The organism is Hydrogenophaga sp. Root209, assembly GCF_001428625.1.
GTDB lineage: Bacteria > Pseudomonadota > Gammaproteobacteria > Burkholderiales > Burkholderiaceae_C > Hydrogenophaga.
In genome coordinates, this window is record NZ_LMIE01000032.1 from 282,254 (window position 1) to 339,924 (window position 57,671).

Annotated in this window: 51 protein-coding genes and 1 pseudogene (2 of these 52 running past the window's edge); 25 read left to right on the forward strand and 27 right to left on the reverse strand. The window is 65.5% G+C overall.

What is annotated here, in order from left to right; translation table 11 throughout:
* Both epsL and ASE11_RS22585 read left to right on the forward strand, forming a co-directional pair.
* Positions 1-192, forward strand: partial view of an XrtB/PEP-CTERM-associated polysaccharide biosynthesis outer membrane protein EpsL gene (epsL, locus tag ASE11_RS22580; RefSeq protein WP_056277143.1) — the 3' end only. The gene continues 1,050 nt to the left of window position 1, outside the view; 192 of the gene's 1,242 nt are visible here — the last part of the coding sequence; its start codon lies off the left edge, out of view; the stop codon is at positions 190-192.
* A gap of 225 nt (positions 193-417) precedes the next feature.
* Entirely contained in the window at positions 418-672 is a 255-nt protein-coding gene (locus ASE11_RS22585) for a hypothetical protein (protein WP_056277146.1), read from the forward strand.
* Positions 673-695: 23 nt separating this feature from the next.
* Here the strand turns inward: ASE11_RS22585 and ASE11_RS22590 are convergent, their stop codons facing one another.
* The 24 genes and pseudogenes from ASE11_RS22590 to phoB form a co-directional block, all read right to left on the reverse strand.
* Positions 696-1,496: a DUF3047 domain-containing protein gene (locus ASE11_RS22590; protein WP_056277149.1), complete on the reverse strand. Its 801-nt coding sequence runs from the start codon at positions 1,494-1,496 to the stop codon at positions 696-698.
* A 70-nt stretch (positions 1,497-1,566) separates the two neighbouring features.
* Positions 1,567-2,220 carry a hypothetical protein gene (locus ASE11_RS22595; protein ID WP_056277152.1) on the reverse strand — a complete coding sequence of 218 codons (654 nt, stop codon included), beginning with the start codon at positions 2,218-2,220 and terminating at the stop codon, positions 1,567-1,569.
* Positions 2,220-3,080, reverse strand: a complete 861-nt coding sequence (locus ASE11_RS22600; protein ID WP_056277155.1) for an ankyrin repeat domain-containing protein — start codon at positions 3,078-3,080, stop codon at positions 2,220-2,222. Before ASE11_RS22600 ends, ASE11_RS22595 begins: the two co-directional genes overlap by 1 nt.
* Entirely contained in the window at positions 3,067-4,626 is a 1,560-nt protein-coding gene (locus tag ASE11_RS22605; RefSeq protein WP_082585960.1) for a putative porin, read from the reverse strand. Before ASE11_RS22605 ends, ASE11_RS22600 begins: the two co-directional genes overlap by 14 nt.
* 50 nt (positions 4,627-4,676) lie before the next feature.
* On the reverse strand, positions 4,677-5,354 hold the full coding sequence (locus ASE11_RS22610; RefSeq protein WP_056277157.1) for an energy transducer TonB: 678 nt from the start codon (positions 5,352-5,354) through the stop codon (positions 4,677-4,679).
* The gene (locus ASE11_RS22615; RefSeq protein ID WP_056277161.1) at positions 5,351-5,761 is read right to left on the reverse strand and encodes an ExbD/TolR family protein; all 411 of its coding nucleotides are present in this window, start codon (positions 5,759-5,761) and stop codon (positions 5,351-5,353) included. Before ASE11_RS22615 ends, ASE11_RS22610 begins: the two co-directional genes overlap by 4 nt.
* 11 nt (positions 5,762-5,772) lie before the next feature.
* Positions 5,773-7,515, reverse strand: a complete 1,743-nt coding sequence (locus tag ASE11_RS22620; protein WP_082585961.1) for a DUF2341 domain-containing protein — start codon at positions 7,513-7,515, stop codon at positions 5,773-5,775.
* 107 nt (positions 7,516-7,622) lie between these two features.
* Entirely contained in the window at positions 7,623-17,819 is a 10,197-nt protein-coding gene (locus tag ASE11_RS22625) for a filamentous haemagglutinin family protein (protein WP_056277167.1), read from the reverse strand.
* A 19-nt stretch (positions 17,820-17,838) separates the two neighbouring features.
* Entirely contained in the window at positions 17,839-19,362 is a 1,524-nt protein-coding gene (locus ASE11_RS22630; RefSeq protein ID WP_235501416.1) for a ShlB/FhaC/HecB family hemolysin secretion/activation protein, read from the reverse strand.
* A 222-nt stretch (positions 19,363-19,584) separates the two neighbouring features.
* Positions 19,585-21,057, reverse strand: coding sequence for a hypothetical protein (locus tag ASE11_RS22635; RefSeq protein WP_056277170.1), 1,473 nt, complete (start codon positions 21,055-21,057; stop codon positions 19,585-19,587).
* A gap of 116 nt (positions 21,058-21,173) precedes the next feature.
* Positions 21,174-21,281 (reverse strand): annotated as a pseudogene (locus tag ASE11_RS27165) (FxDxF family PEP-CTERM protein); the annotation flags it as partial.
* Between the two features lie 1,100 nt (positions 21,282-22,381).
* On the reverse strand, positions 22,382-23,170 hold the full coding sequence (epsA, locus tag ASE11_RS22645) for an XrtB/PEP-CTERM-associated transcriptional regulator EpsA (protein WP_082585964.1): 789 nt from the start codon (positions 23,168-23,170) through the stop codon (positions 22,382-22,384).
* Positions 23,167-23,703: a type II secretion system protein gene (locus ASE11_RS22650; protein ID WP_056277180.1), complete on the reverse strand. Its 537-nt coding sequence runs from the start codon at positions 23,701-23,703 to the stop codon at positions 23,167-23,169. Before ASE11_RS22650 ends, epsA begins: the two co-directional genes overlap by 4 nt.
* A complete protein-coding gene (locus ASE11_RS22655) occupies positions 23,690-24,076 on the reverse strand; it encodes a type II secretion system protein (RefSeq protein WP_414842476.1) in 387 nt (128 codons plus the stop codon). The genes ASE11_RS22650 and ASE11_RS22655 overlap by 14 nt, the downstream gene beginning before the upstream one ends.
* 5 nt (positions 24,077-24,081) lie before the next feature.
* Positions 24,082-24,558, reverse strand: coding sequence for a type II secretion system protein (locus tag ASE11_RS22660; RefSeq protein ID WP_056277183.1), 477 nt, complete (start codon positions 24,556-24,558; stop codon positions 24,082-24,084).
* A complete protein-coding gene (locus ASE11_RS22665; protein ID WP_235501417.1) occupies positions 24,555-26,687 on the reverse strand; it encodes a secretin N-terminal domain-containing protein in 2,133 nt (710 codons plus the stop codon). The genes ASE11_RS22660 and ASE11_RS22665 overlap by 4 nt, the downstream gene beginning before the upstream one ends.
* Positions 26,684-27,199, reverse strand: coding sequence for a hypothetical protein (locus tag ASE11_RS22670; RefSeq protein WP_056277188.1), 516 nt, complete (start codon positions 27,197-27,199; stop codon positions 26,684-26,686). The genes ASE11_RS22665 and ASE11_RS22670 overlap by 4 nt, the downstream gene beginning before the upstream one ends.
* Positions 27,199-27,738, reverse strand: a complete 540-nt coding sequence (locus ASE11_RS22675; RefSeq protein WP_156406457.1) for a GspMb/PilO family protein — start codon at positions 27,736-27,738, stop codon at positions 27,199-27,201. The genes ASE11_RS22670 and ASE11_RS22675 overlap by 1 nt, the downstream gene beginning before the upstream one ends.
* Positions 27,735-28,256 (reverse strand): PilN domain-containing protein, encoded by a 522-nt coding sequence (locus ASE11_RS22680; protein WP_056277195.1) that lies wholly within the window; start codon positions 28,254-28,256, stop codon positions 27,735-27,737. Before ASE11_RS22680 ends, ASE11_RS22675 begins: the two co-directional genes overlap by 4 nt.
* Positions 28,257-28,258: 2 nt before the next feature.
* Positions 28,259-29,095, reverse strand: coding sequence for a hypothetical protein (locus ASE11_RS22685; RefSeq protein WP_056277197.1), 837 nt, complete (start codon positions 29,093-29,095; stop codon positions 28,259-28,261).
* On the reverse strand, positions 29,082-30,767 hold the full coding sequence (locus ASE11_RS22690; RefSeq protein WP_056277200.1) for a GspE/PulE family protein: 1,686 nt from the start codon (positions 30,765-30,767) through the stop codon (positions 29,082-29,084). Before ASE11_RS22690 ends, ASE11_RS22685 begins: the two co-directional genes overlap by 14 nt.
* On the reverse strand, positions 30,764-31,948 hold the full coding sequence (locus ASE11_RS22695; RefSeq protein WP_056277202.1) for a type II secretion system F family protein: 1,185 nt from the start codon (positions 31,946-31,948) through the stop codon (positions 30,764-30,766). Before ASE11_RS22695 ends, ASE11_RS22690 begins: the two co-directional genes overlap by 4 nt.
* A gap of 2 nt (positions 31,949-31,950) precedes the next feature.
* Positions 31,951-32,382 (reverse strand): type II secretion system major pseudopilin GspG, encoded by a 432-nt coding sequence (gene gspG, locus ASE11_RS22700; RefSeq protein ID WP_056277205.1) that lies wholly within the window; start codon positions 32,380-32,382, stop codon positions 31,951-31,953.
* A gap of 190 nt (positions 32,383-32,572) precedes the next feature.
* Complete coding sequence (gene phoB / locus ASE11_RS22705; RefSeq protein ID WP_056277208.1) at positions 32,573-33,259, reverse strand: phosphate regulon transcriptional regulator PhoB; 687 nt, start codon at positions 33,257-33,259, stop codon at positions 32,573-32,575.
* A 151-nt stretch (positions 33,260-33,410) separates the two neighbouring features.
* Here phoB and pstS point away from each other — a divergent pair, with 151 nt between their 5' ends.
* Genes pstS through epsG form a run of 5 tightly spaced genes read left to right on the forward strand, consistent with a single transcriptional unit; the run spans position 33,411 to position 38,579 of the window.
* Positions 33,411-34,448, forward strand: coding sequence for a phosphate ABC transporter substrate-binding protein PstS (gene pstS, locus ASE11_RS22710; RefSeq protein WP_056277211.1), 1,038 nt, complete (start codon positions 33,411-33,413; stop codon positions 34,446-34,448).
* A gap of 43 nt (positions 34,449-34,491) precedes the next feature.
* On the forward strand, positions 34,492-35,499 hold the full coding sequence (locus ASE11_RS22715; protein WP_056277214.1) for an EpsD family peptidyl-prolyl cis-trans isomerase: 1,008 nt from the start codon (positions 34,492-34,494) through the stop codon (positions 35,497-35,499).
* Positions 35,499-36,332 (forward strand): polysaccharide export protein EpsE, encoded by an 834-nt coding sequence (gene epsE, locus ASE11_RS22720; RefSeq protein WP_235501418.1) that lies wholly within the window; start codon positions 35,499-35,501, stop codon positions 36,330-36,332. The genes ASE11_RS22715 and epsE overlap by 1 nt, the downstream gene beginning before the upstream one ends.
* Before the next feature lie 25 nt (positions 36,333-36,357).
* Entirely contained in the window at positions 36,358-37,725 is a 1,368-nt protein-coding gene (epsF, locus tag ASE11_RS22725) for a chain length determinant protein EpsF (protein WP_056277216.1), read from the forward strand.
* The gene (epsG, locus tag ASE11_RS22730) at positions 37,722-38,579 is read left to right on the forward strand and encodes a chain length determinant protein tyrosine kinase EpsG (RefSeq protein WP_056277221.1); all 858 of its coding nucleotides are present in this window, start codon (positions 37,722-37,724) and stop codon (positions 38,577-38,579) included. The genes epsF and epsG overlap by 4 nt, the downstream gene beginning before the upstream one ends.
* A 3-nt stretch (positions 38,580-38,582) precedes the next feature.
* Here the strand turns inward: epsG and ASE11_RS22735 are convergent, their stop codons facing one another.
* Complete coding sequence (locus tag ASE11_RS22735; protein WP_056277224.1) at positions 38,583-38,993, reverse strand: VanZ family protein; 411 nt, start codon at positions 38,991-38,993, stop codon at positions 38,583-38,585.
* On the opposite strand from ASE11_RS22735, the gene xrtB reads away from it, so the two are divergent.
* Genes xrtB through ASE11_RS22820 form a run of 17 tightly spaced genes read left to right on the forward strand, consistent with a single transcriptional unit; the run spans position 38,992 to position 55,722 of the window.
* Positions 38,992-39,894 (forward strand): exosortase B, encoded by a 903-nt coding sequence (gene xrtB, locus ASE11_RS22740; protein WP_082585966.1) that lies wholly within the window; start codon positions 38,992-38,994, stop codon positions 39,892-39,894. The two genes, ASE11_RS22735 and xrtB, sit on opposite strands and share 2 nt — an antisense overlap.
* 4 nt (positions 39,895-39,898) lie before the next feature.
* Positions 39,899-40,609, forward strand: coding sequence for an exosortase-associated protein EpsI, B-type (gene epsI / locus ASE11_RS22745; RefSeq protein ID WP_056277226.1), 711 nt, complete (start codon positions 39,899-39,901; stop codon positions 40,607-40,609).
* A complete protein-coding gene (gene gmd / locus ASE11_RS22750) occupies positions 40,606-41,724 on the forward strand; it encodes a GDP-mannose 4,6-dehydratase (protein ID WP_056277229.1) in 1,119 nt (372 codons plus the stop codon). The genes epsI and gmd overlap by 4 nt, the downstream gene beginning before the upstream one ends.
* 8 nt (positions 41,725-41,732) lie before the next feature.
* Complete coding sequence (locus tag ASE11_RS22755) at positions 41,733-42,728, forward strand: GDP-L-fucose synthase family protein (RefSeq protein WP_056277232.1); 996 nt, start codon at positions 41,733-41,735, stop codon at positions 42,726-42,728.
* Complete coding sequence (locus ASE11_RS22760) at positions 42,725-42,922, forward strand: hypothetical protein (RefSeq protein ID WP_056277235.1); 198 nt, start codon at positions 42,725-42,727, stop codon at positions 42,920-42,922. The genes ASE11_RS22755 and ASE11_RS22760 overlap by 4 nt, the downstream gene beginning before the upstream one ends.
* Complete coding sequence (locus tag ASE11_RS22765; protein WP_235501419.1) at positions 42,919-43,956, forward strand: glycosyltransferase family protein; 1,038 nt, start codon at positions 42,919-42,921, stop codon at positions 43,954-43,956. Before ASE11_RS22760 ends, ASE11_RS22765 begins: the two co-directional genes overlap by 4 nt.
* Entirely contained in the window at positions 43,953-45,254 is a 1,302-nt protein-coding gene (locus tag ASE11_RS22770; protein ID WP_056277237.1) for a lipopolysaccharide biosynthesis protein, read from the forward strand. Before ASE11_RS22765 ends, ASE11_RS22770 begins: the two co-directional genes overlap by 4 nt.
* A complete protein-coding gene (locus ASE11_RS22775) occupies positions 45,251-46,411 on the forward strand; it encodes a glycosyltransferase family 4 protein (RefSeq protein WP_056277240.1) in 1,161 nt (386 codons plus the stop codon). Before ASE11_RS22770 ends, ASE11_RS22775 begins: the two co-directional genes overlap by 4 nt.
* Positions 46,408-48,048, forward strand: a complete 1,641-nt coding sequence (locus ASE11_RS22780; protein WP_056277243.1) for a hypothetical protein — start codon at positions 46,408-46,410, stop codon at positions 48,046-48,048. Before ASE11_RS22775 ends, ASE11_RS22780 begins: the two co-directional genes overlap by 4 nt.
* A 3-nt stretch (positions 48,049-48,051) precedes the next feature.
* Positions 48,052-49,254 (forward strand): glycosyltransferase family 4 protein, encoded by a 1,203-nt coding sequence (locus ASE11_RS22785; protein WP_056277246.1) that lies wholly within the window; start codon positions 48,052-48,054, stop codon positions 49,252-49,254.
* Positions 49,251-50,417: a glycosyltransferase gene (locus ASE11_RS22790; protein ID WP_056277249.1), complete on the forward strand. Its 1,167-nt coding sequence runs from the start codon at positions 49,251-49,253 to the stop codon at positions 50,415-50,417. The genes ASE11_RS22785 and ASE11_RS22790 overlap by 4 nt, the downstream gene beginning before the upstream one ends.
* A complete protein-coding gene (locus ASE11_RS22795) occupies positions 50,414-51,364 on the forward strand; it encodes a class I SAM-dependent methyltransferase (protein WP_056277252.1) in 951 nt (316 codons plus the stop codon). Before ASE11_RS22790 ends, ASE11_RS22795 begins: the two co-directional genes overlap by 4 nt.
* Entirely contained in the window at positions 51,361-51,921 is a 561-nt protein-coding gene (locus ASE11_RS22800) for an acetyltransferase (protein ID WP_056277253.1), read from the forward strand. Before ASE11_RS22795 ends, ASE11_RS22800 begins: the two co-directional genes overlap by 4 nt.
* Positions 51,922-51,941: 20 nt before the next feature.
* Entirely contained in the window at positions 51,942-52,802 is an 861-nt protein-coding gene (locus ASE11_RS22805; protein WP_056277257.1) for a glycosyltransferase family 2 protein, read from the forward strand.
* Positions 52,799-54,037, forward strand: a complete 1,239-nt coding sequence (locus tag ASE11_RS22810) for a WcaI family glycosyltransferase (RefSeq protein ID WP_056277260.1) — start codon at positions 52,799-52,801, stop codon at positions 54,035-54,037. The genes ASE11_RS22805 and ASE11_RS22810 overlap by 4 nt, the downstream gene beginning before the upstream one ends.
* Entirely contained in the window at positions 54,034-55,242 is a 1,209-nt protein-coding gene (locus tag ASE11_RS22815) for a glycosyltransferase (RefSeq protein ID WP_056277264.1), read from the forward strand. The genes ASE11_RS22810 and ASE11_RS22815 overlap by 4 nt, the downstream gene beginning before the upstream one ends.
* Before the next feature lie 27 nt (positions 55,243-55,269).
* The gene (locus tag ASE11_RS22820; protein WP_056277267.1) at positions 55,270-55,722 is read left to right on the forward strand and encodes a hypothetical protein; all 453 of its coding nucleotides are present in this window, start codon (positions 55,270-55,272) and stop codon (positions 55,720-55,722) included.
* A 15-nt stretch (positions 55,723-55,737) separates the two neighbouring features.
* On the opposite strand, the gene ASE11_RS22825 is transcribed toward ASE11_RS22820, so the two are convergent.
* Positions 55,738-56,574, reverse strand: a complete 837-nt coding sequence (locus ASE11_RS22825; RefSeq protein WP_056277270.1) for a trypsin-like serine peptidase — start codon at positions 56,572-56,574, stop codon at positions 55,738-55,740.
* A 292-nt stretch (positions 56,575-56,866) separates the two neighbouring features.
* On the opposite strand from ASE11_RS22825, the gene ASE11_RS22830 reads away from it, so the two are divergent.
* Positions 56,867-57,529, forward strand: a complete 663-nt coding sequence (locus ASE11_RS22830) for a PEP-CTERM sorting domain-containing protein (protein ID WP_156406459.1) — start codon at positions 56,867-56,869, stop codon at positions 57,527-57,529.
* Between the two features lie 25 nt (positions 57,530-57,554).
* Here the strand turns inward: ASE11_RS22830 and ASE11_RS26810 are convergent, their stop codons facing one another.
* Positions 57,555-57,671 carry the 3' end of a PEP-CTERM sorting domain-containing protein gene (locus ASE11_RS26810; protein ID WP_056277276.1) on the reverse strand. Its footprint extends 651 nt past the window's final position, so 117 of the gene's 768 nt are visible here — the last part of the coding sequence; its start codon lies beyond the right edge, outside the window; the stop codon is at positions 57,555-57,557.

Sequence of the window (57,671 nt, forward strand, 5' to 3'; positions counted from 1 at the left end):
CCACCCGGGCAACTCCCCGACCCTCAGCGCGACACCACCCGAGACGCGTCGCTGGGCCTGCGCTGGAACGCCACCCGCAACATCGCACTCAACGCCTCGGTGCAGCACACGCAACGCCGCAGCAACCGGCCCGGGCTGGAGTTTTCGAGCACACAAGCCGTGGTAGGTGTGAGTGTCTTCACGAACCAGTGAACCACCCTTCGTACATGGCTTGACGTCCCCCCCATATCCGGACGCTTCTCGACTGGCGTTGGGCGGCTTTCCAGCTGTTGATCTGACCTCTTTCTGTCGCACGGCGCCGCAAGAACCGGTCGTCCTGAGCGGGTACTGGCAAGGGTTTACCCTGTTAGCATACAAACAGGGGATAAGAGCAGCCGCTCCGCACAATGCGTCCCCCTTGTTCTCAGAGGAGTTCCCATGCTTGCTGTCAAGAAAGTCCGCAAACTCATTCACACCAACCCCGATAGCCCCAGCGCCAAAGTGCTTTCAGCGCTGGTGATTGCGCTGGAGTCCAACCAGGCATTTCCCCTGAACCAGCTCTACACCTTGAACTACTCGCAATTCGAACTGGCGCTTGAAATTCTGTCGGAGTGGCGACTGGACCGCTACTACAGCAGCAAAGGTCGGTTGCTGGATCTGTCGGTGCATGCTGCGGAACTTCAGAGCGCATGAACCTGCGGGCCCCGTGAGCTCATTCAGTCCCGTCGAGCTGCCACCCCGGCGTCAGAGCGAAGTGGCGACAGCACCAACGGACCGAACCATGCGCTGACCCGCTCACCGGTGTTGTTGGAGTCGGTCATCACCCCCACCGCCGTCACGGGGCCGGGCGGCTCGCCAAACACCAGACGGTAGTCGGCCTCAATGTCGCGTTCGTGGTCGACCCACTGGTTGAGCCGTCGTGGCCCCGAGTCGATCACCAGCTTGCGGATGCGCTGGGTGTGTGGGTTGGGAATCACGCTGCCCACGGGGTATCGGTGGTCCCACACGTACATGAGCGTGGCGAACGGCAGGGGTTCGCCGGTGACCAGGTTCGCCAGCTCCGAGAGCATGTTGTCACGCACGCTCAGGCGGTCACGGTCGCCATCGAAGGTAACGATCACCCGCACCACCGCATCGTCGATGTCCTGGTCACGCAGGTCGGCCCGTTCGTTGAGCGCCGGCACGAACCACGAAAACGCCAGTCGAGCAGATGCGGGTTGGCCGTCAGCGGGCAGGCGAAGGCGCAAGGTGCTGTTGCCCGCATCGCTCTGCGCATGCACCGCCAGCCGACCCTGGTGCACCGTGGGCAGGTAGCGGGTCGGCCTGTGGTTGCCGAAGCGTCGGTGCACCCAGGTGCCTGTGGCATCGCTGCCCAGGCTCTGGCTGACCTTGGCCCAGGCCGACCCGGCCAGTTCGGAGGCATCAGCTTCCCGCAAGGCATGTTGCGCGGCTTCGTCGGCCTCTTCCAGATCTTCGTTCGACAACGACGCACAACCGGTCAGCAGGATGAGCGCCAAGGTAGGCACCCACCGCAGGCACCGCATACGCATCACTGAAGCTGGTGTGCCATGCATGGGCTTGCAGGTCTCAGGGGGCGGCGCGGCTGGCGGCCGGCGTCTTGTGCTCGTCGAGCTTGTCGCGGTGTGTCTCCAGCATGTTCTCGATGCCCACGCGACCCATGCCGGTGAAAGGTTCCAGGCGCAAAACGGTGTCCCTGGCGCTGCGGTCGCGGCATTGTTCGATCAGCGAACGGCCCGTGGCGTACAGCTGCGTGTTGCGCCCCTCGCAGGCCGCCACCTGCTCGCGCAGCCCGGCGCCCTGGGTGTCGAGCTGCTGGCCGCGTTGGCGTGCGCTGGCCAGGTCGCGTTCCAACTGCCCGGCCTTGACGGTGATTTCCTGCAGCTTGCGTTCCTGCTCGGCATTTTTAGCCAGCAGCGCATCCCGTTCGCTGGTCACGGTCTTCAAGTCGCGCTGCAGCCGCTGCCCTCTCGCCGATTCGATTTGCGCACGGCTCTGTGCACCGCCCACTTCTTCAGCCAGTTTGGCGCGCTCCTGTTCTGCTGCGTCGAACTTCTGCTGCAGCGCACTCAGGTCCTGGGTTGACTTTTGCACCTGCTGCTGGGCGCGGCGCAAAGCCTCGCGCTCGCGGCTGGCCCGTTTGTCTTCCTGCGCCATCGATGGGGAGGTCAGGCCGACCAGGAGCACTGCAAGCAGCGAGGCACGCAGAAAGGTGGGCAACATCAGAAATCCTCCTTGGGATAGGGACGGCTGGCACGCAAAGCCACGCGCGGCCGATCGCCCTGGGCGCCTGCCTGCACAAGCTGTTGGGCCAGCGTTTCGCGTTTGAGCTGGTGAGCCCAGTACAAGGGCGTGAGGCCATCGGCATCGGGCTGGTTCGGATCCAGGCCGTGGCCCAACAACACGGTCATCACCTGGGGCAGGTTGTCGTTGATGGTCACCTGCAACAGCCCCGCGCCGGTGCGGTCTTTCACCTGCGTGTTGGCGCCCGCCTTGAGCAGCAGGCGGACCACCTCGGAGTGGTTGAGCTTGGCCGCGTTCATCAGGGGCGTGTGTTCGTTCAGTCCGCGCGCGTCCACCTGCGCACCGGATCGCAGCAGCAGCCGCACCATGTGCGTGTGGCCTCGCAGCGCTGCTTGACCCAGCGGCGTGAGCGGTCCACCGCGTCCGTCCACATCGGCGCCCGCGCGGAGCAGCGCGCGCGCGGTCTCCACATCACCTTCACGCGCGGCCAGCAACAGGGCCGTGTTGCCCCATTCGTCCACCGCATTCACCTGCGCGCCGTCCTTGATGAGCTGGCGCAGGGCCACCACATCGGCGCGGCCCGCCGCTCGGATCAGTTGCTGGTCGAGCCCGCTGGCAAGACGAACCACCGGGTCGCTCGCGCTGGCCACCACCGCCTGGCGCTCGCGCTCCGAAGCGTGAAAGCGCACGCTGTCTTCGGGCATGAGACCCCCCTGCTCGATGCGGTCTCGCAGCGCGAGCTGCTCGGCCCCGTGCCGCGCGCAGCCCACCAGAGCGATGCACACCGCGCCGACAAGCCATGCCCGCCCGACGTGGGTCACCAGGTCAGAACTTCGCATTGAGGTACACCTGCATGGTGTTGATCGACAACGGCAGACCCCTGATCTCGCGGCTGGAGAGCCAGCGTGCGTTGATCCAGGTGTTGCGGCTCAGACCGTATTGCGCGCCCACGATGAAGCCCTTGTTGTTGGTGCCGCCCAGGTGGAAGTCGGAATCGTTGAAGGCGTCCAGCGTGGCATCGGCTTCCAGGTAGCGGTAGGCCAGCGAGAGCTGCCAGTCGTTCTTGAGCAGCATGGCGGGCATGCCCACCGCGACACGCACCATGTAGCCGGTGGTCTGCGGCGTCACGTTCAGACCGGAGCGCGCGAGCGCCTTGCTGCTGCTGAAGCCGATGTTGCGCACATAGTCGCCACTGACGATCAGGTGAACCGGGTTGTAGAGGTTGAAGTCCACCGCGCCGGTGAGGTTGAGCACCTGGTAGTCGGCAGCCAGGCCGTACAGATTGGTGTTGGGATTGCCGTCGTTGTCGATGTTGAAGAGCGTGTTGCCCTTCTGCCGGTAGTCGGGCGCGGTCTCGTTGGTGGTGGTGCTGTTGAAGGCATTGCGCACTCCGCTGATGTTGCGGTAGTCGTACACGCCCAGCCCCACCTTGGCCCGCAGGTCGTTGCTGGGCACCCATTCCACACCGCCCTGCGCGCCGATCAGCCACTTGCTCTTGGCCTCGTTGCTGAGCGAGCGCTGCACCTCCTGCAACGGGAACACCCCGAGTGTGGCAAATGGCCGCCAGACCCGGGCCGCCGCCGTGGGGTCTTCGTACTGCAGAGCCAGTCCGTCGAAGTTCAGATCGTCGTCCCACACCAGGTCGGTGCTGAAGAACGGGTTTGGAATGCGCCCGGCCGTGGTGGTCAGCCACGGCAGGAAGTCCTGTGAGCGGCCTTTGAGGAAAGCGCGGTCGAGCGAGAAGTTGGACTTGTTGTTGAAGTTGCCCAGTGTCTGGTTGGTCGACACCGGTTCGAACTGGCTGCCGGTGGCCAGGCGCAAGCCGGCCGTGATGTCGGGGGTGACTCGCGCGGTGAAGCCAAAGCGGGCACGCAGGCGGGCACGGTCGCGGTCTTCGAGGGTGTTGTCGATGTCCTGGCCCTGCACCTGGAAGAACACCTCGGGCGCATTGGATTCGGAGAACATGTCGCGCTGCAGACCCAGCCGCAGGTCGCCCTCGAACTTGAAGCGGTCCACCCACTCGGGCACCGCGTTCACGTCGCCCCAGCGCTCGGCCTTGGCCTGGGCCACCACCTCTTCGCGCACCTCGTCGGCGATCTGCTTGCGCACGGACTCCGGCACGAATTGCACGCGCACGGTGGACTGCTCGGTCTTCTTGGCCTCGGCCACCGACGCCTTGGCCTTGGCCTCGGCTTGTTTGACCAGCGCATCGGCCTTGTCGGCCGGCAACACGCCTTGCTGCACCAGCGCCTGAATAAGGTTGATCGTGGTCTGCTTGAGCGTCTCGAGGTCCTCTCGCTCGTCGGCCTGGGCTGCACCGAGGCCAACGGTGATCAGGGCCGCCAGGGTCACTTGGCGCATGGCGTGGTGCAAGGGTCGTTTCATGGGATGTCTCGCAAGGGGCGGTGTTTGAATGGAACTCAGGACCGCGTGTGTCAGGAGCGGGTGGAGATGCGCAGTCGAATCGGTTGTGGCATGTCGCCCGGTGCGCCCTCGCGCACGGGTGGGAGGTTGCGCAGGGCCAGGCGCAGCGCCTCGTCGAGTTCGGGTTTGTCGCTGGTGCCCACCAGCTCGACCCGGGTGACCACACCGCTGTTGTTGACCCACACGTTGACCACGCGCTGGTAGTCGGCGGCTTCGCGCAGCTTCTTGTCGCGCTGCACGGCGTCGGTGATGCGGTCCTTCACCAGCGCGCCGTACCAGGCGAAGCGGTTGCCACCACCGCCTCCACCGCTACCGATCAGGTCGCCACCACCCGGTTTGCCCACCAGGCCGAAGTTGTCACCACCACCGCTGCCGGCGGCATCCACGCCCAGGTTCGGGCCTGGCGGTGGCGCCTCTGAAGGCTGGTCGGGTGCGGCTTCCGGCTTGGGCACGTCGATCTTTTCCTGCTTCTGCTCGGGTGGGGGCGGAGGCGGTGGTGTCTTGGGCGGGGGTGGCGGAGGCGGCGGCTTGAGCAGCGAGATCTCCTGCACCGTGCGCTTCTTCGTGGGCTCGGTGGGTTTGGACATGACGCCATAGAGCCACACAGCGCCTGCGATCAACAGGGCCACCAGCAGCACCAGCGCCACTGCGCGGCCATGGCGCCGCAGGAACGAATCGTCCGGTTTCACTTGACGAGTCGCTGTGTTACGAGGCCGATCTGGTTGAGTTCGAGTCGCCCCAACAGGTCGAGCACTTCAACCACCTTCTCGTATTGCACGGCAGAGTCGCCCTTGACCACGATCGGGAACTCGGGCGTGCCCGCCTTGAACTGCAGCAGGCGCGCCTCCAGGTCGGCCAGTGTGGCCATCGGGTAGGCGTCGAGGTACAGCGCACCGGTCTCGGTGATGGTGATGGCGCGCGTGGCCGGCTTGGCCAGGCTGGGGGTGTCGCTGGCCCTGGGCAGGTTCACCTTGATGCCCTGCACCGAGGCTGTCGTCATGAGAATGAAAATGACCAACAGCACATACGACAGGTCCAACATCGGGGTGATGTTGATGTCGTCGTAGATCGCGCCGTCTTCCTGGGCTTTGGACATGTTCGTGTTCCTCAGTCGCCGTAGGTTTCGGCCATCTTGGTCACGAACTCGTCCACGAACACGTTCATGTCGTTGGAGATCGACTTGATGCGCGTCTGCAGGTAGTTGTAGCCAAACAGCGCGGGGATCGCCACGCCCAGGCCGGCCACCGTGGCCACCAGCGCGGCGGCAATGCCGGGCGCAATCGCGTTCACGTTCACGTCACCCGCCGCGGCAATGGCGGCGAAGGTGATCATCACGCCCACCACCGTGCCCAGCAGGCCCAGGAACGGGCCACCCGAGATGGCGATGGTGAGCATCACCATGCCCTTGTCCAGACGCTGGCGTTCGCGCGTGAGCTGCGCGTCCAGGCTGGAGCGCACGGCGAGCATGGCGCGCTCGCCCACCGAAGGTGCCACCACGCCGTCGTGTTCCACGGTGGCGCCCGGTGAACCGTCGGCATGAAAGCGCGACTTGAGTTCGCGCGCGCCGACCTGGAAGATGCGGTGCAGCGGCGAGTCCTTGTACTGATCGCCCTGCGAGGCCAGTTGATCGAGCTGGCTGGCGTGCAGGGACGGACCCCCTTCGAGCGTGCGCAGGCGGGTGGCGAGTTGGTCAAAGGCCTCGGTGAAGCGGGGATTGCTGCGGTCCTGGCGCGTCAGCAGCACCGCCTTGGCCCACATGATGTAGATCGCGATGAAGAACATGAACACGCAGATCACCACCACCACCCAGCCGTCAACGGTGAGGTTGTTCATGGTGGCCATGAAGTAACCGGTCTGTGCGCCCTGCTCGGTGGTCTCTTCCTCACCCATGCGCACCAACTTGCCCGCCTGGCCCTGGCTGTCGGCCTGCGCGGCGATCCACGCCTCGGGGCGCTGTTCGGTGGAGATCTGCACCTCGTCGATCTCGCCCACCAGCCCCGCGCCCACGCGCAGCGCACCTGCGGGTGCAAACGCCGTGGCCACGTTGGCCACCGGTTTGCCATCGAGGTACAGCACGGCATTGGTTCCGGAGCTCACGGCCACATGGCGCCAGGCATTGAGCGCCAGTGGCGCCCCACCCTGGGCCACCGTGCCGCCTGCGCTCAGCTCCGGCACACCGCCCCGGAGCGACAGCGTCAGGCCGCCAAACGCCAGCAACTCGCCGTCGGCCCGCTCCGGCTTGATCCAGGCCGAAAACGTGAAGCCGGTGGCCGCCTGCAACGTGGCGTCGCCGACCTGCAAACCCCCGTCGGCGTTGAGCCGTGCCGATCCACCGATGAGCCCGCTGGGCACGAAGGTGGCGGTGCCACCCGACATGTGATGGCCCGCGGCGGTGATGTCTTGCGGCAGGCCGGTGGTGTCGCTGAGGTGGTACACGGCCCACTGCGCGGCGTCGTACAGGCCCGATGCCGGCACGGGTTGCGCTGATTCGTTGCCGTAGTACAGCCACACGTGCTGCACGGCGCTGCTCCCGGCCACGCGCGGCACCTGCACCCACACGAAGGCCAGTTCATTCGTGCTGTCGAAGCGCTCGATGTGGTGCGCGAGCACCGTCTTGTCGTCCTCGGCCACGAAACGCAGGTCGGAGCCGTTCTCGTTGGCGGCGAGGAAGTCGAAGTTGCCGGTGGACAGGCGCACCAGCACCGGCACACCCGTGGCCTCGGCCGTGATGCCGGCGGCCTGCGTGTCCAGCGTGATCTTCTTGCGGATCGTCCAGCCCTCGTCCCACCAGGCGTGGGCAGAGAGCGGCAACATCAACACGCAGAGGGCGAGAGCAAAAAAGCGTTTCATGGGAAGACAGAAAAGATGGCGTGCAGCCCGCGGCGCGGGACATGCACGAAAGGTACGAAGGAACGATGGCGGTGGCGTTACAAAGGTGGGAAGACCATCCGTTCGGACTACTCGCCAAAGCCCAGCACGTCGACCCGCACCACCGATGGGCGCAGGGCCGAAGCCATCTCTTGCGCCGCCTTGGCCGATTCGGCCGCCGCCTGGTTGAGCGACTCGACCACCTTGCCGGTGTCGTCACCACCCGAGGTGGCGCCCGACGATGCTGCCGAGACCGCGCTGGTGTCGGCCACCGGCGTGCCGGCGCTGGAGCCTGAAACAGAGATGTTGTCGGCGCCCAGCACCACCAATGCGGCGATGTTGAGGTTGCCGGCCCGGATGCCGGCGTCGCCCGCGTTGACTGTGCCTTTGGGCGCGATCAGGTCGACGTCGCCGGCGATGATCCCGTTGGTGGACAGTGCCCCGATGCCCGAGCCTGCCGCAGCGGCCTGGATCTCCTGGGTCACATTGCCATCGCTGTCGGTCTTGATCACCGGGGGCGGCACCGCCGTCGCCGTCTTCTTGCCCTTGCCGGCATCGATGTCGCCCTCGCTCGACCAGATCAGGACATCACCACCGGCGGCGGTCAGCACACGCGACTGGTTCACCAGCACATCGTCCCTCGCCAACATGCGGATGTCACCGGCCCCCACGGTGATGATGCCCAGCGGGCCGCTGTCCTTGCCGCTGCCCAGCGGCGTGACCAGTGCCTCTGGTGTGTTGCTCAAGCCCACCACCACCCCGCCGCCGGGCACCAGCAGTTCGATGTCGCCGCCCTGCTCTGTCTTGATCCGGCTGGCGAACACATCGATCGTGCCCCGGTAGGCACCCGTGGCCAGCGAGTTCCCCATGCCCGGAAACACCGTTTCCAGCGCCAGGTAGGCACGCGAGAAATCACCCGCAAACGGGCTGTCCGCGTTGTTCGAATCGCGACCGGTTTTCAGAACCCCGGTGAACAGCATCTCGCGCACCCGTGCGCGCTGGGTGTCCAGGTCCGAGGCGGCGACCTGTTGCACCCGCTGCAGGGCCTGTTCACGCGGCAGTGTGTTGTCGCCCGTCAGCCAGCGCGCCAGCCACAGCGTCTCTTCGCTGAACACCCCGTCGGCCAGTTCGTTGGCGAGCCGGTTCACGGCTCCTGCAGAGTCCAGGCCTGCGGCGCCCACACCCGCTGCCAGATGCAGGTCTGCACCACCATCGGGCAACGCGGGGTTGTCCAGCGTGCCCCGGCTGAGCACACCGGCGGAAGCGCCGAGGTCAATGTCATGCCCCGCCGTCATTTCAAGTCGGCCGGGACCTGACACCGCCACGTAACTGTTGCTCGAACGGATCGGACTCAGGGCAATATCGTTTCCGGCCTCCACCACGCTGACGTCGCTGGCCGACACATGCTGGACGTCCATCGGCAGGTTGAGAATGTCATCGCCAGCACGAACACCCACCCGCTTGGCCGACTTGAGCACCTGGTTGTTGCCGAGGATCGACCCGTTCACGGCATACAGCTGCACCGGATCGGCATCGTTGGCGTGCACCGGCACCGCCGCATGTGCCTGCGTCGATCTGGCGCTGTATGCGTAGCTGAAAACACCCGAGGCCCGGGCATCCGAGCCGGGGTTCACCGCATCGGGCAGGGAAGCGGTGTCCGACAGCGTGATCCTGGCCGGCACATTCAGGTTCTCGCTGGCCAGCAGCTCCAGCTTGCCCTGTGCTGCCGGGCTGAGCAGCGCGCTGGACAACAGCGACACATCCCCAGACATTGCAATGGCGGACAGGGAAGGCGGCAGCACCGTCAAGAGCACGTCGTCCGCGTAGGCGCCCAATGCCAGGTTCACCGGAGACTTGTAAGCGTTGGCCAGCGACTGCGCCTGCGCGGTGCTGCCGACGCCACCACCAAAGAGCCGAACGTTCCCGGTCGCACTCAGCAGCGATGCTGAACTGTCTTCGGCGTAAGTGGAAAACACGCTCCACTGCGCGTTCGCTGCCTGAGTCGTTCCGATGTTGAATCCCGCCGTGGACGATTGCACCACCAGGTGCGGGTTGATGATGGCGTGCACATCCACATCGCCCAGCGCAGTGGCGGTCACCGCCCCGTCGCCCACCGCCAGGATGGTGTGCACGGGTCGGCTTGAGACCGAGTAGCCGCTGCGAATGCTGCCACCTGCCTTCAGGTTCACATCTCCCAGATCGGCGTAGTACTGACCGCTCAGCACATCGCCGCCGGCCGTCACGTTCACATCGCCACCGCCCGTGCGCACGGCCGCCGAGGCATCGGCCACCGATGAGGTGGTGTACCCCTGCGTGGCGGCGGACGCCGACAGGTTGGACACCTTGCCCCCCGCGGTGATGTTGACATTGCCTCCGCCCAAGGTAGCCACACCCTGCTCGAATTTGTCGAAACGCACCCACCAGGCGGGCTGCGCATTCGCTACATAGCTCACGCCATCGGCGCCCAGCTTGCCCTGACGGAACAGCCAGTTGCTGTACAGCTGGGCTGAAGCAACGCCCAGCACATCGCGCTGCGCCGACATCACGATGTCGCCGCCACCCTGGCTGAACTGGGCGAGGGCTGGCACGGCAAAGCCCGCCGCTGGCGTGTACCGGGTGCCTGCGGTGTAGACAGCCGAAGCGTTGGACTTGAGCACGATGTCCTGTCCGGCCGCCATGCGGATATCGCCAGAACCCGTGCGAATGAGCTTGGCCGCGGCCAGCGTCAGGTCGCCCGCCCCCGCCCGGGTGTTCATCACGTCCGCCGAATTGCCATCGGCACCGGCCACCAGGTTGAACGACCAGGCCTTGCCGCCCCTGACCGTCGCGTCCTGCAACGCGGCGGGGTTGGCGCCGTCCAGCTTTGTCGCTGTGGAAAAGCCGTCCGACAGGTTGTTGTTGATGTTCAGGTTGCCGCCGGCGCGCAGCGTCAGCACGCCGGCCTCGCCGCCCGCAGCGGCGTCCTGAAAGTTCCAGTCGGCGCCCAGCGTCATGGCGTCCGCAGAACGGACCTCCACCCCCGAGACAATATGGAACGCCGGGTTGCCCGCCTGGCCCAGGCGGCCCTTGATCGCACCGTGGTTGCCGGCGTAGGCGTGGTTGTCGTTCTTGATCTTGGTCAGGCCCAGCGTTGAGCTGCCCTCGTCGGTGGTCGACACATTGAGGTTGGTCTTGTTGTCGTAAACCCGCACCGCTTCCAGCGTCACCTCGCGGGCTCCTGTGATCGTGCTGTCCAGTGCCGTCACGGCCACCTCGTTGCCTTTGCGCTGGGCACGCAGGTGCACCTCGCCGCCTGCGCCTCCGCTCACGTCGATCACAGCGCCGGCCTGCAGATCGATGCCCTGCGCGTCGGTTTCACTGGCCTGTGTGGCCGCGCCGAGTTCAACCCGGCCACCTTCGCCACCCGCAGAGGTGGCGGCTGCTTTCACCCGGGCCGTCCCGGCCAGCGTGACCGACTGACCGTGCAACGCCACCTGGCCCCCTTCAGCACCCGAGGCCGAAACCGTTCCGTGCACCGTGAGCGCGCCGCCGTCGGCGGTCAGCGTCACCTTTTGAGCTTTCACCACATCGGTGGCAGCCACCGTCAATGCGCCGGTTCTGGCACGCAGGCTGCGTTCACCCTCGAAGCCGCCGGCGTTCAACCGTGCATTGAGCGCGGAGAAGTTGGCCAGCGACTTCGCGTCGATGCGCACCTGGGCAGCCTTTCCGGTCTGGCCGTCCGCATCGGCAGGGGTCTGACCCACCAGCGTCGCCGCTTCAAGCTCCACGGTGCCCTGCACCGCCGTCGCCACCAGCGTGCCGCCGTCGGCGCCCACGCCACCCGACACATCGATGCGTGCATCCGCCTTCGCCTCGATCTTGCCGGTCGCGCTGCTCAGCGTCACATGGCCGCCCCCGATGCTGCGGGTCTCGTCGAAGAACGCCACCGAGCGACCCGACACGTCGATGTCGGCGTTCGCGCCCAGCGTGACGTCACCGCTCACCGCTGCCAAGGTCAGCGCACCGCCGCCCAGGTCGGCCTGGGTATCAAACAGAACCGAACCCGCGTTCAGCTCCCAGGCAGCGCCCAGAGAAGTCGTTGCGACCAGTGCCGTTGATGGCGTCATCTTGCCCAGGGTCAACGCCTGGGTGCCGGCGTCCAGCGTCTGGCTGGCGCCGGTGCTGCCGGTCAGCCGCGCGGTGGTGATCGAAGCCCCGTTGTCGAGCTGGGTGCTGCCGGTGCCCGAAGCCACCAGCTCGTCGGCGGTGATGCCCACGCTGGCAAAACCGTTCACCGTTTTTGTGCCTTCGCTCAGAGTGAGGGTCTGCGCCTGTACCTCCAGCGATCCGCTGCCCAGGGTCAGTCCAGCCGGTGCGGCGTTGGGCACGCCCGCGGTGTTGGCCAGGGTCAGGTTGCGGGCGCGCAAGCTGGCGGTCTGCCCCGCCGCACCGAAGCCCGCGAGTCCTGCGCCTTGCAGCGTCAGGTTCTTGATCAAGGGTTTCCCATCGCTACCGACCCCCCCGACGTCCACATCCCCGTGGAAATCAAACGTGGAGTAGCTGGTCAGCGCCAGGCTGTCCAGGCTCTGCAGCCCGTCCAGTTCGGCCTGGCTGAACGTCAGGCCATCCACCGGCTGGGCAGGGCTGCCGAAGTTGATGCGTGAACTGCCCGCGCTCAATTCACCGGCCACGGCAACACCCTCTTTGACAAAGGCCAGCTGACCCGCGAAGGCGTTGTCCTGCGTGGCATCGATGGCGATTGCCTTGGCCGCCTGAAGCGCGCTGTCGGCTGCGCCGATCAGCGTGCCCTGGCTGCGGTCAGGCGACCCGGTGCGCGTGAAGCTGGCCGACGAGGATGCGGCCCGCACGAAGGCGCCATTGCCCGCCGTGCTGATGCTGCCCGCTTTGCCGCCTGCGCCCTGTGCGTTGATGGCGCTGCCCGCGGCCAGCGTCAAGGTGTCCCTGGCCGCCAGCATCACCTCGGGCGCAGTCAAGGCGCTCTGCGCATCGTTGGCCAGGGTCAGGGTATCGGTCAACACGGTCAGTTCCGTGCCCGTCTGCGAGCGGGAGCGCGCACCGCCCAGCAACAGGCTCTCGGCACCCAGGTCGTTGATCCAGCCCGTCGCGACCCAAGCCTCGTCCGGGGCCGCCGCATCGGCGGAGCTCGAGACCCGCAGCTTGGCGGCAGCAATGTCAACGGCCGCTCCCGCACCCCCGGCGGCGCCCTGCGTCGCCACCGTTCCATTGAGCCGCAGGCTATCCGAGCCCGTGCCCAGGCTCACCACGGCCAGCCGCCCGGCGTCCTGGGGCGAAAAGCGGGAGTCCGCGAAGAACGAAGACGCTGCCGCGAGCGTGTATTCGGACCGGTCCCGCACCTGGTCCCGTGTGAGCACCTGAATGCCCTGCCAGTCACCCGCACGAGGAGCTCCAGAGCGGCTGTCGGTGAGATAGCCAGAGGCCACCTGCACACCGTCCGCGCGGGTGTAGCCGCTTCCTGGCAACACGGGTGATTCGCCCGGGTTCAACCGCACTGCAAAGGCCCCCGGCAACAGGGCGTAGTGCGCAGGCAGCAAGGTGTAGACGCCATCGGCCAGGCCGTTCACGCCACGCAGGTACACGGCGGCACCTCCGTCGAGGGCAAAGCCTTCCTGCGCATCGCTGGGTGCGAAGCCATCTGTGTAGCCGGGCATCACCGCGAAGGTGTCTGCCTGGGCCAGGAAATCCTTCGAACCACCGGGCCCCACGGTGAACTCGTAGGCCTGGGCATCGCCGCCGCCAGCCACCGAGACCTGGGCACCGGACTGGAAGTCCACCTGGGCGCCCTTGAGGCTGATCGACTTTTCGGGAAGATCCGAAAGAATGTCGCCGCCGTAAGACCACTCCCGGCCATTCAACACGGAGCCGAAAGGCAGCACGGTGCCAGCCTGGGCAGACACCGAGGTCAGGCTGTCCGGGGCCAGGGTCAGCGATCCGCTGGCCTCCAGATCGATCTGACCCAGAGGCGCCCAGATGCTGCCTTGCTGCACGATCTGGCCCGCCTCGATGCGCAAGCGACCAAAAGCGGACAACGGCTGCTGCGCCACGCCGGCTGCCTGAACAATGCGCACCGTGTTCCCGGGCGCGGACACCTTGAAGTCGCTGTAGGTTGCCGGAGCCAGCACCTTCGCGGTGAACGTCAGATCGCCAGCCGTGTCGAGCGCACCGGCGAGAGGGCCCACAGCGTCCACATCCACACCCGACAGCTCGATCTGCTCGGAAGCGGTCAACCGGGTTTTGGCCACGCCGCTCAGCGTGGACTTGCCCACCACCTCGATGCGCGTGGCATCCACGCTCAACACCCCACCGCCGGCCACCGCCGTATTGACCACGCTCTGGCGCAACGTGGATTGGTTGCCCATGCGGACCCGTGCAGCCGTCACATGGGCGGTGCCTCCCGCCATGTCGATGAGAGGGGTGTCCAGACTCACCGAGCGCAGCGGCATGGTGCGACCCCCCCCGATGTTCACACCGTCTTGCAGGCGGATCGCATCTTTGGACCCCAGAGCGATCTGCTCGAAACCCGCCGCCTCGATGCGGTCCATGTCCAGGCGCGACCGGTCGCTGACCGCGGCCGGTATGGCTTGCCCGGCTTGCAACGCCTGCGCCTGCGCGGGCACGGAGGACTCGACGCTCAGCACACTGGGGGCCACCGGAAAGGGGATCGGGCTTGGCGTGGGCGCGTTGTCATTGCCCAGGTGGATCGTCAAGCTGCCGCCGTACTGGTCTGGTGCGCCGGCCTGGGCCAGCAGCGTGCCATCGAGCACCAAGCCTTCACGCGCTGCTATGGACACAGAACCCGCGCCACTGCCCAGATTGCGACCAAGACCACCCGCCTCGTTGCGCTCGGCCAGGTAGACCGGCGCAGCACCGGAGACGTTGATGCTGGAACCCTCCTTGGCGATCACATAGCCGGTGGACGCGTTCAGGCTCACAGAGCCTCCGTCCAGCACCCGGCCAACTGGCTGGCCCGTGGCATCGGCATGGGTCAAGGCCGTGCCGGACACATCCAGGCTGGCGGCTTCACCCAGGAAGATGCTGCTGGAAGCGTCGAAGTCCTTGTCGAGGGGCGCTGACAGCCTCGCCTCGATGCGACCCGCATGGGCCTGCGCCGAACCGAGGATGCTGACCTGGTGTGCCGCATTCAGGGTCAGCGAGCCACCCGTGTCCAGGACCGTGCGCGAGCCCGTGCCCAAGGTGACATCGCCCAGAAGATTGGAGTCGGCCACCAGGGTCAGGTTGACCGGGCTGCGCTCATGGGGCGGCAAGACCCGCAGCGACGCCATGGAAGCCACATCGGTGCCCGACGTCTGGACCGCAAACCCCGGGTTGAGCTCGCGCGACTGCAGCTGTGGCGCCAACACGGCACCTTCGGCCAGCGTCACACCCTCGCGACCCGTGACAGTGATGTTCTCGAAACCAACCGACGAGAGCCACTCGGGCTGCAGGAAAAGCGCGTTGCTGGCGCCCGTGGGTTCGCCACCGATCTGGACCGACCCCGACGACAGCTTCAAGGTGCCGCCATCCTGGAAGCCAAAGCCCAGCAGGCGACCATCCAGCTCGACCCGACCCGGCATCGAGCCATCGGTCCTCAACGTTTCGTTGGCGACCAGCGTGGCGGTGCCACCACTGCCGTATTTCAGTGTCCCGTCGCGTTGAAGCCGGGCCGCACCTGACACATCGACGGTGGAGCCGCTGCCCAGAACCGCGTCACCGATGGCCGACAGCGTGACGGAGCCACCGTCGATCACCACGCTGCGGCGCGCCGAGTCGTCGAAGCCCACCTGTTCGTTCACCCATTTGCCAGCCGTCGAGAGCGTGACCCCGGGGGCCACCACCACATCGGCTGTCTCGAGCACGAATGCGTTGGTCGGATCGGCCTGATTGCCCCGCGTGTTGAATTCGATGACACCCCCTGCGGCACTGACGTCGGCATTGACCGCGACCGCGCTGGCCGTGATCGACAACGATCCCCCGTCCGGCAGCGCCACCGCCTGTTCCACCACGGCGCCCTTGTTCGAATGGATGGTGAGCCCGGCGATCAGATCTTCACCGAGCATCCTGGTGTCGATGAGCAATTGGTTCTTGAGGTCGGCCGCCAGCACGTCGCCAAAGTTGAAGTTGATGGGCAACTGCTGGAAACCATGCCCCAGGCGCACCTGCTGAAAGTTCTTGAAATCATTTTCAACAGCTGATGACCCCACCTGCAACCGCGCGCCCTGCGGTGCGGTGCCGGCGGCCAGCTGCCGCTCACCCACCACGGTCTTGCCCTGGATGGTCGACTGCAGCACCGTGCCGCCCATGCCCACGATGTTCATGGCGCCCGCGGCCTTGCCATCGGTGTAGCCGGGGTCGTATTTCATGTACTCCCCCAGGTCGATGGTTTCCTTCTGGTTCCAGCGTCCGTAGTCGATCACGTAGCGCGTGGCGATGCCGTCGTAGCGCACGTTGGCATCCGCCTCGCTCACCTCGACCCGCTGGCCATTGACAAACAGCAGCGTGGACTTGACGGTGGCGGGCGTGTACTCGACGCTGCCTCCCGAGAGGTTGATGGTCGAGCCCGTCTCCAGGATCACCTCGCCTTGCGACTGGATGTTCACCGTGCCGCCCTGGGTGGACCGCTCCGCCACCGTGCGGCCCAGTCGTGCCTGGTAAGCCTCCAGGCTGTCCTCGGCGATCAGGGTGGACTCACCACTGCGGGCTCGGGCCAGCGCACGCTCCACGTCCAGGTACACCTTCTCGCCGCGCAGCACACCGTTGCGGTTGGCGGGCGAATCCTTGAGTTCATCCCCCCGAAGCTCCGCCTCCACCGTGTTGCGCTCCCCCGAGACCTGCACGCCCGACAGGCCGGACACATCGATCACAGCCCCCTCCGCCACGTGCACGCGCGCCGTGCCCGACACCTGATCGATGCCCACCGTGGTGAACGGGTTGACCCCCTGGCCATCCACGTTGAGCGGTTTGTCCACCGCGGTGATGTCCACCACTCCGCTCGCCGCGCGAACCGTGGAGCCTGTCGCCAGGCGCACGTCGTTGCCCAGGATCTGCACCCGGGACTTGTTCTCCAGATCGGACTTCAGCGTCTTGACCGTGCCCACCTGCTCGATCCAGTCCAACGAGGTGGTGGCGTCATTGACTTCAGGCAACACCTCGGTCGTGCTGCCGGTCCCCAGGGTCACACGCCCGGCGCGCTCGGTCCGGCTGCCTGGACTGTTCAGGTTGGCGGCCCCCGGGCTTTTGTAGGTGTCGCTGGCCATCAGGTACACCGTCCCGTTGGCCACCACCGAGGTCGTGGCGCGGGCCAGACCGAGCTGGTTGACGGCCAGTCCCACCATGGTCACGTTGCCGGTGGTCGCAGTGAGTTGGCCCAGATTGGTGGCGTTGCCCAGCAGATCCCGGGCCGGGTCCGTCAGATCCACCGCCTGCCCATCCAGCAGGCCGTCCTTGACGCTGGTGTTCACCGCGTCGTAACTGTTCAGGCCAGCCGGACTGTCCACCTCCACCATCAGGCCACGCACATCGTTGTCGCCAGCGGCCGAGGCCGTGCGCAGGTAGGCCTTGGTGCCCGCCGCCAACACCACCTGGCCGCCCGGCGCCGAGATGCTGCCCTGGTTGATGACCGTCGGCGCAATCAGCATGATGCGCCCCTGTTCACCCGCTGTGATCTGCGCGCCCTCGAACACTTTCACGAACCCGCCCGTGCCCTGGTACTGCGGCTGATCGTCACCCGGCAGCAGCGTGCTCAGGATGTATTTGTCCGCGATGTCCAGGCTGCTGGCCGTGAAGCTGTTGAGGTTCACCTGCGAACCGCCCATGAAGGCGATGCCGTTGGTGTTCACCATGATCACGTTGGCTTTCTGGCCGGTCGCCTGCGTGATGCTGCCCGCGATCACGCTGGGGTTGATGTCCCAGATGCGGTTGAGCGTGGTGAAGTTGGCGCCCTGCACCAGCTGGTTGTTGACCAGATCGTGGACCTGACCGAACTGCACCGTCTTGCCGGCACCCACGTTGAAGGTCTGCCAGTTGTGGATGGCCTTGTTGCCCACCTGATTGACGAACGCCCGGTTGCCAATCACGCTGTATCCCGCATTCGCACCCTGAGGCACCGGCAGCTCGGCCAGCACCGGTGCGGCCAGCAGCAGGCCACCCAGCAAGGCCGTGGCGCTGCGCGCGCCACTGGCCGACTTGCCGCGGCCCCGCGTGCTTTCGGCGGCGGGCACCAGGCCCCCTACGCTCTGGCTGAAAACGAGGCGGTAGCGTTGACGGTTCATGGGGTTCTCCTGCGCTGCATCACCACTCGTAGGCGACGCTGAAATGGAAGCGGTGATCGCCGCGGGCGGTGTTGCCCACGGCTTTGAGGGGGTACGCCCATTGCAGGGCGGCATCGAGACCGTTGAAGCCCTTGAGGCGCAAGCCCAGACCCAGACTGGCCAGGGTGAAGCGGCTGGTGGCCGTGATGGGTTCGAGCACGCGCACGGTGCCCGCGTCGACAAAGGCAATGGCGTGCAGGTCGGTCACCGCTTCGCCCAGCGAGGGGAAACGGCCCTTGAAGTTGGGCGACTTGCCTTCCAGCGACACCGCCAGACCGGTCTCGCCCAACGCAGCCGATTCCAGGTAACCACGCACCGTGTCCACACCGCCGATGGCGAACTGCTCGTTGGAAATGAGTGGCTGCCCGGCCATCTGCCAGGTGGTGCGCACTGCCACGCCGTAGTTGTTGGTCAGCGTGCGTTCCTGCGAAGCATGGCCACGCAGGTAGGCATAAGACGGCCGGCCCTTGAAGCGCTTGTCGGCGAACTCCTGCTCGTCGCTGCCCAGGCCCTGCACGTTGAAGTTGAACGACACGCCCAGGCGCGTGGTGCCCTGCTCGGTCAGGCGCGTGCCGTCCCAGCCGATGGTGAACGGCGTGTATTTGATGGGTGTGTTGAAGCCACCGCTGCCGATGAGGTTGACCGACTGGTCGAAGTCCTTGACGTCCACGCCGAACGAGGCACTGTGGAAGAACGAATCGCTGCCCGGCAAGGGTTTGATGTAACGCGCGCCCAGGATGGTGCCGCGGCCGACCACGTTGAGCGTGCCCACGGCCGACACGTCGGAATCTGACTTGACGCCATAGAGCGCGAGAAACTCACCCCCCGCCAGCGGAATGGTGTAGTTGACCGAGAACACCTGGCTCTCGCTGGGGTTGCTGGGCGCGGTTTGCAGGCTCAGGCCAATGCTGTGTTGTTTGCCCCAGAGGTTGTCGTAGCGCACGCTGGCGTTGAGCCGGGTGCGCGAAGTGTCAGGGCTGTAGCGGTCGTTGAGCTCCACACTGCCGTGCAGCGGCAGCTTGTCCTGCACCTTCAGGTCCACCTCCACCGTGCCGGGCGTCTTGCCCGGGCGCAGCACCGGCGTGACGCGCCGGTCGGCGTTGCGGTTGAGCGCGGTCAGCTCGGTCTGCATGTCTTGAAAATTGGGCACGTTGCCTTCGGCCAGCTCGGGCGCACCCGCGCGGATGGCACCCTGGTCGAAGTAGCGCGACTCCACCACCCGCAGGCGGTCCACCGGTGCTTCGGTCACGGCCAGGCGCACCACGCCTTCGTTCACCCGCTGCTGCGGGATCGTCACCAGCACGGTGAGGTAGCCCACGCCGTGGTAGGCCTTCTCCAGCGCCTCGCGCGCTTTCTCCACATCGTCCAGCGTCTTCTGCTCGCCCATGTGCGGATACACCGCCTTCTCCACGGTCAGCGCGGGGATGAGGGTGGTGCCTTCGACGCGGTATTCGAAGATGTTGAATTTCGCTTCCTGGGCCTGGGCGGAGGTTCCAGAAAACAAGGCCACCGCCAGCAGGCTGAGGACCGCTGCACCACGGCGCGGGGATACGAAGGATCGTCCTGGCGCGGGTCTGAACAAACACAGCAGCATGAAACGCCTGTTAAAAAAACAAATTCACAAAACAGGATCGGGACAGCCATCGCTGGCTGTCCCGGAGACCGGTTCAAGACACCGGCCACACCGGGCGTGGAGCACGCCCGGTGTGGTGGTCAGATCGCCGACTTACTGGGTCGACACCGAGCAAGCGTTGCCAGCCTTGAAGCCCTTGGACACTTGCGTGGGGAAGTCCACGTTGGCGAAACCAGACAGCGGGGTGGCGAACAAGCCGCGCAGATCGGTCACGCTCGGGTCGCCCAACACCGTGGCCAGACCGGTCAACAAGCCAGCGCCTTCGGCCGGTGCGGTGGCAGCGGTGAAGGCCACCAACTCGTACCAGAACTCGTAGTCGCCGTCGATGGCGGTCTGGCGCTGCTTGGCGTCGGCCGTGGGCGACACGCTGTTCAGCTTGGTGAAAGCGAACTTCTCGGTGCCGGCTGCCGCGTTTTCCAGCGACAGCACGCCGATGGCGTAGGCGTTCGCGTTGGAAGCAGCGGTGATGTTGGCCTTGACGTCGCCCGAACCGTTGTTGGAACGGATGGTGACGAAGTCATACACCGTGGAACCCACTGAGTTAGAACCGTCAGGCGTCAGCGCGCCAGTTGCCAGACCGGTGGCGCAAGGAGCGTTCAGGAAGAAGGCATTGGACGACGACTGGGTGCCCGAAGTGCCGACCCTGCGCTCGACCTGCAGTGGCGAGCCCGCCAGCGTGCTGGCGAGCAGACCAGCGTCCTTGTCGGCAGCGCCGCCACCCACTAAGGATGAGTATTTCTGGCGGCTCACGTTGGGCTGGCAGGCCGGGGTGGTGTTCACCGCGGTGATGGCGGCACCGGAGCCGGTGGCGGCGCATGCGGGGCTGGTGATGCCCTGCGACTGCTGCATGGCCACGTACAGCGGGTAGCTCACGGCCAGACCAAAGCCTTGGGCCACGTTGGTGGACACTTCGCTGCCGATGTCGGCCAGGCTCTTGATCACGCCCAGGTTGAGCTGGTTCAGGGTGTACTCGGTGTCTGACACACCGCCCACAGGCAGGGTGGGCACGGCGTTCACGCTGGCGTTGGGCGCCACGGTCACGGCCAGGCTGCCGCAAGCGAGGTAGGTCGGGTCTTGCGTGGCGAAGGCGGTCAGGGCGCAGGTGTTGCCGGTGGTGGCAGCGATGTTCTTCAGGCGCTTCACCGAGCCGCTCACGCTGGGGTTCACTTCACCCGCCAGGAACAGGTGCGGGGTGTAAGCCTCGAAAGAGCCCACGTCGAAGGTGTGATACACGACAGTCTTCTTGCCTTCCAGATCGGCACCGGCCGCTGGGCCCATGGTGCAGGCGTAGGCAGCAAATTTGCCGGCGGCGCTCTTGCCCGGGGCAGCATCGGCAGCGGTGGTCACCGACTTTTCCAGGTACACGTGCAGGTCGTCAGGAGCGCCATTGCTGTTGGCGTCAACGCACAGCTTGCGGATGCCGCCGTACACCGAAGCGGTGGGGGCGGTGGCGCCGTTGATCCACAGTTGCACGGTGGAAGCGTCGATTTGCGCGGGGGTCAGGGCGAAGGAAGAAGAAGCCACGCAAGCCAATGCAGCGGCCAGGGAGATGGAACGGATTTTCATGATGAAGTCCAAAGGATGGAAGGCTGGAGGAAGAGAGACCGAGGGAAAGAGAGACCACCCGCCCATGGGCGGGCAGCCTCATCTGGAACTCAGGAACGTGAGGCCAGACGCGCGCTTCAGGCGGCCTTGTTGTTGCGGCGGCGGGCGATGGCACCCATCAGGCCCAGACCAGCCAGCAACATGGCGTAGGTCTCGGGTTCCGGCACGGCGGTCACGCTGAAGGTCAGCACGTCACCCTGCAGGGTCCACAAGCCGTACTCGGTGCCACCGGCGAGGGCGCCGTTGCTGTCGAACTCGATCACACCGTCACCGTCGAAGTCGTAGCCGATGGCTGTGAGATTGGCCTTGGCGGCCGACGTCGTGCTGCTGGAGACCTGGTTGAAGAAGGCCACGGCCTGCTGCTGACCCGCGAAGGTGGTGCTGCCAGCGGCGTACTCGCCGTTGTACTGTCCGTTGGTGTCGAACATGGAGGCTTGAGCAAGCTTCTCCATGCCGGAGCCGTTGTTGAAGTAGGCAGCACTCCCTGCGCTGGCCAGGTGGGCGCCATTGGCGTCGGTGGCATGCGTGCCGCTGACGTTCACGTTGTTGAAGAAGCCAGCCACTGTCGAGTTGCCAGCAAGGCCGTTGTTGGTCAGGTTGGTCGTCGAGGTGATCGTTGCAGCGCCGCCGGTGGCGTTGATGGCGTTGCCGGAGGCGTAAACGCCGCGCGAACCCACTGTGGTGCCAACGCCGTCCAGAGCCATTACCTGCAGCTGTGCCGTGCTGGTGGCGCCTGCACCGGCAGCCGCGGCATTGAAGTCGGTCAGGGTGGTGCCGTAGTTGCCGATCACGGAAGCCGTCAGGCCGGTGCCGCTGTACTCACCCGTGCTCAGGTTCCACGAACGGATCCACTCCGTGCCGCCGCCGGACAGCGTGGTGTTGATGTCGACTTGCCAGGTGGCCAGTTGGGAATACGACAGACCCAGGTCGAACGAAGCCGAGGAGCCAGCGGAGCCGTTGCCGAAGGCCAGGGAAGCCAGGAAGGTGCCGTCGCCAGACGCAGCGCCGGAGTCAACAGCGGCGTGGGTCAGGCCGGTGGCAGCCAGCAAGGCGGCCGCTGCGATGAGTTTGAGTTTCATGTGAGATTCCAATCTGAAGTGAAGTGACAAGGAAGGGGGGAACTTTTCGCCGGTTGCAGCTCCAAGCCATCGGCTGCACAGAAGGAACTGTAGAAATCCAACGTTGCACCGCATTGGTTCGGTTCCCGTGTCCGCGTAGTCCGTTCAGGTAGTGAAATCCGTCACACACCGGGCTTCACCCGCCCTCTCCCCTCCCACACCCCGTTTCAGTTCAGATCGCTGTGCGCCATCAACCGCAAGGTGGCGCTCTTGCCCACGGCCTGGGCGCGGTTGTTCACGTTGAGCTTGCGCATCACCTTCTGCAGGTGGTTCTTCACCGTGGGTGGGCTGATGCCCAGGATCTGGCCGATTTCCATGTTGGTCTTGCCGTTCTTCACCCAGTGCAGCACCTGGATCTCGCGCTTGGACAACAGCGTCACGGGCGCCAGGTCCACCGCGCTGCCCGTGGCTTCGCGCATGCGCATGCGATGCAACGCCAGGTGCATGTGGGGCATGAGCAGTTCCAGCAGATAGGCGTCGCGCTCGCTCGGCAAATGGTCCATGCCGGCGAAGACGAAGAAGCTGCCGTAGCTCCCCTGCATTTCGCGCACGCCGTGCACGGCCACATGATTGAAGCCGCAGTGCTTGAGGTCGCTGATGAGCTGGCGCCGGCCCACCTGGTCGCCGCCTTCGCTGCTGAGCAGGCGCGGAATGCGCCCGCCGCGCAGCCAGTCGTCCACCAGGCGGGGCAGCAGGCCATCGGTGCGGTCGGTCACCAGCGCGTCCACCCGCTCGCTGGTCACGCCGTTGGAGAAGCACTCCACCCGCAGCTGCATGCGCTCGATGTCGCCGTGCGCGCACCACAGCGATTCGTGGGCGATGAAGCCTTGCAAGGCACCTTGCGCCCACAAGAAGAACTGCGCGCGGGTCTGAACCTCGAGCGCGCGCTCCATGGTCATGAGCAGGTGTTCAAGATCGCTGGCGTTCAGACGGACAAACGATGCATTCGTTCTCATGAGGCTCCTCTGGAAGCTGTGTTGTTGTCGGTTGCTGTTTCCGCGGGTGCAGCCATGGCTGGCGCGGCTTCAAAAACCCACTGGCTGTAGGCCGTGGTGCCGTTCAGGGCGGCGTCTTGTGGTTCGTGCGCCTTGCGCAGCGACTCGCCGCCATGACGGGTGTGGATGCCGGTGATGCGCCCGCCAGGTTTGACAAGCACCCACTCGGTGCTGTTGGTCATGGGGTCGCGCCAGAGGCGGCGCAGGTGCGGCACGGGCGTGGGAAAGCGCTTGTCCTGCAGCAGGTCGTCCAGCGTGGCCGGCGTGTTGGGCGAGCCGACGGGGCTGCGGTCGCGGTAGGACGCCAGCGCCAGCCGGAACTGCTGACCCACGAACAGCAACTGCGCTTCTTTCTCGCGCTGCGAAGCGGTGCGCCACACCTCGCCTGCACCGGCCAGCGTGATGCCCATGACAGCGATGGCGAACAGCACCATGAGGTAGCCAAAGCCCCCTTGTCGGCGACGGCCTGGCGAGTGGAGTTCACCACTGGTCATAGGTCTTGCCCTCCTCCACCGCGCCGCTGCGCAGGTCCCACACGCCGCTGGTGGTCTCGGCTGCCTCGCCCTGCAGGCTGCTGGGTGGTGGCAGCAGGGTCCAGGTGTCGCTGCTCTCGGTGATGGGGTCGGTGGGCAGGCTGCGCAGGTAGCGCTTGTCCACCAGTTCGTCCAGCGTGGCGGGGTAACGGTCGTTGTCGGCCGCAAACTTGTCGATGGCGTCGCGCGTCACGGTCAGCGTTTCGCGCAGCGCCGTTTCCCTGGCGCGGTCCAGGTGTGCAAAGTAGCGCGGCGTGGCGATGGTGAGCAGCGTGGCAATGATGGCCATGACCACCATGAGTTCGATGAGGGTGAAGCCGCGGCGGGTGTTCATGCTGTTCACCATTCGCGATAGGGCTGGCCGTTGAGGCCGGTGCGCCGGGAGCGCGAATACACGTCGTACACGTCTTCGCCTTCGGCGGGCGCATCGGGCGGGCTGCTGTAGGCGCGCAGCCCCCAGGTTTCGGCGGCGCTCAGGCTGCGGTCGGTGTTGAACGGGTCGCGCGGCAGGCGGCGCAAAAAGTAGATGCGCGCGGTGGTGGCACTTTTCGCGTCGGCCACCCCGTCCACCAGTTCGCCCAGGTTGCGCGGGTAGCCGCTGCCACCTGTGCGCGCCAGCACCCGGCCTTCGTCGGTGGCGCGCTTGTGCGCGTCGAGTGCGCCGCGGATCTGGCGCAGCGCGGTGCGCAGTTCGTGCTCCCGGGCCCGCTGCACATTCAGCTCCACCAGAGGCACCGCCACCGAGGCCAGCACGGCCACGATGGCCACGGTGACCACCAGTTCAATGAGCGTGAAGCCGCGGGCCCGGTGTTTCATGGGGCCTGCCCTGCGGGACGTGCGGGTGCGAGCGGCGCCACCGGTGTGAGCGTCATCGACGACGCGGCTTCGGTGGCGGTCGCCGGGGCCGCCGGCACGGCGGGCGGCGGTGGGGCAGGAGCGGCCGCGCCCGGCGATGGCGTGGCGCCTCCCTGCCCGGCCGCGGAACTGGAGTCGCTTGTTTCGGTGGTGGCTTCTTCGGGCGGCTCGGTGTTGACGGGCGTGCGGGCGGCTGGCGGTGCACCGGCGGAGCGCGGTGCGGGGCGAGCACCGGCGCCGCCGCTGGACAGAGAGAGCGTGCGCGCCGCGGCTCGCTTGAGCACCAGCGGTGGCGCGCCCACGTCGGACTCCGAACCCGCGGGCTCGTTGACGGCGTTGGCGTCGGGCCGGGCCACGTTGCGCACGATGCGCGGCGTGATCAGCAGCACGATCTCGGTCTTGCTGTTGTTGTCGCGCGTGCTGGAGAACAGCCGCCCCAGCGTGGGGATGTCGCCCAGGCCGGGCAGGCGGTTGGCGCTGCTGCGTTCTTCGTCGCTGATGAGCCCGGCCAGCACCTGCGTTTCGCCATCGCGCAGGCGCAGCACCGTGGCCGCGCTGCGCGTGCCGATCTGGTAGGCCAGCGATCCGGCCGGCCCGGTGACTTCGCGGGTCACGGAGCTCACTTCCATCTGCACCTTGATGCCGACCTCATCGTCCAGGTACACGTTGGGCTCCACATCGAGCTTGAGGCCCACGTCCAGATAGGACACCGAAGCCGACACGCCCACGTTGGCCGTGGACGTGGTGGTGAACACCGGCAGCTTGTCGCCGATGTGAATCTTGGCCTTCTCGCGGTTCTTCACGCGGATGCGCGGGTTGGCCAGGGTGTTGCCGTCGCCGGCTTCGCTGCGCAGGTTCAGCGTGAGCGCCGGGTTGGACACGAACGAGGTCAGGCCGTTGCGGTTGCGCAGGTCCACAAAGCCCTGGGCCAGCGTGCCGCCCAGCGTGGTGTTGCTTTGCGTCACGCCGTTGTTGACGATGGTGGTGTTGAGGTCGGGCTGCAGGCGGCCATAACCAATCTGGTCGGGGAAGCGGATACCGAGCTCCTGCAAACGGCTGCGCGTGACTTCCAGCACCTCCACGTCCAGCATCACCTCGGGCTCGGCCATGTCGAGCGATTCGATGAGCTTCTCGGCCAGGCGCACCGCGTCGGCCGTGTCCTTGATGATCACGAGGTTGAGCTTTTCGTCGACAAAGATGTCCTTGGTCTTCACCAGCGTGCGGATCATGGTCTGCGCCTGCTTCACGTCGGTGTTGGCGAGGTAGAACGTGCGGGTGACCAGGTCCTTGTAGTCCCGCGCTTTCACCGGCGTGTCGGGATAGATCATCAAGGTGTTCTGGTTGAGCAGCTTGCGTTCGAGCTGGTTGGTGGTGAGCACCAGGCCGATGACTTCTTCCACGCTCGCATCGCGCACGAAGATGGTCACGCGGGTGTCGGAGCGCACGTCCTTGTCGAACACGAAGTTCACGCCCGAGGTGCGGGCGATCACGTCGAACACCGATTTGATCGGCACGTCCCGGAAGTCCAGCGTGATGGGCTTGGACAGGGCTGCGGTCAGAGCCGTGGGTGGCGCATCGGGGCGCGGTGCGTCGGCCCGCAGCCGGGCCAGCAGGCGACGCGCTTCGGCCTGGGTGGGCGCCACGGACAGCACCTCGCGCAGCACACGCTCCGCGCCTGCGCTGTCGCCCTTGGCGAGCAGGGTGCGGGCCTGTGTCATGCGGGCGGCCACGCGGCGCTCGTTCTCCAGCGCGATCATGCCGTCGCGCACGCGCGGGTTGTTCGCGTCCAGGCGGGTGGCGCGTTCGTAGAGTGCCTGCGCTTCGTCCAGCCGGCCTTGCAGGCGCTCTGTCTCGGCGAGTGCCACGAGCTGGGCCGACACCCGGTCGCGCTGGCGGAAATACAGGGCGCGCAGCTCGGCGTTGTTGCCCGATTCGCGCACGCCCACCTCAAGGCGCTGCACGCTTTCGTCCAACTGGCCGGCATCCATCAGCGCCTGGCTTTCCCGGATGGCGGGGTGGGTGGCGCAGCCCGCGCACACACACAGGATCAGCATGGCCGCCATGCGACTTGAAATGAGCAAGGGGTTCAAGGGGTGCTTCCAAACAGCAGGCGCTGTGGTTCGTTCAAAGGCAGGTAGGTCAGGCGCATGCCCAGCGAGGTGATTTCGTCCACCCGGTAGTTCGGCAGCAGGTCGCCCTGGCGCACCACACGCGGCAACTGCTGCGCGCCCTCGGCGAGAAATGCGATCACACGGCCGTCCTCTTCCATGCGGCCGAGGTAGCGGTAGGGCAATTCAGGGGCGCGTGGTGGCGACGCTGGGGCCACCGCAGCGGGCGGTGGTGGTGGTGGTTGCCAACTCAGGGTGGCGAACAGATCACCACCCTCTCGCGTCATGCGCTGGGCCTCGAGCTCGCGCGGGGCGCTGGGGTTTGTGCTCCCCACCGCAGACACGCCGGTCACCTGCGGTCGGGCCGCTGGTGCGGTGCGCTGCGGCGCAGCCAGCGGTTCCTCGCCAGCATCGTCCACACCAGCGGCGTACCAAGTGGCCGCCAGCGTGAGCGCCAGGCCCAAACCCAGCCAGAGCGATCGGCGGTTGGCCATCACGGTGCCTTGAGGTAGAACGACCAGCGCACCCGCGCCTGGACCTTGGATTCGCCCACGGTATTGCGCTTGAAGCTGAGTTCATCCAGCGCCATGGTCGGCAATTCGTTGAGCACGTCGGCCATCCAGGCCCGCAGATCGGGGTAGGTGCCGTCGGCAGGCAGCGTGATCTGGTAGCGCTGCAGACGACCACCGGGTTCGTCCACCAGGCGGTACTCGCCGGTGGACAGCGCCACACCGTGTTCGCTGGCGCTGCGGTGGATGTGCCGCACCGCCTGCAATGCGCCAGCGGCCTGCGGCAGCCCCCCTTCGAACGTGGCCAATTGGGTGGCCTGGTCAAGCTGGGGATCGGGCTGGCGGTCCCGGCGCTCACGCTCGGCCAACTGCGCGGCTTGCAGGGCGCGCGTCTCGGCGCGGGTGCTGTCGGCGCCAAAGTGGGCGATGGGCCACACCAGGGCCATGAACACCAGACCCACCGCCGCCGGCCAGCCGTGGCGGTGCAACAGGAAGGCCATCTGGGTGGTGAGCGGAACTTTCAAGACGCGCCTCCCCAGGCGATGTCGACCGAAAAGCGGATCACCGACACGCCGTCTTGCAAGATCACCTCGTGCGAGCCGAGCACCACCGAGCTGGACACCGGCGACAGGCGCAAGGTCTCGACATAGGCGATCACCTCGGCCATGGTCCTGGCCTCGCCAGTGATGCGCAGCTGGCGTGTGGTGCCCTGCGCCTCGAACCCGAGCAGCGCAATGCCGGGTTCGGCCAGGCGTTCGAGCTCCTTGAGCAGTTTGCCCCAGGGGTGTGCAATGGCCTTGCCCACGCGGGCGTTGGCCACCACCACGGCGGGCGCCAGCGTGGGCGCCGCGGTGCGGGGCTTGGCCTTGGCGCTGCGGGACTGCCGCTCGGCGTGGTCCAGCGTGGACTGGAATTCTTCGCGCGCCTGGGCGTAGTCCAGCGCGGCCAGCAACAGGCCCACCAGACCCGCGAACATCAGCGCCCAGCCCAGCAAGGAAGCACGCGGGCGACGGCGCAGAAAGTCGATGCGAAGTGGTGGCATCGTCAGGCTCCCCAGGCCATGCGTTCAATGCCGGACTGTGCAGGGGACCGGTCGTCACGCTCACCCACCAGCCAGACCAGACGCGGATCGCGCTCGCGCTCGGCTTCGGTGCCACAGCCCACGAGGTAAACCGTGGGCGGCTCCCTGGAGAGATCGAATCCACTGGCCAGCTGAATCTGGGCCTGCAGGGCCGGCAACACGCTGCGCCAGCCGGCCGCCGACGGGTCGGTGTGGCGCGCTGATCGCAGCCCGTGCCACACACCGCGGTGCAACAAGCCCAGCGTCAGGCTGCCCGGCTCGGCCACACCAAACCAGGCCATCTTCTGGCCCACGCTGCTGCGCCAGTGGTCGAACGCAGCCGAGAAGTACGGCACCACGCTGGCCACGCTCGTCTCGCCAATGCTCTGCAGGCTGTCGAGCTCGGCCAGCAGCGTCTCATCGATCGCACACGCGGGCAGCGCCCGCCCGGGCAAGGGCTCGGTATGCACCACACGCCAACTGTCGGCCACGGTGCCGAAGGTGGCGCGAAACCGAAGCCGGGCGTAGGCTTCCAGCTCCTGGGGACGCACCAGTTGGGGCTGCCATTGCAGCAACTGCCAACGCACCAGTTGACTGCTCAGGAACACGTGCAGTCGGGCGCGCTTCAGATCGTGTTCTCGCAACCAAGTGGACAATGCCGCCATCGCGGGGTGCCAGGCCGGCGCGTGCATGCCGGACGGGGCAACAGCCACAACCTCTGTCTTGCCATTGGGTTCACCACGCCGGCGGATCGCACGGCCGATCACCAGCCGGTTTTCAAGCAAGGCCACCTGCAGCACAGGGCGTTCAGCGAACCACACGGTTGAGCTCCTGCAAGGTGGTTTCTCCCAGGCGCACCAGGTCCATGCCCACATCGCGCAGCACGCGTGTGCCCTTGCGGTGTGCCGCCTCCTTCACCCGGCGCACCGGCTCCTTGGTGACGATCATTTCGCGCAGTTCATCGTCCAGCAGCAGCACCTCGGCCACCGCCTTGCGGCCCTTGAAACCGGTGCCACGACAGCTCGCACAACCGCGACCCGCGCGGAACTGAAAGCCGCTCACATCACCCAGTCGGCTCTCGCCCAGCAGTTCGGCCGAAGGCGTGTCGTGCACCGAACAGTCGGGGCAGTTCACGCGCACCAGGCGCTGCGCCACGATGCCATTGAGCGCGGCCACCAGGCTGTAGGGATCCACGCCCATGTGGGTGAAGCGGCCCAGCACATCGAACACGTTGTTGGCGTGCACGGTGGTGAGCACCAGGTGGCCGGTGAGCGCGGCCTGCACAGCGATCTGCGCGGTCTCGCCGTCGCGGATTTCGCCCACCATGATCTTGTCGGGGTCGTGTCGCAAGATGGACCGCAGCCCACGCGCAAACGTCAGCCCCTTCTTCTCGTTCACCGGTATCTGCAACACACCGTTGAGCTGATATTCCACCGGGTCCTCGATGGTCACGATCTTGTCGTGCCCGTGGTTGATTTCGTTGATGGCGGCGTACAGGGTGGTGGTCTTGCCGCTGCCGGTGGGGCCGGTGGCGAGCAACATGCCGTAGGGTTCCTGGCACAGCGCCCGCAGCGCGCCCATGGTTTGCGCATCAAAACCCAGCGACTCCAGCCGCAGGCCCGTGACCTGGTCTGAGAGGCGCTCCTTGTCGAGCACACGCAGCACCGCGTCTTCGCCGTGGATGCTGGGCATGATGGACACGCGGATGTCGATGTCGCGCCCGAGCGCGGCCACTTTGAAACGCCCGTCCTGCGGCACACGCCGCTCGGCGATGTCGAGCTCGGCCATCACCTTGATGCGCGAGATCACCTGCTCGGCGTTCTCGCTGCCATGGATGCCGCCCACGCTGGCGAGCACACCGTCGATGCGGTACTTGATGTAAATGCCGCCGGTGCCGGTCTCCAGGTGGATGTCGCTGGCGCCGGACTTGAGCGCGTCGTACAGGGTGGAGTTGACCAGCCGCACCACGGGGCTCGCATCTTCGCTGATGCTGCGCAGCGAGATGTCTTCCAGGCCCTGGCTGGAGGCCGTTGCCTGCTGCATGGGTGCCAGGCTGTCCATGGCGCGCAGGCTGTCCTCGTGGCGGGCCAGGTAGGCCGCGATATCGGCGCGCCTGGCCAGGTGCACTTGTTTGGGCTGTCGCACGCGCTCTTCGGCCCAGGCCATGAGGTCGGCGTTGAACGGGTCGCCCACAACCAGCAACAAGTCGCCCCCTTCAGCGCTGCTGCGCATCAGCAGGCATTCGCGCTGCAGGGCTTCGCCGTAGGGAAGCAGGTCGAAGGCCGGCACCAGGGCGTGCAGTTCGTCCATGTGCAGTGCGGCCATCTGCGCGGTGGCGGCCAGCCGGCTCACCCACTCGCCCGGCGACCCCGGTTGAGCATCCAGCCAGTCGATCAAGCCCATGCCCTGGCTGTCCGCCGACGCGCGCGCTCTCTGCAGCTCGGCGGCGGTGTATGGATGGGCCAGGTGGGGGAGTTCGTGGCGCGCGTTCATTGCACGCTCTCCGCCAGTTGGAAGATGGGCAGGTACATCAGCACCACGATGGCGCCGATCACCAGACCCATGATCAGCATGAGCGCGGGGCCCAGCAAACGCGTGGCCCATTCGGCCCAGCGCGAGAGTTCCTCGTCGTGGAACGCAGCTGCGCGCTCCATCATGTCGCCCATGTTGCCGGTGCGCTCGCCCACGCGCAGCATGCGCAACGACACCGCCGTGCTCAGCCCCTGGCTCTCGAACGCGTGCGACATGGGCTGGCCTTCGCGGATGCGACTGGTGGCTGCGACCAGACGCGGCTGCAATGCGGGCGACAGCAGTCCACTGACCATGTCGAGTGCAGGCACGATGGCGATGCCACCGCGCAGCAACATGCCCAGCGTGCGGTACAGCCGGGCCAGCTGGAACACCCGCATGTGTTCTCCAATGGCCGGGATGCGCCAGAGCTGCCCCATCAAACGTTGCCCGAGCCAGCGACCGCCCCCCATGAACAAGCCCACCACCACCGCCACCATCAAACCCAGCAGCACCGGCCAGTACTGCTCGACCGCCTGCCCCCACTGCAGCATGAGGCGCGACATGAAGGGCAGTTCGTCGCCCATGTCTTCATAGATGTGCGAGAAGCGTGGCACCACATAGCCCATGAGAAACAGGATGACCAGGCTGCTCACGCCGATCAGCATGACGGGGTAGATGGCCGCACTCACCAGCTTGTTGCGCAGGGTCTCCAGCTGGTTGCCATAGGCGATATAGCGGCCCAGTGCCTCGCTCAGGTCGCTGGAGCGCTCGCTGGCTCGCACCGTGGCCACAAACAAGGGGGGAAAGGTTTGGGGCATGGCCTGCAGCGCGCTGGAAAACGTGTGGCCTTCGCGCAGGCTCAGCAGCAGCTTTTGCAACACCGTGCGCACCGGCGCCCTGGATTCTTTCTCGGCCAGCGTTTCCACCGCCTCCACGATGCTCACGCCCGAGCTCAGCAGCGACAACAGTTCCTGGCTGAACAGCAACAACGGGAAATCCGCCCGGGCTTGTGAGCCCGCACCCAACCCGCTTTCGCGCGAGATGGACACCACGGCGTTGCCCAGCGCCTGCACTTGTCGACGCACATCGTCCACGGTGTCCGCGTCGACGACGCTGACCGCCATCGACATGTCCGACTGCAGGAACTTCACGCGGTAGCGCATGCCTACCAGCTCACCAGGTCTTCGGCTTCGCCCGTGCCACCGGGCTGGCGGTCCTTGCCGTAAGACAGCAGGTCGTATTCGCCCTGCTCGCCCGGCGAGCGGTAGATGTAGGCCAGACCCCAGGGGTCCAGCGGAACGCCCTTCTTCAAATAGGGCCCTGACCACTTGCTGTCGTTGGCGGGCCGCTCATTCAAGGCGGCCAGCCCTTCGTCGCTGGAGGGGTATCGCCCGACATCCAGGCGGTACTGGTCCAGCGCCTTGCCCAGCGCATCGATCTGCGCGCGTGCGGTCTTGACTTCCGACTTGCCGATCTGCGCGAAGAAGCGCGGACCGACGAATCCCGCCAGCAGCCCAATGATGACCATGACAACCAGGAGTTCGAGCAGGGTGAATCCACACTGCCTCCGATTGCGAGGCGCGGTTTGTCGAGACATGGGGTGCTCCGGATCGAGTGAACGTTGCAAGCGCACTTGCGTGAAGTCAGCTTAAGAAGGTCATATGTAACCCGGGTTACACATAGACGTTGGGCGCTCGAGTTTCGATGGGTGAGAGCGCGATTGGTCCGAACGGACTACGCGGATGGGTCTGGCTCGTTACAAACCCAACACACCGCGACCGGTGGGTTCAGGCGCCAGACAAGCTGTAGCCGCTGCCGCGTACCGTGCGAATGACGTGATCCAGACCCGAGGGCAACAAAGCATTGCGCAGGCGACTGATGTGCACGTCCACCGTGCGGTCGTCCCCCACGAATTCGGGGCCCCACACGTGGTCCAGCAACTGACTGCGGCTGTACACGCGGTCGGTGTGGGTGACGAGAAAGTGCAGCAGGCGGAATTCGGTGCTGCCCAATGACAAGGGCTGGCCTTTGGCGATCACGGTCTTGGCCGCCGGGTCCAGCACCAGCCCAGCCACGCGCACCACCTCGGCCGTGACCTGTGGCACGCGGCGGCGCAGGATCACCGCAATGCGGGCGATCAGCTCTCGCGGTGAGAACGGCTTGGTGATGTAGTCGTCGGCGCCCACCTCCAGCCCCGAGATCTTGTCGCGCTCCTCGATGCGGGCCGACAGGATGATGATGGGAATGTCGCGCGTGCGCGCTTCGGAGCGAAGCATGCGGGTGAACTCCACGCCGGTCATGCCGGGCAACATCCAGTCCAGCAACAGCAGGTCGGGCAAGGAGCGATGCATCATGTCGCGCGCGACTTCGGCGTCAGGTGCGCAGCGGACCGAGTGTCCCGCGCGGGTGAGATTGATGGAGATGAGCTCCTGTATGTGCGGCTCATCTTCGACAACCAGAATTTGAGCAGCCATGTTTCGTCCGTCGATGAAGTGGCGCGATCCTAGGTGCCTGTAATGACGGTTTGATTGCAGCGTTTGTCCAAACGGATCATGGTCGGTCACAGATCTGACGTACTGGCTACCTAGACTCGCGGTCTCTTCAGTCAACAGGCGTTTGTGTCACATGAAGCTCCACCACTTCAGAGGTCTTCTGATCGCAGCCGGCACAACGCTTTGCACCTTCGCGGCGTCGGCGCAAGACATCACCGGCGCGGGTGCCACCTTCCCCGCACCGGCCTACGCCAAGTGGGCCGATGCCTTCAAAACAGCGGCGGGCGCCAAGGTCAACTACCAGGCGATCGGATCGAGTGGCGGCATTCGACAAATCGATGGTCGAACAGTGGATTTCGGCGCCACCGACGCACCGCTGAAAGACGACGAACTCACCCGCAAGGGGCAGATCCAGTTCCCCACCCTCATCGGTGGCGTGGTACCGGTGGTGAACCTGCGCGGCGTCGCAGCGGGTCAGTTGCGCTTGACGGGTGCGGTGCTCGGTGACATCTATCTGGGCAAGATCAGCCGCTGGAGCGACCCGGCCATCGTGGCGCTCAACCCGCAACTCCCACTGCCCGACACAGCCATCACCCCGGTGTTTCGCTCAGATGGGTCGGGCACCTCGTTCATCTTCACCAACTACCTGAGCAAGGTGAACGCCGACTGGAAATCACGCATTGGCGAAGGCACCCAGGTGGGCTGGCCCACCGGCAGCGGAGGCCGCGGCAACATCGGTGTGGCCGCCATCGTCTCGCGCACGCCCAACGCCATCGGCTATGTGGAATACGCCTATGTGAAGCAGGCCAAGCTCAACTTCGCGCTGTTGCAAAACGCATCGGGCGCATTCGTCGCACCGGGCACCGAGGCGTTTCGCGCTGCCAGCACCGGCGTGGACTGGACCACTTCCCATTCCCACATGCTGACCCAGCAACCCGCACCCGAAGCGTGGCCCATCACCGGCGCCACCTTCGTGTTGATGTACGCCAAGGTCGACAACGTGGCCAACGCATCGCAGGCGCTGCGCTTCTTCCACTGGGGTCTCACCACAGGCGAATCCATGACCACCGAGCTGGGCTACGCGGCCCTGCCGAAACCGGTGGTGGATTCGATCGAAGCGCTGTGGTCCCGGGTGCGCGATGCCTCTGGAAAGTCTGTTGCCTACAAGTGATCCGACGCCTTCTGCGCGTCAGCCTTCTTCTTCGAGCCCAAGCATGAACCACCTCAAACGCAACCCCATCACCAGCCTGCTGCAAACCACCGCACTGGCCTTCTCTTTGACCGTGGGCCTGAGCGCCTGCGGCAGCGAAGAAGGCAGCACCAAGGCCACCCAGGTGGCCGCCAAGGTCGGCTCCAGCGAAATCTCGGTGCACCAGATCAACCAGGTGCTCAGCCGCACCCCCGTGGGCAACGCCTCCAAGGACGCGGTGCAGGCAGCCAGTCAGCAGGTGCTGGAGCGATTGATCGACCAGCAACTCGCGGTGGACCAGGCGACCGAAGCCAAGTTGCACCGCTCCCCCGACGTGGTGGCCCAGCTCGAAGCGGCACGGCGCGAAGTGCTCGCGCGCGCCTACCTGCAGCAGCTCACCGGCAACGTGCCCAAGCCGACCCCGGAGGAGATCAAGAAGTACTACCAGGACAATCCCGCGCTGTTCGCCGAGCGCCGGGTGTTCAACCTGCAGGAGATCCGCGTGCCCAAAGCCATCGGCTTCGTGGACGACCTGAAGAAGCTGGCCGAGCAAGGCCGCCCAATCGAGGAGGTGGCCGGCTTCCTGCGCACGCGCAACGTGCAGTTCGGTGGTGGGAGCGCCACCCGCACGGCCGAACAGATTCCACTGGAGCTGCTGCCCCGCGTGCATGCGCTCAAGGATGGCCAGAGCGCCGCGGTGCAGGCCGGCGACAGCGTCACGTTCTTGCGGGTGGCCTCGTCGCAGCAGGTGCCCGTGAGCGAGACCGTGGCCACGCCCGGCATTGCCCAGTTCCTGAACAACCGGCGCACGGCAGAGATCGTCACCGGTGAAATCAAGCGGCTGCGCGCGTCCACCACCATCGCCTACCTGGGCGACTTCGACCAGGCTGCCGCCAAGAGCGCAGAGTCGGCGGACAAACCGGCCGCCCCTGCCGAAACCCTGCCGCTCACCGCTCCGCTGGAGAGCGGCGCCAAACCTGCGGCGAGCGCGGAGCAAGGCGCCATTGAACGCGGCATTCAGGGCCTGAAGTGATGACTTCTGCCGTGACGTCGTTTTTCATGCTGGCCGTGCAACGCTCGTGCCTGCTGCTGGTCGCACTGCTGCTCGCCAGCATCGATGCTCACGCCCAGGCGGCTCCGGTGGACTACCCACTGGCCGCTGGAGATGCCGTGCGAGTCCAGGTGTTCCAGAACCCCGACCTCACCCTGGAGACCCGCATCTCCGAAAGCGGCACGATCTCGTTCCCGCTCATCGGCACCATTCGCCTGGGTGGGCTGGCGGTGGGTGCAGCGGAGAAAAGAATTGCCGATGCCCTGAAGAGCGGCGGCTTCCTGCAGAACCCGCAGGTCACCCTGCTGCTGACGCAGATCCGCGGCAGCCAGGTGTCGGTGCTCGGCCAAGTGGGCAGGCCGGGTCGATTTCCTCTGGAAACTGCGAGCACCCGCCTGAGTGACATGCTTGCCAATGCGGGTGGCGCCACGCCCGGCGGGGACGATGTGGTCATCGTGACGGGCCAACGCGCCGGCCAGCCGTTTCGCAAACTTGTCGACGTGCCATCGCTGTTCCTGCGCGAGCGAGGCGAAGACGACATCGTGCTGCAAGGGGGCGACGTGATCTATGTGCACCGGGCACCGGTGTTCTATGTGTACGGCGAGGCACAACGCCCGGGCTCTTTCCGCATCGAACGCGCCATGACGGTGATGCAAGCGCTGGCCCTGGCCGGTGGACCGACCGCGCGCGGCTCTCGCGACCGCTTGCAGCTCCATCGCCAGCAGGACGACGGCGGCGTGGCACTGCTCACACCGCGGATGAACGACCCGGTCATGCCCAACGATGTGATCTACGTGCGGGAAAGCCTGTTCTGAAGCGCCGCTACGGCAGACACATCCCATGACACCTCAACAACTTTTCATCATCCTGCGCGCCCGCTGGCTCGTGGTGTTCATCGCCTTCATGCTCGTGGTGGTCACCACGGCCACCGTCACGCTGATGTCCGGCAAGCAATACACCGCAACAGCTTCGGTGGTGCTCGACATCAAGCCCGACCCCGTCACGGGCACCATGGCCGGCATGGCCGCCACCGGCTACATGGCCACCCAGGTCGACATCATCAAGAGCGACCGTGTGGCCAAGCGCGTGGTGAGCAACCTGCGCATGGACACGAACCTCTCCGTGCAGTCGCAATGGCGCGAAGCCACCAACGGCCGCGGACAGCTGGTCGACTGGCTCGCTGCCCTGCTCAAGGGCAACCTCGATGTGAAGCCCTCGCGCGAGAGCAACGTCATCAACATCGAGTACGTGGGCGCCGACCCCGATTTCGCTGCCGCCGTGGCCAATGCGTTCGCGCAGGCCTACATCGACGTGAACCTCGAACTGCGCGTGGACCCGGCGCGCCAGTACACAGGCTTTTTCGACGAGCAGACCAAGGCGGCGCGCGCGCGCCTGGAATCGGCACAGAAGGCGCTGTCCGACTTCCAGCAGGCCAACGGCATCACCTCGACCGACGAGCGGGTGGACTACGAAACCGCCAAGCTCAACGAGACCAGCAGTCAGCTCACGGCCATCCAGGCCGCCACCACCGACAGCCGCAGCAAGCGCTCGCGCACCGACGGCGACACCGTTGCCGAGGTCATGCAGAGCCCGCTCATCAACGGCCTGAAGTCCGACATTGCAAGGCTCGAGGCCAAACTGATCGAAGGCAGTGTGAACCTGGGCAAGAACCATCCGCAAACCATGCGTGCGGAGTCCGAACTGGCCGAGCTGAAAGCACAGCTGGCATCGGAAACGCAGCAGATCACCAACTCGATCAACACCACCTACGAAGTGAACCGCCAACGAGAGTCGCAGTTGCAGGCCGCGCTGTCCGCACAGAAGTCACGCGTGTTGCTGCTCAATCAGCAACGAGACGAGATCCGTGTGCTGCGCGGCGACATCGAGTCGGCCCAGCGGGTGTTCGACTCGGTCAGCCTGCGCGCCTCGCAGAGCAGCCTGGAGAGCCAGACCAGTCAGACCAACATCGCGGTGCTCAACCCCGCGATCGCACCGGCCTTTCCGTCCGGTCCCCGGGTGAAGCTCAACATCGCGATCGCCATGTTCCTTGGCGGGCTGCTGGGCGTGATGCTGGCCCTCTCGCTGGAGTTTGCCAACCGCCGTGTGCGCTCGGCCGACGACCTGCACGAGCTTCGGGACGTGATCCTGCTCGGCAGCATCGGGCCCGCGCGCGGCATGATGAAGCCCGCCGCTGGAGCGGCGGCATGAACGCACCCGAACGCCTGAAGCCGCACGGAACGATTGGCGATCTGTTGGTGGCGCGCGGCGTGCTGCAACCCGAGCACATCAACACCATCATCGAACGCCAGCACAGCCACGATGAGCCCTTCGGCGAAGCCGCCATCGCCCTCAAGCTCCTGCAGCGCAGCGATCTGGATGCCGCGCTCTCCACCCAGTTCAACTACGGCTACCTGCACGACAACGACACCCACCTGAGCCGCGAACTGGTCACGGCCTTCAAGCCCTTCTCCAGCGTGTCTGAAGAAATGCGCGCGCTGCGCGGGCAGATCATGTTGCGCTGGCTCAACGACGATCGCCGCCGTCGCATGCTCAGCGTGGTGAGCCCGCAGGCGCAGGACGGCCGCAGCTTCATCGCGGCCAATCTGGCGGTGGTGTTTTCACAGCAGGGCCAGCGCACGCTGCTGATCGACGCCAACCTGCGCCAGCCCCGCCAGTCCCAGTTGTTCCACACCGGGCACAGCGCCGGGCTGGCCGGCATCCTGGCTGGGCGCGCGCGCCTGGAGGTGATCGAGGCCGTGCCCGGCTTGCCTGGTCTGCGTGTGCTGCCTGCTGGATCATCCCCACCCAACCCGCAGGAGCTGGTGGGCATGGCCAGCTTCGGTGAACTGTTGCAGCAGGTGAGTCAGAACTTCGACGTGGTGCTGATCGACACGCCAGCATGTGATCGCTTTGCCGATGCGGAAATCATCGCAGCGCGCACCGGCGCGGCGCTGGTGGTGGCACGCAAGAACCGCACACCGATGCGCCGCGTGAACGACCTCGCCAGGCGGCTGCAGGACACCGGTGTTGCGGTGGTGGGCTCCATCCTCAACCAGCACTGAGCGTCAAGACCGCTCGACCTCTTCATGCGCAGCCACCCACGCCCTCACCTGAATGCGAACCGCGAGCACGACCGTGCCCAGGCCAGCGCCCACCGCATCGGCCACCAGGTCGTCGAACTCGGCGGTGCGTCCGGGCAGGTGCATCTGACTGAACTCATCCAGCCCGCCCACCAGCAGGGCGCCGACGAAGCCAATCAGCATGGCCGATGCTCCCTGGCGCCGGCTCGCAAACCCGATGGCGCAGGCCAGCACGGCATACACCGACATGTGGGCCAGCTTGTCCCAGGGTGCGGGCACCAGGCCCACGGCAAACGGTTGTGCGCCGCCCACGAGCAGTGCCAGCGGAATGGCCGTCGCCAGCAAATAGGCCATCCAGCGCGCTGCACGCTGAAGCCGCACAAGTGAAAAAACCATGACCGCCACCACCCCTGTTTCTGAAGCGACCAGCGCATCGATGGTGACGCGTCTGGTGCCGTATGTGCCGATTATGGTGGGCCTCGCCCTGCTCTATCTACCCAGTCTCCATGACTTGTTCACCGGGATCTGGGCCGAGGACGAACAGTTCCACGGCCCCATCGTGCTGGCCATCTCGCTGTGGCTGCTGCAGCGCAACTGGGCCCGGATGGAACAGGCTTCCCAGGGTGAACAACCCAGCGCCTGGGGCTGGCCGCTGGTGGCGATCGCGCTGTTCCTCTACGCGCTGGGCCGTTCACAAGGCATCGGCATATTCGAAGTTGGATCGGTGATCTGGCTGCTCGCCGGTCTGCTGCTGCTGCGCGGCGGCAGAGCGCTCAAGGCGCAATGGTTCGCGCTGTTCTTCATGCTCTTCATGGTGCCCCTGCCGGCGCAGGTGGTCGATCTGGTGACCATGCCCATGAAGATGGCGGTGTCGTATGTGGCCGAAAACGTGCTGTACCACGCGGGCTACCCCATTGGCCGCAACGGGGTGGTGCTGCAGATCGGCCAATACATGCTGCTGGTGGCCGACGCGTGCGCGGGTCTCCATACCCTGCTGACACTCGAAGCCCTGGGCCTGCTCTACCTCAACCTCGTGCGGCGCGACTCGCTGTTTCGCAACATCACGCTGGCCGTGCTGATCGTGCCGATCTCCTTCACCGCCAACGTGATCCGGGTGATGGCACTCAGCCTGATCACCTACCACTTCGGCAACGAAGCTGGTCAGGGTTTCCTGCACGGCTTTGCCGGCATGGTGCTGTTCCTCAGCGCCTTGCTGTTGATCATCAGCACCGACACCGCGCTCCAGTTCTTCGACGGCCTGCGCATGCGGGCGCGCACCCAAACCCCAAAGGCCTGACGCCATGGTCTTCCCGCTCAAGAACCTGCTGCTGTTGTCCCTGATGGTGGCTTCTGCCGCGCTGGCCGCTGCCATGCGCCCCTCCGCCAGTCTGGCCGATGAGCGGCCCACCATCGACCTGGCCGCCATGGTGCCCAGCGAGTTTGGCGACTGGAAGGAACAGTTCAATGTGGCGGTTCAGATCGTGGACCCGGAGCAGCAAGCAACCATCGAAGAGATCTACACGCAGACCCTCACGCGCAACTACGTGCACGCCGACGGCTACCGCGTGATGCTGTCCATTGCCTATGGCAAGAACCAGAGCGACAACCTGCAGCTGCACAAGCCCGAGGTCTGCTACCCGGCGCAGGGCTTCAAGCTGGAGAAAGTCGAACGCGTGCCGCTCAACCTGCTCGATCAGTCCATCTCCACCACCCGCCTGGAAACCCACCTGGGGCAACGCTTCGAGCCCGTGACCTACTGGACGGTGGTGGGGGATCACATCACCACAACCGGCATCAACAAGAAGCTTGTCGAGATGCGCTACGGATTGAGCGGACGGGTGCCCGACGGCATGCTGGTTCGTGTGTCCTCGATCGACCGCGACAGCCCGCGCGCCCACCGCATACAAGCCGAATTCGCCGCCGCCATGGTGGCCGCCATTGCCCCTGAAAACCGCGCCCGTTTTGCCGGCGTCAGCCCCACCAGTGGCGTTCGCGCCACCACCGCACCATGAAAAAGAAAGTCGCACTCATCACCGGCATCACCGGTCAGGACGGTTCGTACCTGGCCGAGCTGCTGCTCGACAAGGGCTACGAGGTGCACGGCATCAAGCGCCGCTCCTCGTCGTTCAACACCGACCGTATCGACCATCTCTATCAGGACCCGCACGAGAGCGACCGCCGCCTGGTGCTGCACTACGGTGACCTCACCGACAGCAGCAATCTGATCCGCATCATTGGCCAGGTGAAGCCGGACGAGCTCTACAACCTGGGGGCCATGAGCCATGTGGCGGTGAGCTTCGAGAGCCCCGAGTACACCGCCGACGTGGACGCCACCGGCACGCTGCGCCTGCTGGAGGCCATCCGGCTGCTCGGCATGCAGAAGACCTGCCGCTTCTACCAGGCCTCCACCAGCGAGCTGTATGGCCTGGTGCAGGAAATTCCGCAGAAGGAAACCACACCCTTCTACCCGCGCAGCCCTTACGCAGTGGCCAAGCTCTACGCCTACTGGATCACGGTGAACTACCGTGAGGCCTACGGCATGTACGCCTGCAACGGCATTCTGTTCAACCACGAAAGCCCGCAGCGCGGCGAAACCTTCGTCACCCGCAAGATCACTCGCGCCATCTCGCGCATTGCGCTGGGCCTGCAGAAGTGCCTGTACCTGGGCAACATGAGCGCGTTGCGCGACTGGGGCCACGCCAAGGACTACGTGGAAATGCAGTGGCTCATGCTGCAACAGGACAAGCCGGAAGACTATGTGATCGCCACCGGCGTGCAGTACAGCGTGCGCCAGTTTGTGGAGCTGGCAGCGCTGGAGCTCGGCTTCACACTGGACTGGCTGGGCGAAGGCAGCGACGAAGCCGGTGTGGTGGCGGCCGTGCACCGCAAAGATTTGCGCGTGCAGGTGGGCGACGTGGTGGTGCGGGTGGACCCACGCTACTACCGCCCCACCGAAGTGGAAACCCTGCTGGGCGATGCGAGCAAGGCACGCACCCAGCTCGGCTGGACGCCCAAAATCACCCTCCCCCAGCTGGTGCAGGAGATGGTGCAATCCGACTACCGCATGGCCCGGCGCGACGCCATGGTCAAGCTGGCCGGCTTTCCGGCTTTCGAGTTTCACGAGTGAGCCTCGCCATGCACACCGATGCCCGGATTTACGTGGCGGGCCACCGCGGCCTGGTGGGCTCGGCCATCGTGCGCCAGCTGCGCGCCGCCGGCCAACACAACCTGCTGCTGCGCACCCACGCGGAGCTGGACCTGACCGACGCCGCAGCCACCCGCGAGTTCTTTGCGCTTGAGAAACCCGAACATGTGTTTCTCGCGGCAGCGCGTGTGGGCGGCATCCAGGCCAACCAGCAGTTCCCGGCAGACTTTGTGCGCGACAACCTGCTGATCCAGACCAACGTCATCCACGAAGCCTGGCGCACCGGCGTGCAGCGGCTGCTGTTCCTGGGCTCCAGCTGCATCTACCCCCGCCTGGCGCCCCAGCCCATGCGGGAAAGCGACCTCCTCACCGGCCCGCTGGAGCCCACCAACCGGCCCTACGCGCTGGCCAAGATCGCAGGCATTGAAATGTGCTGGAGCTACAACCGGCAACACGGCACCCGTTTTCTGGCGGCCATGCCGACCAACCTGTACGGCCCGGGCGACAACCACGACCTGGACACCAGTCACGTCATCCCGGCGTTGCTGCGCAAGTTTCACGAAGCGCGGGTGCAGGGCAAGCCCAGCGTCACCGTGTGGGGCAGCGGCGAACCGCGGCGCGAATTCATGTACAGCGACGACATGGCCGCGGCCTGCGTCTTCCTCATGAACCTGCCCGAACGCAGCTTCGATTCATTGCTTGGCAGCGACGAAGCCCTGACCGGCCGCTTCGAGCCACCCCTCATCAACATCGGCGTGGGCGAAGACCTCAGTATCCGCGAGCTGGCCGAGACCATCCGCCAGGTCACCGGCTACCAGGGCGACATCGTCTTTGATCGCAGCAAGCCCGACGGCACGCCGCGCAAGCTGATGGATGTGTCGTGCCTGAATGCACTGGGCTTTCAGCCGACGGTGTCGCTGCGCGAAGGACTGCGCCGTGCGCTGGCGGATGTGCCCTACGCGCAGGCCCAGGTGAGCCTGGCATGAACGACAGGCGATCACGCCTCGCACGTGGTGCGCGCTGGCTCTGCGCAGGGGCCCTGGCCTTGTTCCTGGTGGCCGAGCTGGTGGGCCGCACGTTGCTGGGCCTGGGTACGCCCCCTCTGTACGAAGCCGATGCCGGCTTCGAATACACGCCCAACCCTGAACCGACGACTGTCGCCGCAGGTGCGCGTTCATGAACATGGCGGGCTTCACCGTGTTGTACCTGGGTCCCATGAGCGGCACCTGCCTTGACCGGGCCAACGCCTTGCGCCGCATCGGGTGCAACGTCGAACACCTGGACCTGCGCAGCCTGCTGCCCCGGCAACGCTGGGTCGACCGCTGGGCGTGGCACGTGGGAGGCCACTGGTTTTCCCCCCTCATCGTCAAGGGCCTGGCACGCTGGCTTGGCCACAAGCGCTTTCACCTCTGCCATGTGGACGGCGGCGAATGGGTGACGCCCGCGGTGCTGAGGGTGCTGCGCGGGCACACCGAACTGGTGGTGAACTACAACATCGACGACCCCACTGGGCCCCGAGACGGCGCGCGTTTCACCGCGTACCGGCAGTCGGCTGCGCTGTACGACCTGCTGGCCGTGGTGCGCGAAGACAACGTGGCCGAGCTGAACGCCCTGGGCGCGAACAACATCGTGCGCGTATACCGCAGCGCCGACGAAGTGACCCACGCGCCGCGCCCGCTCACAACGAGCCTGCAGCTGGCATGGATGTCGGAGGTGTTGTTCCTTGGCAGTTGGTTTCCCGAACGCGGCCCTTTCCTGCGCGACCTGATTCGCCTCGGCGTACCGCTGACCATTCGCGGCCCGAACTGGCACAAGGCGCCCGAGTGGCCTGAACTCAAGTCGCACTGGGCCGGTGGCGCCATTGGCGGCAGTGAGTACGCCCTGGCCATCCAGTGCGCAAGGGTGAACCTCGGCCTGATCTCGCACGAAAACCGCGACCTGCACACCACGCGCTCGCTCGAGATTCCCTCACTCGGCGGCCTGCTGTGCGCAGAACGCACACACGAACACCTGGCCATGTACGAAGAAGGTGTCGAGGCGTTGTTCTGGAGCGGCGCTGAAGAGTGCGCCGCCACGTGCCTTCAAGCCCTGGCAGACGAACCACGCCGCGCCCGCATTGCGCAGGCAGGCCACGATCGCTTCAAGCGCGATGACCACCGCAACGAAGCGGTGATGCGGTCCTTGCTGGAAGCGGTGGAGGAGCTGGTCGAATGAACCGGGCCATGCGCCAGCGCGTGATGGCCGCCATGGGCGCCCACTCGATGGGCATGGCAATTTCGGTGGGAATCCAGCTCGCGTCATTGCCTCTGTTTCTGGCGACCTGGGACGCCGCCGCCTACGGCATGTGGTTGCTCCTGTCGGCCCTGCCCGCCTACCTCGCCATGGCCGATGTGGGCATGGTCACAGCCGCCGGCAACCGTATGACGATGGCCCTGGGCGCTGGCGACACAGCGATGGCCAGCCGGGTGTTCCAGAGCGCACAGATGTTCATGCTGTTCGTCTGCGCGGTACTGGCCGCGCTGGCCTTGCCAGCCATCTGGTGGTCGCCTTGGCCAGCCAATGCGACCCTGGACCAGCGCATGGCCCTGATGGCCCTGACGGTCAGTGTGCTGATAGCGTTTGCCGGCGGGCTTTCCGAACAGCTCTTCAAGGCCACGCACCGGTACGCGCTGGGCACCCTGCTGGGCAACTTCACGCGCCTGGCCGAATGGGCTGGATGGATGCTGGGCTTGTTGTTGGTGGGCACCTTCAGCGCGGTGGCATTGACGGGCTTGGCGTTTCGCGCGGTCGGCACCCTGCTGACCATGGTGGTCGCACGCGCGGGCGAACCCGGGCTGCAATGGGGCTTGCGCCACGCCACCGCGGCCACGGTCCGGGACATGGTGCGCCCGGCAGCGGCCTTCATGGCTTTTCCGTTGGCCAATGCGCTGAGCTTTCAAGGTGTCACGCTGCTGGTGGGCGTGTTGCTCGGCCCGGTGGCAGTGGCCGTTTTCAGCACCTACCGGACCCTCGCACGCACCGCGGTGCAGGTCACCGCCATGTTCAGCCACTCGCTTTGGCCCGAGTTTTCCCGCCAGTTCGGGCAGGGATCGCTGGCTGAACTTCGGCAACTCGCCAGGCGCAGTGCCGCGCTCAGCGCGGTGCAGGTGCTGCTGCTGTGTGCTGCGCTGTACGCCATCGCTCCCTGGCTGCTCAGCGCCTGGACACACGGCAAGATCGCCTTTGACCCCGCGGTGGTGGGCCTGCTGATCGCGTATGCCGCCGCCAGCGGCCTCTCGCATGTGCCGCGTGTGCTGCTGATGTCGACCAACCAGCACGGCACTCTGGCCGTGTGGACCATGCTGGGTGGAGCTGTGTGCGTGATGCTCACCGCCTGGTGGGCGCCCCGGGCCGGACTGAACGGTGTGGGACTCGCCATGCTGTCGAGCGAACTGTTGGTGGTCATTGCGTGTGCCACGTTGGCGCTGCGCGCGTTGGGGCATGGCGGGCCAACACGGGCGGTGATGCCATGAAGGTTGCACTGTCGGTGCTGGGCAAGTTCCACACATTCGATCTGGCGCGCGAACTGCATGCCCACGGGGTGCTGGCGGGCGTGCTCACGGGGTATCCACGCTTCAAGCTGCGCGCCGAGCGTTTGCCCGATGCTTCGATTCATACCTTTCCCTGGGTGATGGGGCCGTACATGGCCAACCCGATCAAATCCAGAATGCCGCACAGCTGGATCCGGGAGTGGGAGAACCTGGCCGCCACCTCGTTCGAGCAATGGACGGCACACGCGCTGCCCGAATGCGACGTGTTTGTGGGGCTGTCGGGCAGCGCTCTCAAAGCTGGCAAGGTGCAGCAGGCCCGGGGTGGGCACTACGTCTGCGACCGGGGGTCTTCGCACATCCGCGTACAGGACGCGTTGCTGCGCGAGGAACACCAGACCTGGGGATTGCCGTTTGACGGCATCGACCCGCGATCCATCGAACGTGAGGAGGCCGAGTACGCGCTTGCCGACTGCATCACGGTGCCGTCCACCTTCGCATGGCGATCGTTTGTTGATCAGGGCGTTGCTCCGGACAAGATGCGCTTGCTCCCCTACGGCGTCAACCTCTCCCGCTTCGCTCCATGCGATGCACCCGATCCCGCGCGCTTTGATGTGTTGTTCGTGGGAGCGATGACCCTCCAGAAGGGGGTGCCGTACTTGTTGCAGGCCTTCAACGCCGTTCGCCACCCCGGCAAGTCCCTCACGTTCGCAGGGGCCGTCTCTCCACAGGTCATTGAACGCATGAAGGCGCAAGGTCTGTGGTCCGATGCGATCCAGGTTCTGGGACATGTGCCGCAAGCCGAACTCAAGCACTGGATGAGCAAGAGCCACGCACTGGCGCTGCCCAGCGTTCAGGAAGGCTTTGGAATGGTCATGACCCAGGCCATGGCCTGTGGTTGCCCCGTGATCGCCAGCGAGAACACCGGCGCGCGCGATCTGTTTGACGATGGGCAGGAGGGCTTCATCGTCCCCATCCGGGACCCACGGACGCTCACCGACCGACTGCAGAGACTGGCCGAGGAGCCGGACCTGCGCGCGCGCATGAGCGTCCGGTCGCTGGAGCGGGTGAAGCACATGGGCGGATGGCGAGACTACGGTCAAAAGGCCTTGAACACCTACCAGGCGTTGGTGCAAGCATGAGCTCCCCCGCATCCCACCGCGATCCGCGCCCGAGGCCCGAGGCGCAGCACCTGAGCAACGGTCGTTTTATCTTGCTGGGCCTGATGGCACTGAATCTGCTGGCGTTGCTGGCGCAAATCGCCATCGACTTTTCGGCCGAGAACCTTGCCTCGGCAAGCATCGTGTTTACATCTTCCATGTTGGTGCTGCTGTACCTGCAGTGGACACCTGCGCTGCAGACCCACCCGCTGTCGACATTCGCGGTGTTCGGCTTTGGCGTCACCACTCAACTGGGTGCGCTGCTCGGACAGACCGCGTACTGGACATCGCTGGCCGACAACCTGCGCGTACCCATGGCCACCTTCGCGCTGCTGGCCGGCTTTCAGTTGCTGGCGTTGATCGCGCACACCGGCTACCGCTGGCTCATGCCTCCGCCCGCTGCAGACCAAGGGTCGCTGCCCCGCCGGATATTGCAGAAGTTGGGCCTTTACGACACGCCCACCACCGGCGTGCTGTGGTTCATGGGTTATGTGGGGCTGATCGCGTTCTTGCTCGGCGCCGGGCGCGAAGGCACCTTTGGCAAGGTGATGCAAGGCCTGATCTTTCTCACCTGGGCGCCTTTCCTCATTCCCATGTATCTGATCCAGCTGGGCGATTCTTACAGCAGCCTGCGCAAGCAATGGCCCTATCTGCTCTTCTTTGCGGGGCTGGTGGTGCTGTTGGGTCTGGCGGCCAATGCAAGGCAGGTGATGCTCTCCGGCTTTGTCACCATCGCGCTGTTTGCCTTGCTGGGTGCGCTGCGCAGCGCCACGGCGGTGTCGGGCAAACGCGTGTTGAAGCTTGGCGTGCTGGGTCTGGTGCTTGCCGCTCTGGCCATCCCGCTGAGCGATCTGGCCACCGCCATGGTGGTGGCGCGCAAGGTGCGCGGCAATGTCTCGGCGGTTCAGATGGTGAAGGAAACCTTCTACTACTTCCAGCGGCCTGATGCACTGGCCGAGCAGAACGAGGAGCAACGCAACGCAACGCGGGGAAAGTACGACGAGCACTACTTCGAAAACCCCTTGCTGGCCCGCCTGGTGGAGACCAAGTTCCACGACAACTCGTTCTACTTCGTCTCGACCTTCTCCCAGAGCGATACCGAGCTGCTCGCCCAGACCACCACAGACATGTTCTGGGTCGCGCTGCCCGAACCGTTGATCAAGCGCCTGGGGGTGGACATTGACAAGAAGGCGTTCGAGTTCTCCATCGGCGACTACCTCAGCCACCTGAGCCAGGGCGGGCCGCTGGGCAGTCGTCGCACAGGTTCGATGCTGGCGCAAGGCGTTGCGCTACTGGGTGCTGGTTTTGCGGTGGTCTACATCGCCTTCTGCCTGGTCACCTTCGCCATGATCGACCTGCTCTCGTTTCGCAATCGGGGAGGGCAGGTGGTGCTCTCAGCCGTGGGCATGCTGGCGGTGTGGAAGTTGTTCCAGAACGGCATCACCAACGATTCTTTGCACGCCTGGATCACGGGCACGCTGCGCACCATTCCACAGAACATCGTGTTGTTCTTACTCGTAGCCACGACGGCTCGCGCCTTCGGCATGTTGTTGGGCGGTCGGTCCCATGTTGCAAACAACCCGCCAGACCGCCCCGATGGCCTGCGCACGCCGGTTTGATCCATGCGCATCGTCCTCTTCACCCACCCCTCGTTCATGGCTTCACAAAGCATGCCGCGGTTCGCGCGCATGCTGCAGCAGGCTTACCAGGCGCTGGGGCATGAGGTGGATGTCTGGTCGCCCACGGCAAAGGTGCATGCGTGGGTGCCTTCCGGTCGCCTGTCCAAGTGGGCCGGGTACATCGACCAATACCTGCTGTTTCCCTTGTGGGTGCGACGCGCGGCTGCGCGAGAGCCGGCCGACACGTTGTTCGTGATGGCCGACCAAGCCCTGGGGCCCTGGGTACCGCTGGTCAAACACCGCCCGCTGGTGGTGCATGTGCACGACCTGCTGGCGCTGCGATCGGCGCTGGGAGAGGTCCCGCAGAACCCGACTCGCTTCACCGGACGCCTGTACCAGCGCTATATCCGCCAGGGGTTTGCGCAGGCGCAGCACTTCATCTGCATCTCGCAACGCACGCTCGACGACCTGCGACGCTTGGGCGGGGTGGCGCCCGTCACTTGCAAGGTGGTGCACAACGGGCTGAATCAACGCTTTGCACGGACACCTGCACTCGAAGCCCGCGCGCTCTTGCGCCGCGCAGGCCTGCCGGTGCCCGACGCCGGCTTGTTGCTGCATGTCAGTGGCAACCAGTGGTACAAAAATGTGGGCGGTGTGATCCGCATCTATGCCCGGTACGCCACCGCGCAAGCGAACCCCTTGCCGCTGTGGCTGGTGGGCGTTCCCCAGACTGACGCGGTGCGAGAAGCACTGAATGAAGTCCCCGCGCAGGGGCAGGTGCACTTTCTCCATGGCATCGACCACGCCCTGCTGCAAGCCGCCTATTCGTTGGCGCGGGCCTTCCTGTTCCCCAGCCTGGCCGAAGGATTTGGCTGGCCCATCGTCGAGGCGCAGGCCTGTGGCTGCCCTGTCATCACCACCGACGACGCGCCCATGAACGAGATCGGTGGCCCCCACACCGACTACCTGCCCCTGCTTCGCAGCACCGACGACATGGCCCTCTGGGCGGCCCGCGGAGCACGGGTGCTTGAAAAACTGCTGAACGAACCAGCGCAGGCGCAGAGCGAACGCACCGACGCATGCATGACCTGGTCTCGGCGCTTTGAGTCAGCGCGGGCCATTGCGGCCTACCTGCAGATCTATGAGGGCGTGATGGCCCGCCACCCAACCAACGCGGACCATGCACTGGCCCGAACTCCTTCATGAACATCCTGCATGTGATTTCGTCTGCCAATCCCACGGGTGGCGGGCCCATTGAAGGGGTGCGCAACCTCGGGCAACGGATGAAGGAGCTCGGCCACCACACCGAGCTGGTCACCCTGGACAACCCGACAGACACCTGGTTGCAAAACCAGACACACACCGTGCATGCCCTGGGCCCGGCGCGCGGCAACTACGGCATGAGCCATCGTCTGGTGCCCTGGCTCGTGGCGCACGCACACCGGTACGACTTCGTGATCGTCAACGGCATCTGGCAGTACCACAGCTTCGCCACCTGGCGCGCCCTCACGCGGCTCAAGCTGCCCTATGCCGTGTTCACGCACGGCATGCTTGACCCCTGGTTCAAACGCACCTACCCGCTCAAGCACCTGAAGAAGTGGTTCTACTGGCCCTGGGCCGAATACCGGGTGCTGCGGGATGCCGCGGCGGTGCTCTTCACTTGCGAAGACGAGCGCCTGCTGGCCCGCGAATCGTTCTGGCTGTACCGGGCGCGCGAGCAGGTGGTGGCCTATGGCACGCGCCCTCCCCCCACCGACAAGGCACCGCTCGCCGCGTGCTTTCTGGACGCCTACCCGCACCTCAAAGGCAAACGCCTGCTGCTGTTCCTCAGTCGCATTCAGGAGAAAAAGGGCTGCGATCTGCTGATCAGCGCGTTCGCCAAGGCAGCTGCCCACTCACCCGATCTGCACCTGGTGATGGCCGGACCCGACCAGACCGGGTGGGTCGCAACCTTGCAGGCGCAAGCTCGGCAACTGGGCGTGGCCGATCGCATCCACTGGCCCGGCATGCTGCAGGGCGATATCAAGTGGGGCGCGTTCCATGCCGCCGAGGCTTTTGTGCTGCCATCGCACCAGGAAAACTTCGGCATTGCGGTGGCGGAAGCGCTCGGCTGTGGCCTGCCCGTGCTGATCTCCAACAAGGTCAACATCTGGCGGGAGATCCAGAATGCCGGCGCGGGTCTGGTTGAAGAAAACACCGCAGACGGCACCCATGCACTGTTGATGCAATGGCTGGCACTGGAGCCGGCGGCTCGCACGAGCATGGCAAAGGCAGCCAGCGAGTTGTTCAACGCGCGGTTCACCGTCAGTGCCATGGCGCAGAGCCTGCTGCACATCGTGGGTCAGCACCAGAAGAGGGCCGCCCCATGAACAAGACCAGCAATTCGGTAGGGCACATCGGCTCTGCATTCGACTGGGGTTGGGAGAATCTGCAGTTCCTGCGGATGCGCCTGCAAGGGCTTCAAAGCAAGGAGGCGGACGTGGCCAGGCTGGTCGCAGAGCTGGACGACTATCGGTCGATCTTTGAGACCACCACAGGTCTTCCGTTCCACCAGGCGTCCATCTTCGAGGTGGGCTACGGTGCGCGCCCGTTGCGTCTACTGGCACTCATCTCGATGGGGCTGAATGCGCGGGGCATCGATCTGGACGCACCCATGTTGCGTGTTTCCGTGTCCGCGTTGTTGCGCGTCCTCAGGACCAATGGCTGGCAGCGCTTCATCAAGAGCACGGCGCGCGCGCTGATTTTCGACTCACACGAACGCCAGGCGCTGAACCGCGTGCTGGTGCGTCGGGGTGCCCGACTTCGCGTGCAAGCCGCACGCTTTCTGGTGGGTGACGTAGCCGATGTTTCGTTGCCGTCAGCGTCGATCGATTTCGTCTACTCAGAGGATGTCTTCGAGCACGTTCCCCGCGAGGCGCTGGACGGCGTGTGTGCCAACCTGGCGCAGGCACTGACACCGCAGGGTATGGCGGTGATTTCTCCGGCCGTGTTCACCGGGATCAGCGGTGGGCATCTGGTGGAGTGGTACCCACACACGCTGAAGGCCGACAGGGACCGTCGCTCCGACCCCTGGGAACACCTGCGGCAGCGCCGGTTCACGGCCGATTGTTTCCTTAACGAGATGCGGCTTCACGATTACCAGCGGCTGTTCGAGCGTCATTTCACGGTGGTGGCGGTGCACAACCTGCAGGCTGGGCACGGGCGGTCGTTCCTGACCGAGGATGTGCGAGAAGAACTCGCGGACTACGGCGTGGACGAGCTCCTGGGGGACAAATGGCGTTTCGTGCTGCGCAAGAAGCCCGAGGAGCTGACGTGATCCTCGAAGGCAACGACCCCGCCACACAGCCCTCGTTCACGATAGGCAACCGCCTGGCGCGCGCGCTCTGGGGCGTGAGCTGGCTGCTGCTGTTCAGACCCAGTCCAAGACCTCTGCACGCTTGGCGGCGTGCGTTGCTGCGTCTTTTTGGTACCCGTATGGGAGAGCATGTGCATGTGTATGCCGGGGTGCGCATCTGGGCACCGTGGCAGCTCACGCTGGGCGACCGGGTGGGCATCGCTGATGGCGTGACGCTCTACAACATGGCGCCCATGACCATCGGCAACGACTGCACGCTGTCGCAAGGCGCTTACCTGTGCGGCGGCTCGCACGACATCAATTCCGCCAACTTCCAGCTCGTGGCCCACCCTATCAATCTGGCTGATCACGTCTGGGTCTGCGCCGAGGCATTTGTGGGCCCGGGTGTTTACATCGCAAACGGCTGCGTGGTGGGCGCACGTGCGGTGGTGATGAAAGACATCAATCAACCCTGGACCGTTTGGGGCGGACACCCGGCGGTTCAACTCAAGACACGGCGACCACGGAGCTCGACATGAAAGCCCACACGCATGCACCCATGCACGCGCCGGTTTCGGTGCTGATCCTGACCAAAAATGAGCAACAAGATCTGCCAGGATGTCTGCAAAGCGTGGCATGGAGCGACGACATCCATGTTTACGACTCGGTGAGCACAGACCGCACCGTGGAGATTGCGAAGGCTTTTGGCGCCACCGTGACGCAGCGCCCATTCGACAACTGGGCCAGCCACCAGAACTGGGGCTTGGCGAACCTTCCGTTCAAGCATCCATGGGTGTTCTACATCGACGCAGATGAACGCATGACACCCGAACTGGTGGAATCAGTCCGCGCGGCGGTGGTCGCACCGGGGGACAGGGTGGCATTTCGTCTCCAAAGGCGTGACTTCTTTCTAGATACCTGGCTCAAGCACGTGCAGACCTCGGCGTTTTACATGCGCCTTTTCCGACCCGAAAACATGCGCTACGAACGGCTGGTGAACCCGATCTCGCTGGCCGACGGCCCGGTAGGCGATGTAACGGGCTTCCTAGACCACTTTCCGTTCAGCAAAGGCATGGGGCACTGGTTCGAACGGCACAACAACTACAGCCGTCTTGAGGCTGAGCAGATCATGTTCAACCGCGGCAACCAGACGCCGTTTTCGATCACCAAGGCTTTCACAGAGAGAGACTTCCACGAGCGCCGCTTCTACCAGAAGGAACTGTTCTACCGGCTGCCGCTGCGCCCGCTGGTGAAGTTTGTCTTGCTCTACGTTGTGAAACGCGGTTTCCTCGATGGCCGCGCGGGCCTGCGCTACGCCGTGCTGCAAGCCATCTATGAATACATGATCGTCCTCAAGGTCAAAGAGCAGGAACAGCTGGTGCCGCATGCAGCCACGTCCACGGCGCTCAGGCAGCCATGAAGATCCTGATCCACAGCGCCAACTTCGCGCCCGAGCCCACCGGCATCGGCAAGTACTCGGGCGAGATGGCCGAGTGGCTGGCCGCGCAGGGGCACGAGGTGCGTGTGGTGGCCGCCCCGCCCTACTACCCCGCCTGGAAACTCGACGAGACCTACCGCTGGCCGCCCTGGCGTCACGAGGTCTGGCGGGGTGTGAACGTATGGCGCGCACCGCTGTGGGTGCCGCGCAAGCCCGGTGGCCTCAAGCGGGTGCTGCACCTGTGCACCTTTGCGCTGTCGTCCCTGCCCGTGATGCTGCGCCAGACACTGTGGCGGCCCAACGTGGTGCTGACCGTGGCACCCGCTCTGGTGTGCGCGCCCACAGGCTGGCTCACCGCGCGTCTGAGCGGTGCGCAGGCCTGGCTGCACGTGCAGGATTTCGAAGTGGACGTGGCACTGCAGATGGGTCTTCTCAAGGGCGCTGTCTTCGGTCGCGCGATCCGTGCTGTGGAATCCGCGTTGTTCAAACGCTTCGATGTGGTCTCCACCATCTCAGAGCGCATGCGCCAGCACCTGCTGCGCAAAGGGGTGGCACCTGAGCGCACGCACCTCTTTGTGAACTGGGCCGACGTGGACCGCATAAAACCTTTGACCCAGCCCAGCAGCTACCGCGCCGAGCTGGGCCTGGCCGCCACCACGCGCGTTGCCCTGTTCTCCGGCACGCTGAGCGCAAAGCAAGGCCTGATGGTGATCCCGGAAGCAGCGCGCCTGCTGGCGCACCGGCACGATGTGTTGTTTTTGGTGTGCGGCGGTGGCGCCATGCAAGCCGAGCTGGAGCAGGCCGCGCGCACGCTGCCCAACCTGCGGCTGCTGCCTCTGCAACCGCTGGAGCGGCTGGGTGAATTGCTCGGACTGGCCGACGTGCACATGTTGCCCCAAAGCCAGGAGGCCGAAGACCTTGTGCTGCCCAGCAAGCTCTCCGGCATGCTGGCCAGTGGCCGGCCGGTGGTGGCCACCTGCCGGGCAGACACCGATCTGGCCGCGGTGGTGGGCCAGTTTGGCCGCGTGGTGCCACCGGGAGATGCCAGAGCGCTTGCACAAGCCGTCACCGATCTGTTGGCCGACCCGGCACACCGACAAGTCCTGGGCGAGCGGGCGAGAACACACGCCCTGCTGCACCTGGCCCGCGACGGTGTGCTGCAGGCGCTGGTGCGCCGCATGCAACCGGCCGTGCCGCAAGCCCAGGCCAGCACATGAGCGCCGCGCCGGGCCGTTCCCAAGCCAGCTCGCACCGCAGCCCGCAGGGCGAAGGTACCCCAGTGAGCGCCGAACCTGCCGCCCAGCCATTTCCGCCACGGGGCGACATCGTCATCTTCCAGCCGGAGTTCGAGGAGTTCGGCGGTGAAGAACGCGTGATCCTGTCGCTGTCTGCCGGTCTGCATGCGCAAGGCAAGGCACACAGCGTGCTTTGTTACCACGACCACATTGGCCTGGCGCGGCACGCGCACCTTCCACTGCCGGTGTTTGAACTCAAACCATCCGGCGGCGGATGGGTCAAAGCCATGGCACTGCGGGCCGCGTTGGCGCGGCTGCATGCTCGGGGCGATCCCACACCCGTGCTGTTCAGCATCCAGTCGGCCTTGCACGCCGGCATGGCCAACCTGCGCAGCCAACTCCCCTACTTCCTGCGCATTCCCGACACCTACAGCCTGCTGAATTACGAGGCCACCGCCACCGGTGGGCTCGGAAGGTCGGAACGGCTCTCCGCAAGGCACTGGCTCACGCGCCACGGCATCCGCTCGGCACGAGGCTTTGCCACCAACACCGTTGCACTGGCCAACGAGATGCATGCCTTGTATGGACGAAGGGCCGAGGTGGTGTACCTCGGCGGCTTCGGCCAGCAGCCGCTGGCACAACTGCCGGCGCGCGCAAGCCAACCCATCGAGTTGTTGAGCGTTTCGCGGCTGCAGAAAAGCAAGCGCGTGGACTGGATCCTGCAGAGCCTGGCGGAGATCGTTCGACGACCCGAGGGTGAACCCGATTTTGTGTTGCATGTGGTGGGCGCTGGACCCGAAGAGGCTGCATTGAAGTTGATGAGCCAGGAGCTCGAACTTAGAGAGCGCGTGCGCTTCCATGGCTTTGTCTCGGACGATGCTTTGACCCACCTGTACCAGCGATCCCACGTGTTCCTGATGCCTGCATGTCAGGGCTACGGACTGCCCGCCATTGAAGCGCTGTACCGCCGGCAAGGCGTGGTGCTCAACCACGAATCGGGCGTGGTTGAGCTGCTGGCCGACTCACAGTGGGCGGTGGTGGCAGAGCCCGGGCCGCTCGGCTTCACCCAGGGCGTTCGCGACATGTTCAAGCGCGTTTGCGATCCGCGCTTCTTTGCCCATCCCTTGCCATCGCTGCCCACCGAAGGCGACTGGGCCAAAAAAATCATCGCGTTGTTTGGCTGGTAAGGCCCTCTGCATGACAGAAAGGTTGGCATGAGCATTCAATCCTGGTTTGCGCGCAGCTTGGGTCGAGTCCGCGAGGGGACCAAAGCACACCTGGTGAGCTCTGCCGAGCTTCTCGACTTCACGGATGACGCACTTCACGCCATGCGCGAAGCAACAGACGACGAATGTGAAGCCTCGTTCGTTGAACATGTCTCCCGGACCTGTGGGGGTACCGTCGATTGGAGGGAGCAGCCACAGGACATTGCTGAGACCCTCGCTGCATTTCTCAGCGCAGACGAAGTCTCTCTGATCCAGACACCGACGTTCAATGATCGAACCAGGCCCCCACAAGCAATTCAGGGATTTGACGAATCCCTGAAGGGTTCACCGAGGGGAGTTCGAGCCCTGGACTCCTTCGGAGATTTCTACATCGTGCTGGTCTTGCCACGCCATTTGCTGCCGCGCTTCGATGAAATCAACCAGCACTGGATTGCAGCATGAGTCGCATGACCGGCGTCACGGCTTCTGGGGCTTGACGACCAAACGCGCCGGCACATCGGCGGTTCCAGTCGCCGGTGCAGATTCGCTCAACACCTCTCGCAGCCAGACGGCGTGTTCGCCCAGCACCACGCCTCCGCCACCCGTGCCCGACGCCCGTGGACTTGCGGCAGTGGCACCGAAAGAGATGTTGAAGGTGTTGACGCCGGCGAGATACCACCGACCATCCACGTGCACAAAGGCCGCACTGCCCGAGTCGCCGTTGGCCAGCGTTGCCTCGCGATCAAGCCCCAGGGTGCCGTTGGCGGGCACCGCGGGTCCCAGGCGGTTGGCGGCGAGGTCGGGGCCATCGAAGTCGAACAGGTAGGTCGCGGGGCGCCCGAGGAAGTCGGGAAAGACCAGGTCGGCGCGGTTTTCCCCGGTTGTAAACAGCGTGGTGCTGCCGCCGTGGCTCACGAGGGTCAGGACGCGCCCCAGCACAGGCCCGGTGAACACGCGTGCGACCGGCATCATCGACGGTGCCGGTGTGGCCAACCGCACGATGGCCAGATCGGCATGCACGGAGGGATCGCCCGGGCTGTTGTTGGCACTGCTGCCGGTGTAGCCCGGGTGCACCTGCACCAAGGTGCCCGCACTTGTAAACCCCTCGGCGACCGCGCTGCGAAAGCGGATGTGCGCCGGATTGGCGCCGGCCACCACATGGGCCGCCGTGATCACATGCTGCCGGCCGATCAGGGTGGCACTGAACAGCCGTCCGCCCACGTCCAGGCTGCCGACAGCGGCCCAGGCCGGGTCCGCCGGCTCCTCGCTGGGGCCGGCGCCACCGGTGAGCGCATGGGCGAGGCCCATGGCCATGCCAACACCGGCGCAAACGCTTCGCCGCAGCCATGCCAGGGAGGCACGGGCACGCTCCGCCCGTCGACCGGCAGTCAACCTGCGCGCACCACCATCCAATCGGACCATGCCAGCACCCCTACCCAACGCGAAACGAACAAACAACCACGCCAGCCTCCCCGCAAAATCGGAAGCTCGTGGCTGACTCACGTGGTGACCATACCCAGGCTGGTGTGACTTTGCTATCGCGTGTCAGTCTTTCATTTGTTGGCACCGTCCCGTTGCAATCCCGGGGCGATGAAAGGTGATCACCATGTTCCGTTTGAAAACCCTCTGCCGGACACTGTGCCTGGCCACCGGCCTGATCCTCACGGCTGGCGCCGCCTCTGCGGCCACTCCTCTGTCCGCCCTCGGTGGCACCTCCACCGATCTGCTCAGTTCGGCTGTGTCATTCAATCCCAAGTGGTTCGACGACGCATCGTCGTTTGCCAGCCGAAGCGCCAGCAGCTTCGACCTGAGCTCGATGCTCATGGGCGCTTCCCTGCTGCTGACGCAGCCCGCCAACGTCACATACACGCTGATGGGGTTTGAAGCCGGCTTCAACAACGCTTTCGTGTCAGGAACTGAACAACTGATCAACCGAAGCGGCTCGACGTCCCAGCTCGGCACATCGATGAGCTTCAGCCATGTCACGGCTTCCCCGCTGGACTTCGGTTTCCTGTCCAACGGAAGCGGCACGCTGTTCGCCAATGGCAGCTCGCGCACGGGCCTGGTGATGTCCCACGACGGCCAGAGCGCGCTCATCCTGTTCAACGACATGTACTCGGGCGACATCGACTTCGACGACATGGTGATCCGTGTGTCGATTTCGGCGGTGCCAGAACCCGAGATGCTGGGCATGCTGCTGGCCGGCCTGTGCCTGGTCGCAGCAGGTGCGCGGCGTCGTTTGAAGCGCATGGGCACGTTGGCTGTTTGAGATGTGATGCGGGCGGCCGGTCTGTTCAGACCGCCGTCACGCCGCCCTTTTTCTGGCGGCGGCGGATGTAACCCCCCATCAGTCCGAGGCCGGCCAGCATCAGTGCATAGGTCTCGGGTTCGGGCACGGCACTCACGCTCAC

Excerpts from the sequence above, each read along its gene's own strand:
- phoB (WP_056277208.1), bottom strand. The coding sequence starts at position 33,259 with ATGGCTGCTCAAATTCTGGTTGTCGAAGATGAGCCGCACATACAGGAG.
- ASE11_RS22810 (WP_056277260.1), top strand. The coding sequence starts at position 52,799 with ATGAAGATCCTGATCCACAGCGCCAACTTCGCGCCCGAGCCCACCGGC.
- epsI (WP_056277226.1), top strand. The coding sequence starts at position 39,899 with ATGGTCTTCCCGCTCAAGAACCTGCTGCTGTTGTCCCTGATGGTGGCT.
- ASE11_RS22820 (WP_056277267.1), top strand. The coding sequence starts at position 55,270 with ATGAGCATTCAATCCTGGTTTGCGCGCAGCTTGGGTCGAGTCCGCGAG.
- ASE11_RS22760 (WP_056277235.1), top strand. The coding sequence starts at position 42,725 with ATGAACGACAGGCGATCACGCCTCGCACGTGGTGCGCGCTGGCTCTGC.
- ASE11_RS22620 (WP_082585961.1), bottom strand. The coding sequence starts at position 7,515 with ATGAAACGCTTTTTTGCTCTCGCCCTCTGCGTGTTGATGTTGCCGCTC.
- ASE11_RS22695 (WP_056277202.1), bottom strand. The coding sequence starts at position 31,948 with ATGCGCTACCGCGTGAAGTTCCTGCAGTCGGACATGTCGATGGCGGTC.
- pstS (WP_056277211.1), top strand. The coding sequence starts at position 33,411 with ATGAAGCTCCACCACTTCAGAGGTCTTCTGATCGCAGCCGGCACAACG.
- ASE11_RS22690 (WP_056277200.1), bottom strand. The coding sequence starts at position 30,767 with ATGAACGCGCGCCACGAACTCCCCCACCTGGCCCATCCATACACCGCC.
- ASE11_RS22625 (WP_056277167.1), bottom strand. The coding sequence starts at position 17,819 with ATGAACCGTCAACGCTACCGCCTCGTTTTCAGCCAGAGCGTAGGGGGC.
- ASE11_RS22825 (WP_056277270.1), bottom strand. The coding sequence starts at position 56,574 with ATGGCCATGGGCCTCGCCCATGCGCTCACCGGTGGCGCCGGCCCCAGC.
- ASE11_RS22805 (WP_056277257.1), top strand. The coding sequence starts at position 51,942 with ATGCACGCGCCGGTTTCGGTGCTGATCCTGACCAAAAATGAGCAACAA.
- ASE11_RS22635 (WP_056277170.1), bottom strand. The coding sequence starts at position 21,057 with ATGAAAATCCGTTCCATCTCCCTGGCCGCTGCATTGGCTTGCGTGGCT.
- ASE11_RS22775 (WP_056277240.1), top strand. The coding sequence starts at position 45,251 with ATGAAGGTTGCACTGTCGGTGCTGGGCAAGTTCCACACATTCGATCTG.
- ASE11_RS22615 (WP_056277161.1), bottom strand. The coding sequence starts at position 5,761 with ATGTCCAAAGCCCAGGAAGACGGCGCGATCTACGACGACATCAACATC.
- epsF (WP_056277216.1), top strand. The coding sequence starts at position 36,358 with ATGACACCTCAACAACTTTTCATCATCCTGCGCGCCCGCTGGCTCGTG.
- ASE11_RS22600 (WP_056277155.1), bottom strand. The coding sequence starts at position 3,080 with ATGCGAAGTTCTGACCTGGTGACCCACGTCGGGCGGGCATGGCTTGTC.
- gmd (WP_056277229.1), top strand. The coding sequence starts at position 40,606 with ATGAAAAAGAAAGTCGCACTCATCACCGGCATCACCGGTCAGGACGGT.
- ASE11_RS22795 (WP_056277252.1), top strand. The coding sequence starts at position 50,414 with ATGAACAAGACCAGCAATTCGGTAGGGCACATCGGCTCTGCATTCGAC.
- ASE11_RS22755 (WP_056277232.1), top strand. The coding sequence starts at position 41,733 with ATGCACACCGATGCCCGGATTTACGTGGCGGGCCACCGCGGCCTGGTG.
- ASE11_RS22765 (WP_235501419.1), top strand. The coding sequence starts at position 42,919 with ATGAACATGGCGGGCTTCACCGTGTTGTACCTGGGTCCCATGAGCGGC.
- ASE11_RS22650 (WP_056277180.1), bottom strand. The coding sequence starts at position 23,703 with ATGACCAGTGGTGAACTCCACTCGCCAGGCCGTCGCCGACAAGGGGGC.
- ASE11_RS22715 (WP_056277214.1), top strand. The coding sequence starts at position 34,492 with ATGAACCACCTCAAACGCAACCCCATCACCAGCCTGCTGCAAACCACC.
- ASE11_RS22605 (WP_082585960.1), bottom strand. The coding sequence starts at position 4,626 with ATGAAACGACCCTTGCACCACGCCATGCGCCAAGTGACCCTGGCGGCC.
- ASE11_RS22830 (WP_156406459.1), top strand. The coding sequence starts at position 56,867 with ATGTTCCGTTTGAAAACCCTCTGCCGGACACTGTGCCTGGCCACCGGC.
- xrtB (WP_082585966.1), top strand. The coding sequence starts at position 38,992 with ATGACCGCCACCACCCCTGTTTCTGAAGCGACCAGCGCATCGATGGTG.
- ASE11_RS22670 (WP_056277188.1), bottom strand. The coding sequence starts at position 27,199 with ATGGCCAACCGCCGATCGCTCTGGCTGGGTTTGGGCCTGGCGCTCACG.
- ASE11_RS22770 (WP_056277237.1), top strand. The coding sequence starts at position 43,953 with ATGAACCGGGCCATGCGCCAGCGCGTGATGGCCGCCATGGGCGCCCAC.
- ASE11_RS22660 (WP_056277183.1), bottom strand. The coding sequence starts at position 24,558 with ATGAAACACCGGGCCCGCGGCTTCACGCTCATTGAACTGGTGGTCACC.
- ASE11_RS22790 (WP_056277249.1), top strand. The coding sequence starts at position 49,251 with ATGAACATCCTGCATGTGATTTCGTCTGCCAATCCCACGGGTGGCGGG.
- epsG (WP_056277221.1), top strand. The coding sequence starts at position 37,722 with ATGAACGCACCCGAACGCCTGAAGCCGCACGGAACGATTGGCGATCTG.
- ASE11_RS22585 (WP_056277146.1), top strand. The coding sequence starts at position 418 with ATGCTTGCTGTCAAGAAAGTCCGCAAACTCATTCACACCAACCCCGAT.
- ASE11_RS22735 (WP_056277224.1), bottom strand. The coding sequence starts at position 38,993 with ATGGTTTTTTCACTTGTGCGGCTTCAGCGTGCAGCGCGCTGGATGGCC.
- ASE11_RS22780 (WP_056277243.1), top strand. The coding sequence starts at position 46,408 with ATGAGCTCCCCCGCATCCCACCGCGATCCGCGCCCGAGGCCCGAGGCG.
- epsA (WP_082585964.1), bottom strand. The coding sequence starts at position 23,170 with ATGAGAACGAATGCATCGTTTGTCCGTCTGAACGCCAGCGATCTTGAA.
- ASE11_RS22680 (WP_056277195.1), bottom strand. The coding sequence starts at position 28,256 with ATGCCACCACTTCGCATCGACTTTCTGCGCCGTCGCCCGCGTGCTTCC.
- ASE11_RS22785 (WP_056277246.1), top strand. The coding sequence starts at position 48,052 with ATGCGCATCGTCCTCTTCACCCACCCCTCGTTCATGGCTTCACAAAGC.
- ASE11_RS22655 (WP_414842476.1), bottom strand. The coding sequence starts at position 24,076 with ATGAACACCCGCCGCGGCTTCACCCTCATCGAACTCATGGTGGTCATG.
- ASE11_RS22595 (WP_056277152.1), bottom strand. The coding sequence starts at position 2,220 with ATGTTGCCCACCTTTCTGCGTGCCTCGCTGCTTGCAGTGCTCCTGGTC.
- ASE11_RS22815 (WP_056277264.1), top strand. The coding sequence starts at position 54,034 with ATGAGCGCCGCGCCGGGCCGTTCCCAAGCCAGCTCGCACCGCAGCCCG.
- epsE (WP_235501418.1), top strand. The coding sequence starts at position 35,499 with ATGACTTCTGCCGTGACGTCGTTTTTCATGCTGGCCGTGCAACGCTCG.
- gspG (WP_056277205.1), bottom strand. The coding sequence starts at position 32,382 with ATGTCTCGACAAACCGCGCCTCGCAATCGGAGGCAGTGTGGATTCACC.